The organism is Providencia sp. PROV261 (assembly GCF_028477945.1).
Taxonomy (GTDB): Bacteria; Pseudomonadota; Gammaproteobacteria; order Enterobacterales; family Enterobacteriaceae; genus Providencia; species Providencia stuartii.
The window spans coordinates 1-57,671 of the sequence record NZ_JAMPMC010000004.1 but is presented as its reverse complement, the minus strand read 5'-3'; the positions used below and the strand labels follow the sequence as shown (position 1 = coordinate 57,671).

Here is a 57,671-nt window from a genome sequence, read left to right as displayed (position 1 = left end):
CTAAAAACAACATCATCGGCATTCATATTACGTGTTGGAGTAAACCACGGTGTTTGCTGAAATTTGACATCTTTACGCAGTGTTAATCGATAAGTTGCGCCATTATCCAGTACCTCCCAGCGTGACGCCACTTCCGGAATTAACCGATAGGTAAAAGGGTCAACATCTAGCAGGCGATCATAAATTTGCGCTGCCAAGGGGTCGACAATTAGGCCACTACTGACTAACTGGGGATTGAAAGTGGTAACAATGCCATTAACACAATAGATAAAGCCGTTTTGGCGGATGTTTTTGGGAACATCATTCGCCGCAGTATCCTGATATGACACATCGTTAGCCTGAGCGACCAGTGAAAAAGTAAATAGAAGCCAAAGAATTATTAAGCGCATAGCACTGATATCGTTAACCTTAAATATCCTATTGTAGCGTAAAAAGGGGCTGACAGGATATAAGCAAAAATAGTGTTTATTTTTAGGACAAGCAGGGCCGTCATGAATAGAAAACAGTCTGAAAAAGGAAAATAATATTATTAAAATTCATCTAATTATACTTAAATGAGAAAAAATCTCATTAAACTGCTTTACAAATGGTACTGATAACTATTATCATTCGCTTTGCCTCCTAAGCAAAAAGCTTGTGGTCAGGCATGACATTGCTCACATTGCTTCCAGTGTTTTTTTATAGCCAGCATGGGTGCTGGCTTTTTTTTATCTCAAAATAGATAGATTATACATATCAAAACGGATAAGGGTCGGCTAGTGTATTAACCCAACGGCTTGTAAATCCTTTTCTTCAACATTGCCTTGTAAAGTACACATAATTTTAACCGTGTTATTTTCCTTGTTGGCTTCGATAAAAAACAGTTTTTCAGCGGAATCACCAACAGGGATCAGGCCGCTAACTGGCGTGAGGTTTTTTTGCCAAGGTTCAGAAATCGCATTTCGCATTTTTGAATTGGCGACAAAATAGCCAGCCCCTTCAATCAGGGGGATGTGCTGAGATAAATGTTGAATGACATCTTGTTCTGGCATGGATGTTTCAAACCCCCAGTAATAAAACCTTCCCCCAATCCGGTTATTAGAAATTTCTTTATAACGCTCAAGATCAATAGCAATGGCGATAAAGTGGGTAAGTTCTAAACCATCTTTAGTGGTGTATTGCAAAGGAATATTGATGCCTGATTGACTAAATAATTCAGCGATAGTGATATTTTGGGGGATCATTGCGAATTCTTGGTTATGTTTTATCTCTTCAAAAAAACGACTATCGCATGCAGAAAGTGCTTTTATAATACCGATTGCATGTGCAGAGTAAGTGCAACTTATCAATAAAGAGAATAAAATCATTTTTTTTATGATAGCCATTTTATACCCTCAAAAATATAGCCATAAACAGTGACAAAACGGTCAATGACAAGTAACGTATAAAATAAAAATTAAGTGATTAGCTTTCGTAATGTTAATTAAATTAAACTCAGTTAACTTGATAGCTTTACTTGCAGTTTATTTCACACTTATTAGATGTACGTATATTTACTAATCGAGATGTTAGCCATTTATCCTTTAATGTAATAGTAGAGTGATATATGAAGATTAACAATATTTAAAAAATCACATCGGCTATTTTAGTTCGGTCATTATTTATCTACTCAATTATGTTGTACACTACAAATAAAAATATACGTTCTTACTCCCCCTACGAATAATACTATTAATAGGGAGAAAAGATAGTTTATGGATTAATCACTCATTAATTGCAAATGTAGCTACTATTGCCGAGAAATAGCATTTAAGTGCTGTTAAAGACAATCATGCCATGTTCAGTCAGCTTCGTTTTGACGTTGACTGAAACGGATATTTAACACCATAAGAGATAAATAACAGAGCTTTTAATTTATTTTAGTATCATATCGATTTAATTATTAGTTGATAAATTATCAAGATTAATTTGATGTTTTTTAATTAACCCACGTAGCTGATCATAACTTAGAGATAACCGCTGAGCGGCTTTACGCTGATTAAATTGGCTCTGTTGTAAAGCTTGCTCAAGTAATTGTTTTTCACTTTGCTGCTGCCAAAGGCGTAAATCACATGGCAAAGAGGGTAATGATATTTTTTGCTCTGGTATCTTTTCAGGGTTTGAGAGGGCGGCGAGTTTCTCACCAAAAGGGTCAAAAATAATTGTTTCAACAGGCGCATCATTATCTTTATGCCGATAAACGGAACGCTCAACCACATTTTTTAATTCACGAATATTACCCGGCCACGGATATTGCTCTAACGCTTGCTGTGCTTTTGGACTAAAGCCGCTGAAATATGGGCGTTTGAGTTCACCACACATTGCGATGGCAAAATGTTCGGCTAAGAGCATGATATCGGACACACGCTCACGTAAAGGTGGAATACGGATCACTTCAAAGGCTAACCTATCGAGTAGATCTGCCCGAAAGCGGCCCTCTTTTGCCAATTCAGGTAAATTTGCATTTGTCGCACACACTAAACGCACGTTGACTTTCAGAGATTGACTGCCACCAACACGTTCAAGTTCGCCATATTCAATAACACGAAGAAGCTTTTCTTGTACGGACATAGGCGCAGTAGCAAGTTCATCGAGGAACAGCGTGCCTTTATCTGCCCGTTCGAAACGACCTTGATGGCGTTTTTGAGCGCCCGTAAATGAGCCTGCTTCGTGGCCAAATAATTCAGAATCTAGCAAATTCTCATTGAGTCCACTGCAATTTAGGGAGATAAAGGGTTCTTGCCAACGAGGAGAAAGGTAGTGTAGGCGATCGGCAATTAGCTCTTTACCTGTACCGCGCTCACCAATGACTAATATGGGTTTATTTAGTTGAGCCAGTTCAGACGTCCGTTCAAGTACATCTAAAAAGTTAGATGAGTTACCAATAATTGTATCATTAGTGTTTTTCATGGTTATTTTTACCAATAGTTGGTTTTGTTGGCCTATTTAAAATATAGTCTAGATTGACGCTAATGAATACAAAAATAATTTATTGGTTATAATTCAAAGTGTTATGTATTTTTATGAAAGTTGGCACGCTGATTGCAGTAAATTAATCGTAATAGAACGAATGTCCTTGTCACAACGTTATGTGGCGGATGAAAACAGTTAAACGGAGCATCACGTATTGGTTGGAAGCCAAAATCGGGTTGAGGCTCTACTGAATGATAAAATCCATCAAGAGGAAATAAATAATGGGTATTTTTTCACGTTTTGCCGATATCATTAATGCAAATATCGCATCTTTGCTGGACAAAGCAGAGGATCCGCAAAAAATGATCCGCCTGATGATTCAGGAAATGGAAGACATGCTAGTTGAAATCCGTTCGACATCGGCTCGTACTTTAGCAGAGAAAAAAGGTTTAGAGCGTCGTATCGAAATGGGCGAAAAGCAAGTTGCTGATTGGCAAGAAAAAGCGGAATTGGCTCTTGTGAAAGATAAAGAAGATCTTGCGCGTGCCGCATTGATTGAAAAGCAAAAAGTCAACTCAATGGTTGATACCTTAAAACATGAGCTTATTATTGTTGAAGAGACGCTAACGCGCTTGAAAGGTGAAATCACTGAGCTTGAAAATAAATTGCAAGAAACGCGCGCTAAACAGCAATCCATGATGGTGCGTTTAGAAGCGGCACAATCTAGCCGTAATGTTCGTCGTCAACTCGATAGTGGTAAGTTAGACGAAGCAATGGCACGTTTTGAGCAGTTCGAACGCCGTATTGACCATATGGAAGGTGAAGCTCAGAGCTACGGTATTGGTAAACAAAAATCATTGGAACAACAATTTGCTGAATTGAAAGCAGATGATGAAATTAGTGAACAATTAGCGGCATTAAAGGCTAAAATCAACACTAATAAAGAACAGTAATTTTGTAATCCCTAAACCTTAGCGTAGCGAATGGCTGCGCTAGGGAAGGCGGATACCACCATTTGATATAAGGAAATGTGATGGGCTATGTTTTTCTGTCTCTCGTACTGATTGTTTTTCTCATTTTTATTCTGCCGTTTTGGTTGTGGTTACACTACAACAAACAGAATAACAGGCAGGGGAGCCAGCTAACAGAAAATGAAATCCAACGTTTAACTCAGCTTGCAGAGCAGACACAACGTATGCAACAGCGCATTAAAACGTTGGAAGATATTCTGGATGCGGAACATCCTAATTGGAGGCAAAAATAATGACCGATTTTCGCAATCGCCAATTATATCGATTAACTGACCGTCGTGTTTTTGGCGGAGTGTGTGCCGGTATCGCACAATTTTTTGATTTACCGGTTGCCTTAGTCAGGGTGATTGCCATATTGGCACTCTTTATGAGCTTTGGATTAACACTGGTCTTATATATCGTCATGTGTTTTGTGCTACCTAAAGCTCCAAGTGGTTATCAAGGTCAAGATGTTAGTGTTGAAGTTTCAAAACTATTTAATGAAATTGATGCACAGTTAAAATCAGGTGAACTACGCTTACGCCAAATAGAGCGCTATGTCACCTCAGATACCTATACCGTTAATAGTAAGTTTCGTCATTTATAATTAATGTGCGCCCTCACATTTCGGGGAATAAGACTTTTGTTTTATTCCCTAAAATGTCTATCCAACGCTTAAATTCATGCGGTGGCACTATGCAAACGAATATTAAACGTAAACTCAAACAACAAGCCAAAAAACAAGCACTCAGTAAAGGGTTGAAGATAGTTGCAACACTTGCCATAACTTATGGGCCAGGAGGTATTCTTGGCAAAATACTCAAAATAGTAGGCAGTAAGTGGGTCATCGGTTATTTAACAAAACGGATAGTAAAATAATCGTATAAAATACAGTGGTTATTGATTGAACCGTATAAAAACAAATTGCACTCAACAAATTAGTGATGCTGAATTTATGCTAAATTAGGCATCAATAATATTTGAGCGAGTGGGAGAAATATGAAACGGCTGCAAAATGAATTGACGGATTTGGTGAATCGTAGTGTCGATCGCCATGTTAGGCTCGCCGTAACTGGGCTGAGTCGTAGTGGAAAGACAGCATTTATTACTTCTCTTGTAAATCAGCTATTAAATGTAAATAGTGGTGCGCGTTTACCGCTATTTTCAGCCGCACGAGATAACCGTTTACTGGGTGTAAAACGGATACCGCAACGTGATTTTTCGATCCAGCGCTTTACGTATGATGAAGGGATCGCACAATTATATGGTCATCCCCCTCAATGGCCAACGCCGACACGCGGTGTCAGTGAAATACGCTTGAAATTACATTATCGCTCAGAAGACTCATTTTTTCGTCATTTTGTTGATAACTCTTCTTTATATCTGGAAATTATCGATTATCCAGGGGAATGGTTACTCGACCTTCCTATGCTTGATCAAAGCTACTTAGAATGGTCTTCTCAAATGAAGACCTTACAAAAAGGGGAGCGAGGTAAGCTTGCGCAAGCATGGTTAACATTATGTGAGTCATGTGACCCACTCGCACCCGCCGATGAAAATTTACTCGCGGCAATTTCCACGGCCTACACCACGTATTTAGAAGAGTGTAAAGCGCAAGGCCAACATTTTATTCAACCCGGACGTTTTGTACTTCCAGGGGAGCTTGCTGGAGCGCCAGCATTACAGTTTTTTCCATGGCCGAATATCGAAAAATATGGTGAGAAAAAACTGGCGCAAGCCGATAAGCATACCAACATTGGTATGCTACAGCGTCGCTATCAATATTACTGTGAGAATGTTGTAAAAGGCTTTTATAAAGACCATTTTCAACGGTTTGATCGGCAAATTGTTCTGGTGGACTGTTTACAACCTTTAAACAGTGGTCCGGACGCATTTAACGATATGCGCATGGCTCTGACACAGCTAATGCGTAGCTTCCATTATGGTAAACGAACGCTACTAAGACGTATGTTTTCCCCCTGCATAGATAAGCTGCTATTTGCTGCAAGTAAGTCTGACCATGTCACGCCAGATCAACATGCTAACCTAGTATCGTTATTACAGCAGTTGGTCCAAGAGGCTTGGCAAAACGCAGCATTCGAAGGAATTAGCATGGATTGTATTGGTCTTGCGTCTATCCAAGCCACAGAGAGTGGTATTGTTGATTATCAAGGTGAAAAGCTGCCAGCATTAAAAGGGGAACGTTTGAGCGATGGTCAATCGATGACATTCTATCCAGGGGAGGTTCCAAAAAGGCTTCCGAGTGAAGTCTTTTGGCAAAAGCAGCGGTTTGAGTTTGAAAACTTCCGTCCTCGGCAAACACCGTTAGATCAGCCGTTACCTCATATTCGGATGGACAGTGCACTGGAGTTCTTGTTGGGAGATAAATTGAAATGAATGAACCAATCAAACAACGAGTTGATTTTTCCGAAGAAGATATAGCAGCAGAGGCTGAAAAACTCAGAAAAGCACGCCACTTTGATCCGCAAGAGCAACATAAATTTACGCCCGTAGAAATTGAGGCCGAGCAAGATGAGCAAGAAGGTGAGGTTGAAAGTTTAATTAACGAAGCGCTTAAGCCTAAAAGGAGTTTCTGGCGTAGGCTAGTCGGAACGGCAGTTGGGATTTTTGCTGTGAGTGTGATGGCTCAGTTAGGTATCTGGATCCACACGTCATGGGTCACGCAAGATTGGACTGCATTGGGTACAGCAGCCGCAGGAGGACTAATTGTCGTTGCAGGTGTCGGATCAATTGCCACAGAATGGCGGCGTCTATATCGCTTAAAAGAGCGGGCTCAAGAGCGTGATATTGCAAGGGAATTGCTACACAGCCATGGCATGGGGCAAGGGAAAATCTTTTGTGAAAAACTGGCAAAACAGTCGGCACTTTCGGAGCAGCATCCCGCATTACAACGTTGGCAGGCTACGATACAGGAAACACACAATGACCGTGAAGTGGTTGAGTTGTATAGCAAATTAGTTCAGCCGATTCTTGATGAACAAGCACGTAAAGAGATCAGCCGCTCGTCGGCCGAGTCTGCTCTGATGATTGCGGTCAGCCCACTTGCCATTGTTGATATGGCATTTATTGCATGGAGAAATATTCGCTTAATTAATAGAATTGCTGCAATTTACGGCATTGAATTAGGGTATTACAGCCGCATTCGACTCTTTCGAATGGTATTAATTAACATTGCTTTTGCCGGAGCGTCAGAGCTGATCCGTGAAGTGGGTATGGACTGGTTATCACAAGATATTACAGCTCGTTTATCTACTCGTGCCGCACAAGGCATTGGTGCAGGGCTATTAACCGCCAGATTAGGGATTAAAGCGATGGAGTTGTGTCGCCCATTACCGTGGATTGATGATAAACCGCGTTTAGCTGATTTCCGAGGGCAACTGCTGAGCCAAATAAAAAATGCGGTTCCGAGCAAAAAAGACGCTAAATAAAAGTCTCATCGCTGGCAGGTGTGATTGACAGTAAAGTACACTTGCCAGCCTAAAAACAGAAAGTGGTTATCTCTACAACCATCCCTGATTATTACTTATTGTCGTAATAGCAATTTTGCCATTTTCCCACGTTGTAAATTATTAGTGTCAACAATATGTGACACATGTGCTGTATTCTTACCGTAAATCAAGCTAAAATATTAGATCTATATTGTTTCTGCTAAAGGTTTTTATCCATGCGCCTCGAAGTGACTTGCCAAGACCGTATCGGTCTAACTCGTGAATTGCTTGATTTATTGGTCCTACAGAATATTGATCTTAAAGGCATTGAAATATCGGCGCAGAGACGGATATACCTCAATTTTACGCCTGTTGATTTTCAGGTGTTTAGCACGTTAATGGCAGAAATTCGTCGTATTAATGGCGTAATTGATGTACGTCGTATCTTTTTCATGCCGTCTGAGCGGGAGCATAAGGCGGTGTGGGCGCTATTAAACTCATTCCCTGAACCAGTTTTATCCATCGATAATAAACTAAACATTGAATTGGTTAACCCAATGTCATTACAAATTTTTGGCGTGGATGAAACCAAGATAAAACAAAAGACTTTCTCGCAACTGGTTAGTAACCATGGTTTACAACGTTGGTTTGAGCGAGAAGAGCCTGAAGCTTATACGGAAAGAGTAACCGTAAAAGGAAATGACTATTTAATGCAAGTCACGCCAATCATCTTAGCGGATGAAAATGGCAAGTCACACTGTACTGGTGCTGTTTTATTACTAAAATCAATAGCGATATTAGAAAAACAGCGCAAGCAAATTGTGGGTGCAGATGTGGATGGTTTTGACCTTATCGTTGCCAGTAGCCCCGCCATGTCACATGTTGTCGAACGTGCTAAACGTATCGCAATGTTAGATGAGCCTTTATTGTTAGTTGGGGAAACGGGAACAGGTAAAGATATGCTAGCCAAAGCGTGTCATTTGCATAGTGCACGCGGTAGTGCGCCATTTTTAGGGCTGAATTGTGCTTCAATGCCTGATGATGTGGTCGAAAGTGAATTGTTTGGTTATGCAGCAGGGGCATATCCGAATGCCTTAGATGGGAAAAAAGGGTTCTTTGAACAGGCAAACGGTGGCACGGTATTATTGGATGAAATTGCGGAAATGTCACCGCAAATGCAGATAAAACTATTGCGTTTTCTGAATGATGGAACATTTAGGCGCGTCGGTGAAGAGCGAGAAGTGAAAGTGGATGTGCGGGTCATTTGTGCCACACAAAAGAACCTGCCAGAGCTCGTTGCACAGAAAAAATTTAGGGAAGATTTATATTATCGCTTAAATGTTTTGAGCTTAACTATTCCTCCTTTACGTGAAAGACAAGAAGATATCTTGCCGCTAACCGAAGTTTTTGTCGCGAATTTTTCTAAAGAGTTAAATATCCCTAAACCTCGATTAGCACCTTCCTTAGTTGATTATCTAAGCCGCTATTATTGGCCTGGCAATGTAAGGCAGTTACGAAATGCCATTTATCAAGGCTTAACTCAATTAGAAGGGGATGTCCTGAATTCACATGATATTGATTTGCCAGAAATAGACAATTTACCAACGGTGGCTGTTGACTCTTTAAATGGTTCGTTAGATGAAATAACAAAACGTTATGAGGCATCGGTACTCGCACGTTTATATCGTGATTATCCAAGTACACGGAAGTTGGCAAAACGCCTTGACGTTTCCCATACCGCGATTGCGAATAAGTTACGCGAATATGGATTGAGCCAGAAAAAAGAGCAAGAATAACTTTTTTTGATGAGAAATGTGATCGTTGGCGATGATTTCATCACTGCGGGTATCTTTTAGCACAAAAAGCAAACTATACTGAGAATAACTGGATATTCATTTGAAAAACGTTAAAGCTGTATTTTGATTGATGATAACCGATATCGCAAGGCCGCCCGTGTGCCTGCAAGGAGTTGCTATGGATCAATTCGCTCTTAACTTTATTGTGAATACAAAACTACGTGAGTATCTCAATCAACGTCATTATAAAAATGATATGTTTGAGTCAGCGGCCTCGGCTGCTGAGTTATATTTGATGAATAGAGCGGCAGCCCGCTATTTAGAAAAACGCCATCGTTTCACATGGGAAGCCCTTGTTAAAAATGGCAATAAACCCCGTGATCTTATTATTGATATCCTCACATCCTCATGCCCCGCAAATAAAGAGCAGGCAATGAAAATCCTCAGTTGTTGTTCTCACTCGTTAGTCAATATGATGAGCGAAAATAAACTGTTTGCGAGTTTAGTGAATGCTAAGCAGGGCAAGCCACTGAATTGGCTCTATGTGGAATAGTTGATGGGAATAAGCAGCCAGTTTTTAGGCTGGCTGCTATTGAGGATTACTTCAATGCAGCAAGTGCTTTGTCATAATCAGGTTCTTCAGTGATCTCTGGAACTAACTGGCTATAAATCACTTTATCATTCTCGTCTAATACGACAACAGAACGTGCTGTTAACCCTTTTAGTGGGCCACTCGTCATCGCAACGCCATAGTTTTTGGCAAACTCAGGGTGACGGAAAGTAGAAAGAGTGACAACGTTGTCTAAACCTTCTGCGCCACAAAAACGTGCTTGTGCAAAAGGCAAGTCAGCAGAAATACACAGGACAACAGTATTGTTGAGGTCATTGGCGAGTTGGTTAAATTTGCGTACAGATGCAGCACAAACGCCAGTATCAACACTTGGGAAGATGTTCAGAACTTTACGTTTACCTTTGTAACTTTCCAATGTTGCTTCAGAAAGGTCTTTAGTCACTAAGGTAAATGCTTTTGCTTGATGGCCAGGCTGTAAAAATACACCATCAACGGTGACTTCATTACCTTTTAACTTGACGGACTGTGACATATTATTTTCTCCCATATATGAGCAAGTTTGTGAAACTACGAATATTATTATTGATGAGCTTGCTAGCGACCAAGCTAGCACTAGATGAATTCAATAGCAACATAACACAACCAATTTGCTTTGATTGCTAATTAAGTGCTTATCTCATTATTTTAAATCAAGTGATTTTCCATGGGGAAAGCACAATACCTAGAAAGGGTTAAAGTGGTGAGAAAAGAGTCTGTCATCGGAAACAGATTAGAGTAGAGTATATAGATTTTTAAACAATGAAAGAATATGATGCCTAAAGGGTTCTTGGTCGTTTTGTGAAGCCATCAACCTCTAGCTAAGATATTTTATTAGTCATAATATGTAGAATATCTTTTATATTTGCTTAGCTGATTTTTCGGTCTCGTAGCACGAAATTGTCAGTTAACCTTATTTGCTAATACGACAGAATCCCAAAATGCATAAACGCTCACTTTCATCTTTAGCTATTATTTTTACAGCGATGTTTACCGCTGCTCCTGCTGTTTCGGCTGTTATTCCTGCTGGTACAGTACTGGCAGAAAAGCAAGAGGTGACCCGTCATCTAAAAGATGAACCGGCATCCTTAGATCCGATAAAGTCTGTTGGGCTGACTGAAGCTCAGGTTATGCGTGATTTATTCGAAGGGTTGGTTAATCAAGATAGTCATGGGAAACCTATCCCCGGCGTTGCGCAAAGTTGGAGCACGACGGATAATAAAACGTGGATGTTTAAGCTACGTCCTGATGCGCGTTGGTCAAATGGTGACCCTGTGACAGCCGACGATTTTGTATATAGCTGGCGTCGGTTAGTTATGCCTGAAAATACCTCACCGTTTGCGTGGTTTGGTGCCCTTGCTGGTATTAATAATGCACAACAAATTATTGATGGGAAATTACCTGCCGACCAACTGGGGGTAGAAGCCATTGACAAACGAACCCTTAAAATTACGCTTGATAAGCCAATCCCTTATTTCCCATCCTTAACGGCTAACTTTAGCTTATTCCCTGTTCATGCTAAGACGGTCGAAAAATATGGTGCGGATTGGATTAAAGTTGGTAATTTAGTGGGTAATGGTGCATTTATATTATCGGATAGAATGGTTAATGAAAAAATTGTGTTAACACCAAATCCATTCTACTGGGATCATGCAAATACTGTGATCACAAAAGTGACTTTTGTTCCTATCAACCAAGAGTCAAATGCAACAAATCGCTATTTAGCGGGGGATTTGGATATTACAGAATCTTTCCCTAAACAACGTTATCAAAAATTACTGGCAGATATTCCTAATGAGGTTTTCACACCTGACCAATTAGGTACTTATTACTATGCATTTAATACACAAAGAGCGCCAACTAACGATGCTCGTGTGCGTAAAGCCTTATCAATGACGATTGATCGTAATTTGATTGCTAAAAAAGTATTAGGTACAGGGGAAAAGCCAGCAAATCGTTTTACGCCAGACGTGACAGCCGGATTCAAACCGCAAAAAGGGATGTATGATAATGCTTCCCAAAAAGAGTTAGATGAAAAGGCAAAAGCGCTATTGCATTCAGCAGGCTATGGGCCTAATAACCCGTTAAGATTGGTTCTTCTGTATAATAGTTCGGAAAATCACCAAAAAATTGCTATTGCTGTGGCTTCAATGTGGAAGAAAAAATTGGGGGCTGAAGTTAAGCTAGTCAACCAAGAATGGAAAACCTATATTGACAGCCGCAATACGGGGAACTTTGACGTCATTAGGGCATCTTGGATAGGTGATTTTAATGAACCCTCTACCTTCTTATCGTTATTAACCGCTCAACACAGTGGCAATATCCCCAAATTTAATAGCAAAAGATATGATGAGGTGATGGCTTCGGCGAGTATTGAGACAAACGAAGAGTTGCGTAACCGTTATTATAATCAAGCGGAAGAAATAATCGCTCAAGAAGCACCGATTGCCCCAATATATCAGTATACGAATGGGCGTTTGATTAAGCCATGGTTAAAAGGGTATCCAATAGAAAACCCTGAAGATGTGGCATACAGCCATAGTTTTTATATTATTGAACACTAACGCCATACGCAGCCTATATATTTTTATATGGGCTGTTTTTTTGGTGTAAAAAAGAAAAAGCTCCTTCCGCTGGAGAGACAGAAGGAGGACCAAAAAAGGAATAAACACTACAAAGTGAATACTAATGTAGTCCGATGTTAATTTATTGTTCTTTTGTGGCAAAGTAATGTTGGTATTTAGCAAAAATGGCGGTTGCAAAACAAATCGTTCGCTTCTACTGACTATACTTTCATTTTAACGCATTATTCTTACGTATTATCTGGTAGCTGTCTGTTAATTAAACAAAATTTTATATATTACGTCGAATAAGCGAAGAGAATATACTCGCTTTGATGTGTCATATTAATATAGGCGTTAGGCTGGATAGTGGGGACTTGCGAATTTTGTTATGACTACCATGATGAATAGATAATAAGCAGGCATGGTGAAAATATGGAGAATAATAAATATTCTAAATGAGATTTAACAGTACCATACTGATATTTCAAGCTTTGGTAGGGCTTATTTGAGATAAGCTAATAAGCAAAAATAGGCGTTATTCAACCTATATTTTATGTTACCTATATATTCAATCTAATCTAAGATATTTCTTATATTATCGATACGATAAAACCGTGAATTGGGCCAACGCTATTTTTCACCTTGATATTTCCGGCACATTCCCTCTATGCTATAACGATAACTGGCTAAAAAGGAAGGAGATAACGGCATGGCGTTGATTTATGGCTCATTATTTCAGAGTTCAAACCCTGTACATGCATTCCAATTAAATGGAGAGGGTGGGTTTATTCCCCTTGATGTTAACGCGAGTGCCACTCAACAATCTCCTTTTTGGCTACATTATGATTATAAAAATCGAGAAAGTGAGCAATGGATCCAAAACTCAGAGCTGTTTAGCGAACAAGTTAAAGCCGCGCTTTGTGGCCATGCAGGTCGTTGGCGAATTTTGAGAGTTGGCGATGGCATTTTATTAACATTGCAAACGTTGAACACTAATGCAGGCCAGCGCCCTGAACAGCTAGTCGCTTTCCGTGTCTTTATTAACAGTCGATTGATTATTTCAAGTCGCCATAGAAAAGTAAATTCGCTCGATTCAGTTATTATTGACTTACAAGAAGGGGTTGGTGCGCAAAGTACCGGAGATTGGCTGGTGGAAGTTGCGGATGCGATTACTGATGAAATCAGCGACTTTACCGATACTTTACATGAACGTTTAATTGGGATGGAAGATACCATTTTGAATGGTGAAATCCCTGAGCGCGGTGAACTTGCGTTATTACGCAAACAAATTATTGTGATACGTCGCTATATGGCACCACAGCGGGATATGTTGGCGCGTTTGGCGACAGAAAAGCTATTATGGATTGATGATACCGATAGGCGGCGGTTGCAGGAAATTTCCGATCGTTTAGGGCGTTGTATTGAGGATTTGGATGGTTTTGTTTCGCGTACAGCAATTATGTCTGATGAAATCACCAATATGATGACCGAAATGATGAACCGTCGTATTTATACGATGTCACTACTTGCGATGATTTTTTTACCAACAACTTTTTTAACAGGGTTATTTGGGGTCAATTTAGCAGGTATTCCTGGCAGTGAATTTAGGTTTGCATTCAGCGTATTTTGTCTCTTATTGGCGGTATTAATTGGTACTGTTTTTTGGTGGTTGAGAAAAAGCCGTTGGCTTTAAAAAGAAAGTTATCTGTGTTAACCCACCCTTGTTTGAGATAAATCAATAAAAGGTACGTTGATTTGGGGCACTATTAATTCCGCAGGTGAATGCAACGTTGAGCGATGAACGTTGTGCTCCATAATTGTAGTTTTTCTCATATTGAGTTCTTGTACAGAATAATTGACCACTGTAATGCCGATGTATATTGCATCGGCTTTTTTTTATTCTAAATTTACCTTCAATCCATTCACATTGTGGAGAATGCCAAACGGATATTTGTTGGGGTAGCGACATTCAGGTGTCGCAACATGATACAAATAAGCATCTTGCCACCTTCATACAAAGTGAAGGTGGCAATGGCGTTATTTCACCTCAATAACATTCAGGCGTTCCGCAGTAAATTCAGGTCTATCGTCATCATCAACTTGGTGTTGTGTGGGGATTTCTTCTCGATCAAATGCTAAATCGCCACCATTGATGACGGTATCGCCATGAGCGACATTTTTAAAATCAAACAACTCAGTATCACATAAGTGAGAGGGAACGACATTTTGAGTGGCTCTGAACATTGTTTCAATACGACCTGGGTAGCGTTTATCCCAATCACGTAGCAGATCTTTAATTACTTGACGCTGTAAATTAGGTTGTGAGCCACAAAGATTACACGGAATAATTGGAAATTCTTTTGCTTGGGCGTAACGCTCAATATCTTTTTCTCGGCAATAAGCTAAAGGGCGGATCACAATATGTTTACCGTCATCGCTCATTAATTTAGGTGGCATACCTTTTAGTTTTCCACCGTAAAACATATTTAGAAAAAGAGTTTGTAAGATATCGTCGCGATGGTGGCCTAGTGCGATTTTAGTTGCGCCTAATTCTGTTGCGGTACGATATAAAATGCCTCTACGTAAACGGGAGCATAGTGAGCATGTTGTTTTCCCTTCTGGGATTTTCTCTTTTACAATCCCATAGGTATTCTCTTCAACAATCTTGTACTCGATTCCGAGGTTTTCAAGGTATTCGGGGAGAATATGCTCGGGGAAACCGGGTTGTTTTTGATCTAAGTTGACAGCAACCAACGAGAAAGAGATCGGTGCACTTTTTTGCAAGCTTTGCAAAATAGAAAGTAGGGTATAACTGTCTTTACCACCAGATAGGCAGACCATAATCCGATCGCCATCTTCAATCATGTTGAAGTCGGCAATGGCTTGCCCTACATCGCGGCGCAATTTTTTTTGTAGCTTGTTAAAGTTATATTGTTCTTTCTGTGCGTTCATTTTCTACTGTTCTGTATCGTTGCTGATTATTGTTTAATTCAATGAATTTTAAGTTTTTTGTTTTTAATTGTCCTCATGGCCTATCATCTTGCTGTATCTTTTGTATAAGAAATAAGGCGCTTTATGGATGCGGGCAATAAACTCACTAACAAAAAACTTAAGGCAATCCTCGGTAAGGAAATTGCTAAGCCAGCCATAATAGCAGATGGACGAGGTCTTTCGATACAGGTAAGTCAAAATTGATCCATTTTAATAAATGAGGAGCTTTAGTAATGGAAGATAACTCAATTATTGTGGTGTTCATAACATAATGAAAAATCATAAGTTATAGTCAAAAGATCAAACTCAAATCTGTTAAATCCTAGAATCTTTAGGTATCGTAGCAACGCGCATTACAACCTCTAAAAAGCGTGGCTTTCATAGTGATAGAGGTACTTATATATCAATAAATTATATCGGTTGGCATGCGATAATGGCGGCATTAGTGACGGAGATTAGTTAGCCAAGGTATGTATGAATCTAGCCATAAAACAAATTGCATTAACACAACAGATAAAGCGATAACCCGCCATATCGATGGTTTTATCCATGTCATGCAAGATAAAAATAGAATCACAATAATGGATAAAAAAATCCTGACAAATAAAACGACTAACATAAGTGAATAGGCATGATTTACATCTAGCACTCGATATTTAAACACAAGTATCGAGGCAAACGTCATACTAGGAAGGATCAACATCCAAATCAGGAAAAATACAATGGCTAATGAATACCGACTTGTGCAGTATTTATGTAATTTACTCACCCAATACCCCAGATAAAAAATCAACTTAAGTTATATATTAAATAAATAAAGATTAAATGTCATCAAAAGTGTATTCAATGGTGATTAGTGAATAAAAAGTAGATTTTTCATTGGCTGATGCTGCTATGGCGTTTATCAGTCAAGCATAGGGTTTTTGACATCGTGTGTCGGTAAGAAATCAAAAATATTGGCTGCCACCATAAAGTGGTTTAGCTTTGATGTTGCGATTGGATTAGAATAAATTTTAGGGCAGTGAAAAATTATTAACGCATTAAAAAACAGCTAGAAATTCACAGTATATCTCGTTGATATTTTGATAATGCATTGCTTTATCAATTAGATATTAAAAAATACGATGGCATAGTTGCTAATAAAAGTAGCAATAACACATTAATATTGAGCGATTATTACTGTTTTTTTTGTAAAGCGCATGCTTGTTAACTTATTTAACTCATATTGTTAAATTTTATTATTCATCTAAAACTATTAATTATTAAATTTACTAGCTAGTCTTTATCATAAAATGATCATTAGAATAATACTAAGAATAACAAAAAATTAAATAACATTGGAAACAGTAGGGCGTTTAGCCCTGCTGTATATTCAGGGGGGAAGGAAGGACAGTCAATATCTATATCCAAGTTGGTTTTCCTGGTTTTTCAAAAACTTCAAGCAAATGTTTAATATCCACATCCAGTATACTAGAAACAATCATTAGGTGTTCCACATAAATAGAGACGCTTCCTTCTTCATATTGAATATAGTTTCGTTCTGATATTTTTAATGCAGCAGCCATGGCTTCCGTAGAGATACCTCGGGATGTACGTAGTTTTCTAATATAGTTGCCTAAAGCGATTCCTCTAAAGTTTGGTTGCTTCATGAGTCAATTATCCATAGCGTAAAATGTAAGGCTATTATCAGAAATAATATGATTAATTCAATAGTATTATTCTGCTAAAAAAGTGTATTTCATAAAGTCAAAATAATCATATGGAAATTTTATATTTATCTAATAGTGAATTTGGCGATAAATGAATCTAAAAAATGTCAGATTTGTACAGTTATAGATATTAAAACTAATATCACTGGATAAATAATTTTTCTTAACATAAGAAAAGTTAAGTAAATCCACTTAGTGCATGGTAAGAAATGACGAAAAATGAGGTAAATACAATTAAAAGTAAAAACGATAAATCTATCCCACTTTATCTGTTTCAAAAATAGAAGGTCTATTATCAATAAAGTATTTAACCTCATAAGATCACCTTACTCTATTTTGAGCTAATAATAGTAAGGTGCTATTTTCAAGGAAATGAATATTTATTATTCGCTTAAAGCAAAATCAACAGCTTTTTGAGCATGTAAAGCCGTTGTATCAAAAATAGGTACCGATGTATCATTTTGATCTACCAATAGCGTGATCTCTGTGCAACCCAAAATGATCCCTTCCGCGCCATTTTCAACCAGTGATGCCATAATTCGTTGATATTGCTTTTTAGATCCGGTAGTGATTTTTCCTAGGCACAGCTCTTGATAAATGATGTCATGAACAATTTTTCTATCTTGGTCGTTAGGTGTGAGCACAGATAAATTGTATTTTTCATGAAGACGATCTTTATAAAAAGGTTGCTCCATCGTAAAAGCCGTACCTAATAAACCGATTTTTCTAATGCCTGAATTGATAATGCGTTCGCCAGTCGCATCAGCAATATGCAGTAAAGGAATATTAATGTTATTCTCAATTTGCTCGGCAACTTTGTGCATTGTATTAGTACAAAGTACAACAAAGTCAGCACCTGCTTGCTCTACGTTTTTTCCTGCCTGCGCAAGGTATTGACCCGCAAGCTCCCATTGCCCTGCCGATTGCATATGTTCTATTTCAGCGAAATCGACACTATATAAAGCGATTTTTGCTGAATGAAGACCGCCAAGCTGTTGCTTGATGCCTTCATTAATCTGCCGGTAGTAAAGCAAAGTTGATTCCCAACTCATTCCCCCGATTAAACCAATTGTTTTCATATCCGTTTCTCCATTATATTTTTTATAGCTAAGAATACTTCTATAACAACTATTTTTTTAGGGCAATAGATTATTTAAGCTATTAAAATAACAAGTAGAAACTCTTAGATAAATTAAAAAAATAAAATGAAATGACAAAAAAAGAATAATTACGGATGAATCTTATGTATCAAAAAATGAGATTTGTCATGATATCGCCGAGAGGTAAGAACCTCTCAAAGCGATTTAAGGAGAAAAAATGCGTAAAGTTATTTCAGTTTCGGCTATAGCACTTGTTTCTGCATTAACAGCGTCATCTGCTTTTGCGGCAAAAACGGACACTTATAAGTGTGAAGATCAAAAAATTAGGGTTTCATTCCCTGATGAAAATACCGCTGTGATGCTTTATAGCGATGAACTTATCGTGTTAAAAAGCGCTCCAGCAGCAAATGGCGCTCGTTATGTTGGCGAAAACATGCAGTTGTGGTCTCATGGGAAGAATGAGTTTAATTTAGCCACAATTTCTGAAGATGATGTTGTTAACAATCGCATTACTGATGATAAAGGCCGTACTTGTAAATTAGTCAAATAATTAATGGAGTGTGCTAATTTATTTAGCACACTCTACTTTACTAATTATCGGTTATTGAAATTAAGGGATATTGGGGTCTAAATATAATTTAGCGGCAGGACGCGTTAATACTTGCTGATAATATTGTGAAATAGCAGGGGTGTTTGGCCTAATAATCGGTGTAAGCAACCAGCGATGTATAGAGAGTGCTAGAGTAATATCAGCTACCGTAAATTGTTTTCCATTAATAAAATTACCATTTTTTTCAAGCTCTGCTTCAAGCAGCAGCATTTTACTGTTCCACTCATCAGTACTTTTAGCTATCAATTCAGGGTACTGAATAAAACTATCACTTTTCCGAACAAGTGCCATAAAAGCAGCACGCCATGCGCTGTTTAGTTCAGTTGCTTGCCAATCCATCCATTTTTCAACGTCTGCTTTTTCTTCTGGGCTTTCAGGTAGTAGATCAAAGCGTTGTGCTTTGGTGGCAATATAGCGGCAAATTGTATTACTTTCCCACAAAATACCATTTTCGTGGATTAATACGGGGACGAGCCCATTAGGATTAAGCTTAAGATAATCAGCAGATTTTAGGCTTAACTCATCTCCCCATTGTGGCTCATGAATGAAGGGAAGTTGAGCTTCTTGTGCAGCCCACAGGACTTTGCGAACATTGATTGATGTGGTACGACCTAGGATCTTTAGCATAACGGCCTCGAAAAGCATCAATAAGAAATAATGGGAATAACATAGCTCTATAGGAAGCGCAATTTAAATGTGGTGATATCAGCTAAAAGCGCCATTATTGCTAATGGCGACGATGAAACGACGCCTATACGTATTGTAGTAGGCGTACACAAGAGTTAACTTTGAATAATACCATTGATGGTGGTAGGAAGAGGTTGATCAGTTAGTTCAATATGCTGTGATGAGACTCGTTGCCCTTTAACATATAACTCTGCTTTTACTGGCTCTAAGCGACGTTCAATATTAATGTGGAACTTATTCATTAACTGGCTAATAAATCGGTGTTGATCAAGTTGATATTGTTTTACCTCACCATTACGTAGCGTCACTGCAAGATATGGTTTAGTCGTATCGATAGTATCGTTGTTGTATACCATCCCATAAGAGCCTTCTAACGCAGGGTAGATATAGCTTTTTAATTGATTTTGTGGGTCATAAAAACCGACTAAAGTGACAACCGGAACGCCTTGCTTTACGGGTTTTTGAATGAAGGTTAATTCAGAGGACGGCTCCCATGAATCTCCATTTGAAATATAATACACTTTTGTATTATGGCTGATTATCTGCTTATTACCATTAACATGTAGTTTAATACTCCATTGAGAAGTGCAATCTATCTCAATCACTTTATTTTTATTGCTGTGATCCGCTTGAGGTAGATAAATATTGGGTGGGTAGTGAGAATTATAACTCTCTATTTTTATATGGTCATTTTTATTAAGTAGCGCTGATAAAGTTGTCTCCGTAACATCTTGATTATCTACTATTGGTACATCCACAAAAGAAATATTTTTTGTATGAGGAGGTAGGTACTCTTGCATTGTTTGTGTATTGGGATCCCACTTTTGATAACCTGTTGACGATGTTTTGCTAAATATTGCAGAGTTCTCGAAAAAATGTTGAATAGCTTGAGCCGTTGTTGGGGTATGTAATGTGTACGCATTGTACGCTTTATCGTATAGCTCACCACCAGACATAGCATCTTTTAGCATTGCATGTTGCATATAGGGTTCTGCTTTTTCTGCATTAGGATCACGCGCATCTAAAACCGTGTACTTATTTGTTTTCTTTTTTTCAAAGTTAGGAATAAAAAAGTTGTTGTCAGCATCCCATCCCCATGTCGAATTAGGTTTATCGGGGGTTGCATGAACACCGCCTTTAAATCCCTTAAAGTAATGACCAATCTTATAATTATGACCCAGTTCATGACTAAATTCATTATCTACGGTGTTGTATAATGTGGCTTTTCCTGCTCCTCCTGACCAACCGTGCTCTTGTAAACCATTTTTATATATACCACGGGAATTATGTATCGTAATTTGTGCGGTAGGTAAGTAATTATTTTCTTTTGTCGCCGATGAATGAACGCCGTAATTGGCTAAATTAATGCCATCTGAAATAAGATCTTTAGAAATTTGCTCTCGCATATCCCCATTATGCCCACCTCCATCATCATCTGAACGATGAGTTAAATGTTTTCCTGAAGGAAGAACAATCTCTTTTAAGTGGATTGGAGCGTAGTGAGAGACGATTAAACGATTAATAGGGATTTGTTGGAAATATTGGCGTTGTAATTCAGCATTTTTTTGAAATGCTAATTCTCCTCTATAGGGAGTCAACATGCCGATATCGATAGTATGGAGCAGAAGTTCTGTTGGGGCTCCGACATAAATATCAGATAGCGTACCTTGTTTTCCATGATAATCGAATTCCAACCTTATTTTGGGCTTAATGTATTCAGCAGGAATAGCAACAGACCAGCCATTTTCGATATACCTGATTTCATCACTGTCATCATTAATTAAAGGCTCACCTTCATATGTACGCCAAAAACCAAATTCATCACAAACAAATAATTGGCTATCACCTTTTTTTATCGTTATTTTTTGGTCTCCATAGAAAACATGACTGTCATAGTCAGCCTCTGATGAAAAATAAATTTTTTTATTTTTAAAATTGGGATGAGTTTCTAATGTAAAATGACGGGCCCAATTAGCATTACGCGTTGCGATATGGATGTTATCATTGTTATTGATAACTTCGTTAAAATAGCAAATATCTTTTGATATTTTTTGCAATTCCTTGTTTTTATTTATCTTGATATCAAATGATTGAGGCAAGGCATAGTTAACCGTACTTTGGGTATCCGGAGAGTAAATTGACCATACACCTTCATCATCACTAATAAAAAGCTTAGTTTCACCCGTAGTAATTCTAACTTCATTATCGCCATAGGTAATATCACTATTAAAATAAGCTTGAGAAGTGAAAAGTATTTTTTTATTGGCATATTGTTTACTATTGGGAATAATAAAATCTTTCGCCCAATGGTAATCTCTGGTTGCTATTTTAATAGTGTCATTTTTTTTAATGATATCTTGGAATAATTTGGGGTTCTTAGAGATATGATTAATATCATCATTTGTCGTAAACTCCACATCAAAGGTTTCGGGGGTTTTGTATTTATCAATATTTAACGCTTGTTGATAGTGAAAAGACAATCTAGATTCGTCACGAGTAAACCAACGACCTGTTTCATCGCTTATCATAACAAAAGATTGCTGTGCAGAGAGAGGTATTGAATTATTTCTATATTTAATATTTGCATCGATATTATCCGCTAAATTCAATATGAGTTTTTTATTCGGGCGTTTTTTTAAACTATCTAAGTTAATAGATAAATTTTCAGCGTCAATATCGACTCTAATAATGTCATTTTCGGTCATAAGTTGATTGAGGTAGTTTGTGCTCTCAGTCAATTCTTTAATCTTTTTTGATGCATTGATAGTAAAATCAAACGATTTAGGAATAGTAAAATCGTCAGGTGTTAAGCGGGTAAACCGTTGCTCAGTGCCTGCAATTTTAGGCAGTTTTGATGGGGGAAGTAGGTAGGTTGAATATATCTTTTCATTATCCTCATTATAGACCTTAATATTTAATTGCTCATTTTCTTTGATTTTTTCATGAGGCTTAAATATCACCAATGTTTTACGGCCTGAAACGAGATGAGGTTGTATATCATCATCAATTCGATTAATGGCTGGGATAATGCTATGTTGAGCATAAAATACATTCCCCTTAAGATCCCCTTGGATATCACTTGGATAATTATTTGTATTATAGTAAAAAACTTTCCCTAGTTTTTCTTTGTATTCAGACAATAACTTATTATACACCCCTTGTTCATCGGTCATTTTTTTAATCAGCGCATGATTATTAATCTGTGTATCAAATAACCGTGAGATAACAAGGTTATCTATCAACGATTGCCAAAAATCAAACAGTGTATTTGGGTTATTATTAAGGTCATTAAGACCTAATAAATGAGATGAATGAGTATCATTTTCTTTATTTAATTGTGTTGTCGGTATCATCACTTCATGACGATTTTGGCAAATGCAAATTGTCAAAGCTAGCATATAAATCCTTTTAATTGATTAGTTTATTGCTAATATCTTCATTTTATTAGCAGTATTAGATAATAAAGAAAAAAATAAAAATGATAAGCAAATTATTTTATAGTTAATCTTAATTTAGCCAAATAATCAGTCAATTGTTCATTCTGAACACTTGAATTTCTTGATTTATTCATTAATAGCAATTCGCTTAGAGATAATCCCATCGGTTAATAAAATAGAATGAATATTTCATTTCTTTACGAAAGAAATCACCAAGATCTCAAGGGGTAAAAAAGGCGCCGAAGTCCCCTTAATCAGGGGATAGAATGAGAGAAATCTGTGATCTTTGTAACATAATTTTCTGACTTTCCACTTAATTTCGTTATCAACACAACAAAAACAAAATTTTCATATAATAAAAATTGGAATATATGTTTCATTAATGTATATCTATGTTATCGCCATGTTAAATATTGGTGACATCAAAACACAACATGTATTCATAATCAGTGGGAAGGGCAAAATGAAAAATATCATGAAATTAACCGCGCTGGTTGCTGTATTGGGTTTAACACCGAGTGTGATGGCTGAAAATGAACAAATTGTCTTTAGTCCGCCAACATTGGCCAGCCCGTTTGAAGTGCATATGCAGAAATCGGCGGTGAAAACCGCTAAAGAGTTAGGAGTCAATATTCAAGTCTTAGATGGGCAAGGTAGCTCACCTAAGCAGGTTGCTGATATTGAAAATGCGATCACACGAGGTGCACAGGGCTTTATTGTGTCACCTAATGATGTCAATGCCATTGCCGATGCGGTGGTTGAAATTCAAAGCGCTGGCTTACCGGTGGTGACTCTTGATAGAACCATTAATGCACAACAACCAGTGCCGCATTTTGGGGCTAATAATTACAAAGGCGGTTACGCCATTGCGGAATATGTCAAAAAGCAGTTTCCAAATGGCGCCGATCTGATCTTAATTACAGGGCAACCTGGCTCCTCATCAAATATTGAACGTACGAAAGGGATCCGCGATAGCTTAAAAGAAGGGGGGAGTAAATACCGCTTAGTCGCTGACCAAAATGGTAACTGGATGCGAGCGGAAGGGATGCGCATCACCGAAAGTTTATTGCCTTCACTCGCGAAAAAACCGGATGTGATCTTATCTGCTAACGATGATATGGCCCTTGGTGCGATTGAAGCGCTGAGCGCACAAGGTTATAAACCGGGCGACATTTTAGTGACAGGTTTTGATGCAAGTCCTGAAGCACTTAGTCGTATTAAGGAAGGTTGGATGGCTGTAACGGCTGATCAGCGCGCAGGCTACGCAGTAAAAATGGCGATGGGGCAATTGGTCGATAATATTCGTGACAAAAAAGCGATCACAGGCGCGGATTACCCTCCCACAATTATTAGCAAAGATAACCTTGATCAAGCGGAACGTATTGGTGAATTGAAATAGTCATTTACAGTGCTATTCAGGGCTCGGTGAGCCCTGTTTTCCTGAAAAGGAGTTTTTATGTCAGAGCCACTACTTAAAATTACAAATCTTGCCAAAAGCTTTTCAGGGATCTGGGCGCTAAGTCAAGCCCAAATGACAGTGATGCCAGGGGAAGTGCATGCGTTATTGGGGGAAAATGGTGCGGGTAAATCCACTTTCTTAAAGGCACTTGCAGGCGCTCAACCGCAAACCAGTGGTGATATTTGGTTTAACGGTGAATTGCTTTCCATAACAGATACCCCGATTGTTCGCCAACAAAAAGGGATTATTACTATCTATCAAGAATTTAATTTGCTACCGAATATGACGGTAGCGGAAAACATGTTTTTAGGGCGTGAAGCGCTAAAAATGCGTTGGATGGTTAATGAAAAAGTCCTTAATCAGGAAGCCAAAGCGATCCTTGATTATCTTCAATTGGCAATTTTGCCAACGACCCAAGTGGCACGGTTAAGTGTTGCCCAGCAGCAAATGATTGAAATTGCACGTGCACTGACGCTCAATGCTAAATTAATTGTGATGGATGAGCCTTCAGCGGCTCTAAGCGATACTGAAGTAGAAAGTCTGCATCGTGTTGTTAGGGAATTGAAAAACCGTGGGGTGAGCGTCATTTACGTGACACATCGCTTACATGAAGTTTTTCAGATATGTGACAAATTCACGGTATTTCAAGACGGCAGATACACCGGATCGGGGAATGTGGCTGAGACCTCAGTACAAGAGATCATACGTATGATGGTTGGGCGGAATGTGATTTTTGAACGTAGGCCGGCCAGCGAAACATATCATCGAGACAAACCGATTCGCCTATCGGTGAAACATTTATCGAAAGCTAAGCCACCTTTAGATCCTCATGGTATCGCGCTTCACGATATTAGTTTTGATGTTCATGAAGGCGAAATACTGGGTATTGCGGGCCTTATGGGGGCGGGAAGGACTGAGGTGGCACGCTGTTTATTCGGCGCAGATAAATATACCACGGGTGAGTTTATCCTTGATGGTGAGCCTTATCAACCAACGACCCCAATGAATGCACTGGATAAGGGGATTGCACTCGTTCCAGAAGATCGTAAAAAAGAAGGCGCCGCGCTGGGATTATCCATTCGCTACAACCTATCACTTTCAGCGTTATCACATCTACTTAAAATGGGGTGGATGGTGGATAGCAATAAAGAAAACGCCTTGATAGAAAGCTACAAACAAGCACTACAAATCAAAATGGCCAGCAGTGAGCAAGAAGTGCGTAAATTGTCTGGTGGTAACCAACAAAAAGTCATTCTTGCACGGTGTATGGCCATGTCGCCAAAAGTATTAATTGTTGATGAGCCAACCCGGGGTATTGATGTTGGAACCAAATCGGAAGTTCATCAGGTTATTTTTGAGATGGCGAAAAAAGGCGTTGCGGTTATTGTTATTTCTTCTGATTTACCTGAAGTCATGGCGATTTCAGACCGGATCATCACGTTGAGCGAGGGCCGCTTAACGGGGGAGATTAAAGGTGATGATGCAACAGAAGAGAAGTTAATGATGATGATGGCTATTTGCCATCAAAACTCACCAGCAGAAATGGTCGTATGAGAGGTTTACATGTTACAACAACAATCTTCTACGGCGGTCGGCCGTAAAAAAATAGATTTCATCGCTTTTTTTGAGCGCTTTGGTGTCTTGATTTTTATGGTGCTGTTGGTGCTATTTTTTCAAATCCAAAACAGTAATTTTCTGACTGAACGCAATATCACTAATATTTTAACCGAAGTGTCTATCTATGGAATTATGGCCGTGGGGATGACGTTGGTGATTTTAACCGCTGGTATTGATTTGTCTGTTGGCTCAATACTGGCGGTTTGCGCGATGACAGCGGCGTTTGTGATTAAAGGTGATAATTTAGTCGGCTTAGATCCTAATGCTTGGGGAGGGATGAGCTGGTTAGTTGGATTAGCTATCTGCTTAGCGGTAGGCACAGGGATTGGGTTTTTACATGGTCTTGGGATCACGCGGCTGAATATTCCACCATTTATCGTCACATTAGGTGGCATGACAATTTGGCGTGGGCTGACATTAGTGATTAATGATGGTGCACCAATCTCAGGTTTTGATGCTGGCTATCGTTGGTGGGGGCGTGGGGAGCTACTGGGGATCTCGGTGCCTATTTGGATCTTTGCGATTGTGGCATTGATAGGCTATTTAGCGCTGCATAAAAGCCGCTGGGGGCGTTTTGTTTACGCAGTTGGCAGTAATCAAGAAGCAGCTCGGTTAGCAGGGGTGAACGTTAAACGTGTTCTTGTCAGTGTGTATGTGGTGATTGGCTGTTTAGCTGGGCTGGCTGGGTTTGTGCTGAGTGCACGTTTAGGGAGTGCTGAAGCGGTAGCGGGGATGACATTTGAACTGCGCGTGATCGCCTCTGTTGTGATTGGTGGTACATCATTAATGGGGGGATATGGTCGTATCGGAGGAACCATTATTGGCTCAATCATTATGGGAATATTAATTAATGGTTTAGTTTTAATGAATGTTTCAGCGTATTATCAGCAAATTATTACTGGACTGATCATTATTTTAGCTGTTGCTTTTGATACTTACGCCAAAAATAGACGTGGTGCCAGTTAAATATTTTCACTATTTATAAAAGATAAACGCCTTTTTATTTTAATAAGAAGGCGTTTATCATAAGAAAATAAGAATTTAACGCTAAGAAAATACAGGTTGATACTTTTTAAATTTTAGTGCTAATAATATTGATATCTTATAAAAATTCCACCTCAGATAGTTCCCTTGTGAAACTAATTAGTTTAATTTCATTCACTTATATTTTATCGATGCTATACTATTAGGGTTATTTTTGAATTTTGAGTAAAATTTAAAATAACCCATGCAGTCAACACTGGCTATGTTTTTGATATTCAGCTTATTGCTGAATTTAAATGTTGTAGTTAAGGAGTCGATATAATGGTAAGTAATAATGCAGCACGTCGCTTATTAGGAATGCCTTATAAGTTAAGTCGTTCTAAGAAAAATATTCGAGTTTCTGTCGTAGCAAAAGAAAATGTGACGGAACAGCTGCCCGCTGAATTACAAAATCAACCTGTAGTTGCGGCATTAAATAATAAAGCGACAGAGAAAAAAAACTACCACTCAACAACGGTATTCTATCCTGAATATATTATTAGCTAATTAATTGAGTGAATGTTGACCCTCTGGCATTGCTAGAGGGTTAAAAACACCAAATGATATTCCTACCTCATTTCTTACTCTTTTTCTTGTAACCAGTACGACCGCTACCTCATCTTCATATTAGAATGGTCAATATGTGATTATTGTCACTATCTAAAATTACAAATAAACAAAATATTGAGACGTTTCCGATGAAAAAGTCATGGAACTTGGTTACATTGAATTGGCGTATAAATAGAAATAGAGTAGGTATTCCCGTTGGCTTATTTTAAATATTTAATTTTTTGTTTTTGTGTTATTTCAGTGGCAGGATGTTCGACAGGCTTTAGAACGGATGAAGAAAGTAACCGATTAAAATTTAGCATTCAACAAGCCAATACGATACCGATTAAAGAATCTGTAGAGGCGCTCTCCGCTGCTGATATGTTACCTGGCGATATTTTATTGTCTTCCGCAACGGGAATTAATTCATGGGGTATCCGTCTTTTTAGTATTAGCGGGGTGAGCCATGCCTCAATATATTTGGGGGCTGGTGAAGTAGCGGAATCTGTCGGCAGTGGCGTGAGGATCATTACGCTCGATCAAGCTATCTCGGACTCAAATAATATGGTGGTGTTGCGGCAAGAGGGGTTAACCTCTATTCACGCCCATAAATTACGTGAATTTTCTATGCAAAATGAAGGGGGCAAATATAACTTTAAAGGGATAGTGATGATAGCGCCTTGGATGGTGACAAAGCGCGTCTGTGAATTACCTTTTATTGGTCAAACGATCCGTAATTTTTGTTTGAGAACGTTAGCGACGGTACAGTTAGGTAGCGATGTAGACCAAGCTAACGGCTTCTTTTGTTCGCAGTTTGTCCTTGATGCCTATAAATATGCAGGACTTCCGTTATTTGAAGGGAATTCAGCGTGGATAACGCCAGCGGATATCCTTCATATGCGAACAGGGGATGTGCCGACCTTTGTTCCGACCCATCGTTTAAGCTATGTAGGGCACTTGAAATCTTGGAGTTTATCGAGTGCGCTTCACCTGAGATAAATATCGTCAATAAAGTGGGTTTGTGGCGACGTGTTAATGAAAAAAAAGGCCAACTCAGAGAAGTTGGCCTGCTAAAACTGGAAGCAATGTGAGCAATGTCGTTTACGAAAGCTTGAGTAATTTACTCAAGTATTCGTTAGGTAAAAGATAACCATTCTCATTTGATAAATCAACCCTTTTTTATGTCTTATTATGCGAATTTTACCCCCTATAAATTCGTTTTTATAAAAAATAATTAAAATTCAATGCGTTATTTTTGGCTCTTTTAAGGATAATTTGAATAAATTTTTATAAAACAAGTTAGTACTCGAAATAAGTTGTTCGTTATACTTGTCAGTATCCTTCCTACACCGTCAGCACAGAGGTCAATCTTTGATGAGAACATTACGCATTGGTATCGTAGGGTTAGGCTCTATTGCGCAAAAAGCCTATTTACCGATACTGAGTAAAACAGATAATTGGCAACTGATAGGGGCATTTTCACCAAATCAAAGGAAAGCAAAAATCGTCTGTGATAACTATCGTATTCCACTGTATTCAGATATAAAACAGCTGGCCCAGCAGTGTGATGCGGTTTTTGTACACAGTAGTACCGCCAGCCATTTTTCAGTTATTTACAGTTTGTTATCATACGGCGTACATGTGTATGTTGATAAACCGCTTGCTGAGACACTTTGCCAATCAGAGCAATTAGTGGACTTTGCACATAAACAGAAACGTTCGCTTATGGTTGGGTTTAATCGGCGCTTTTCACCTTTTTATCAAGAACTCAAACAACACCTCAGTCAAGTTGCTTCATTACGTATGGAAAAACATCGTAGTGACAGTCTAGGCCCTCAAAATGTCCGTTTTACTATGCTAGATGATTATTTACACGTTGTAGATACCGCTATCTGGCTCGTGGGAAGCGAAGCAAAATTATTGGGAGGCAATATTATTGCAACTGAGGAGCAAGCGTTATGCTATGCAGAGCATCATCTGAAAGTGAATGAATGTTTAGTGACGACATCAATGCATCGCCGAGCGGGTAGTCAACGCGAGCAAGTTGCAGCAATTTGTGATGGTGGGGTCTACCAAGTGACAAACATGAATCATTGGATGAGTGAAAGTCACGAGGGGATAAAACAAAAACAACCTTCTAGTTGGGAGTCGATATTGGTTCAACGTGGATTCGATGGGGCTATTCGCCATTTTATTGATGCGGTGAGCCATGGTAGCGAGCCTGACGTCAGTGGTGAGCAGGCGATTTATGCTCAACAAATGGTAGAGAAAATGTTAAGCATTGCGTAAATACTGTTCATTGTTTCTCAGCTCATAAACCATTCCATACCAGTCTTATATAGGATTAATATGTTAAGTTCGCATCAAGCTTCAGAAATTTTATTTGTTGCAGGTTTTGGTCCGATAACACGTGAGCCTAATGTAAGTTATGCTTTCTATGTTAAAACTTTAGGTTTACCTTTAAAGGCAATGGAAGGTAATCAGGATTATTTCACCAGCGAAGAAGAACAGCTTAGTGGCGTTAAACACTTTGCGTTATGGCCATTATCTCAAGCTGCACAATCTTGTTTTGGTGTTGATCATTGGCCGGAAACGCACCTTGTTCCTCAAAGCTGGATAGAATTTGAAGTCGCTAATTTATCAAAAGCCACTCAATGTTTTATTAATGAAGGTTATTCCATTTTAGTTAATGAGCGAATGGAACCTTGGGGACAAATGGTTACACGCTTACTTAGCCCCGAAGGAATGTTGGTTGGTTTAACCGTTACACCATGGTTAAGAGAATAATAGTTAATAATTTGTAGCGAGAGATCTCATTTATCTTGTTGTTTAAGAGACATTCTTGCGTATTTGATTATAATTTTGTTGTTAACTTAAATTCTTTTTTCTATCAGGAGGGGTTATGTATAAAACGATTCTGGTTCCTATAGATTTAACTGAGGATGAACTGACAAGTAAAGCTGTTCGCCATGCAGTTAATTTAGCTAAACAGTCTGGTGCGAAAATTCATTTGATCCATGTGCTACCAATCTCTTCTGCTATTATTAATGCGTATGCACTTGGTTATATGGAAATAAAAGACCGTGCAACCGTTAAAGCAGAAGAAGATATGAAAATGTTGATGGATACGATTGATTTACCACTATCTGATGTCAATTATACCATAACGTTTGGCTCACCTCGTGATGAAGTGATTAATACTGCAAAAGACATTAACGCCGATATTATTGTTATCGGTTCACGCCGTCCGAATATTTCTACACACCTCCTAGGCTCTACCGCAGCGGGTATTGTTCGTTACGCAGAAACCTCTGTATTGGTAGTTCGTTAATTTTTTAAATAAACCTATGCTGATATTTAGCATAGGTTTTATTGAACCCATTATTTTTTATTTTACACGATCGTCATAAAGCGATGAGTGATTAAACCTTTTTCTTCTATCTTGTTGGGTATCAGGTATTGAGTGTAACAGTTCAGCCGAATAGGCCCTATTTTTATTGGGAATGGTGAGCTTATTTATGGAAAAGTTTTCGCAAGAAGTTATCCGCATTGAACATTTCTTATTCAGGGTATTACGTTTTTATTTTTTGTCGCTATTGGTTTTTTTCCTTGGGCTGTTACCCGGTATTATTGGCTTTTATTTTATTGAAGGTCATTCTTTGATGGAGTCAATGCTTAATGCATTATCCATGCTAAGTGGGCAAGCAATAGAGCCTGCACCAATCACGCAAGGTGGGCGTTTTTTTATCGCAATATATGGGCTGTTTTTACAGAGCGTATTCATTATTAGTATTGGCTTAATTGTCACACCTTTTTTGCACCGCATCTTACATAAATGGCACTTAGAAGATAGTTAGCATATTGATAAAATTGTGAACTTGCTTTAACAAATCGTCTGGTAGCTCACGGCAGTTTGTTTTTATTAAGACTATACTTTTGGTGAACAAAAAAGATAAACATTCACAAAGTGTATCCTAGTTATCACATCGCACTAAGGGATCACAGGTGGATAATAGAATGATGACTAATTAATAGGGGTATCGCATGTACAATAAAATTTTGGTTCCCGTAGACATTTCTGAAGATATTCTGACGGATAAAGCATTAAAACACGCAATTTATTTAGCAAAAATGTCGGGGGCAAAAATACATCTTTTCCACTCAGTTCCTGATGTTTCAAGGTTCTCAATGAGCTATAGCTATCATTATGATCTTTTATCTTCATTTGCTAAAAAAGCCGTTGAACGTTCAGAAGAGCAGTTAAAAGAGATTATTGCTAAGATCGATTACCCACAAGAAGATATTTCTTACAAAGTCGCTTTTGGTTCACCGAGAGATAAAGTGTTAGCTGAGGCAGAAGAAATAGGTGCGGATCTGATTGTGATTGGTTCACGTAACCCGAGTATCACAACGCACTTACTAGGGTCAAACGCATCAGGCATTGTTTCTTATGCGAAAATATCTGTACTGGTAGTCAGATAACCCGCCAATACAATAAGGCCAGTATTATACTGGCCTTATTAACGCTCTAATCTTTAACGCAAATCTATTACCATCTTAGCCCAAAGCAAGGCTAAAATTCGCATCGAAAAAGCAGATGGTGCTTATTCATCCCTATTAAATCAATATAATAGAGATAAAAATTATTTACCTTCCACTGCCTCTTTAGCTGCTTTAATAGCTTGAATGCCTTGTTCACATGCTTGTTCTTGAGCATCTTCTGGATAATCAGCGAGTGCTTTTTTCGCTTCTTCCAATTGATGTTTCATCTCAGTGATCCTTTCTTTAACATTAGGGTCATTTTTGTACTGCTCTTCAGCTTGTTTAACCAGCACATTCATTTCTTGGAAATAAGTATCGCAATTTTTTCCTGCATTCGCACCAAATGCAGCTAATAGTGCAGCAACCCCGAAAGCAACTGAAAATCTTTTTTTCATAATTTATTCGCTTTTTTGATGTAACAATAAAACGAGAATAGCATTCCATATTCAAAAAGACATCACCTCTCTTATTCAATATTTTCTACTGTAGGTAATTTTGCTGCATATTAGGAATTATCTGTAATAACAGCACCGCGTGAATAGCATAATTTGCAAAAAGATAAATGAGAATCATTCTTGACTCTGTTGCAATTAAAAGTGTACAGTTAAGTACACTTTTTTATGGGGGAGCTAGGTATGCATAATAAGACGATTATTGATACGGCTGAGTGGCCAGTTTGTGTAATCCATTCATTTCCAAAAACCTTAGATGAAACGCGTTTATGGTTAGAAGAAATGGATATGTTATTGGCAAGAAGGGCGCAATTTGTATTAGTTTATCCGCCGGTCAAACAGAGCAAAGAAAAACCGTCTGAGGAACATATGAATGCCATGAAATATGTTCGCCGTTGGTTAAAACATGCTAAAGAGCCGATGGTTGAACACTGCCGTGCAATGGTGGTGACGTTACAACCAGATGGGAGTGATAAAGAAGATATGGAACAAATGGCGCCGTTACTTTCTGCATTTTATGGGCCTGAAGTGTTTATTGAACATAACATCGCCGCAGCGAAAAAATATGCTACGGCATTGATTTCTTAATGACGATGACCGCTATTGGCTAATTTTACGAATATAACTGGCGATGATGTCCACTGAGAGCGCAATTTGTTGCGTGATAAATTCATCGCTAGGTTTAAAATCAGTGACACAGAAGGTTTTAATAAAAACATCTGCTTTTAACATTTCTAAAAATCGAGATGAAATACTTAATAGCGTTTGTTCGTTAACTTTCACTTCAGGTAATTCAAGGAGTTTCTCAGTTAATAGCCGATAACTACGTACTGGCCCTTGTTCAAAGAAAGCATGGCTAATTTCAGGAAAGCGGTTATATTCACCAAGGATCAAACGATATAAACCAATAGACTGTGGTTTAATCACATTCAGTAAAAACCGTGCGCCGTAAAAAGACAATACAGATTCAATGCTATGGAGAGAAGGGGGATTATGATTTTCATCATCGGCGAAAATATCGTCAATCATTGATGCAACGACCGCAGCGAATAATCCTTCTTTATCACCGAAGTTTTTATACAGCGTGGAACGAGAGCCTCCTGCACGCTCAATGATCATATCAAGTGTTGTTCCTTCAAATCCATATTGAATAAAAATTTCAGAAGCCGCACTAATTAATGCTTTATTACGACGCTGCCCCTTAGGGGTTTTAGCGAAAAATGGGCTACTCATGCAATACTCATCCTAGCATTATGATTTATCTAACTATTCTTATCATGAAAAGGCAAAGTTCGTGATGACTAATCATGCTTTAACCTGAAAGAGATCATAATTCAGGCTATTATTTCACTTTATGATGTTGCTAAAGGTTATCACGTTTAAATCGTTATCTAAATCATCGCAGTGGATTGGAGGAAAAATGAAAGGGGAGGCTATCGATGAGTTGCAAGGTATTCATGCGATTACCGAAACACAAAGGGAGATCACTCGATTATGTATACAGTGTGGCCTCTTATTATTACAACATGGTGCGGAGAGTATGCTGGTGGAGCAGCTTACCGGCCGCTTAGGGATTGCACTCGGGGCAGATCAAGTTGATAGTGCTATTTCCTCGAATTCATTAGTACTGACAACCATAATTGAAGGTCACTGCTTAACGTCGACGCGTCGTATTATTGACCGTGGTATTAATATGCATGTGGTGACAGAGGTACAGCATGCTGTCATTTTAGTTGAGCATCACCTTTTGGATCGCAAACAACTTGAGAAGAAATTGTCCTCAATAAAACCATTACGTTATCCACGTTGGATAATGGTGCTGATGGTTGCTCTATCTTGTGCCTGTTTTAGTAAATTAAATGGAGGAGGATGGGATGGCTCCTTAGTGACATTGATTGCGAGTGGTTGTGCAATGTATATTCGTCAGGTGCTGACTTCTCGGCAAATGAATCCTTTGATTAACTTTTGTATTACTGCTTTTGTGGCAACGTCTGTTTCCGGATTATTATTAAAATTGCCATTTTTTGCTCCGACAGCAAGTATTTCGATGGCAGCAAGTGTATTGCTACTCGTGCCGGGTTTTCCATTAATTAATGCGGTGGCCGATATGTTTAAAGGCCATGTTAATACAGGGTTAGCGCGGTGGATGATGGCGAGCTTACTGACGCTGGCGACATGTATTGGTGTTGTGATTGCAATGGCAATTTGGGGACTAAGGGAGTGGGCATGAGTTTTTTACTGGCACTTTTAGAGGATATGTTACTAGCGGCTATCCCTGCTGTTGGCTTTGCGATGGTATTTAATGTGCCGATCAAAGCATTGAAATATTGTGCTTTGTTAGGGGCTATTGGTCATGGCTCACGTATGACTATGATGACACTTGGCTTAAATATTGAATGGGCAAGTTTTATTGCCGCTATTCTTATTGGCGCGATTGGTATTCAATGGTCTCGAACATGGTTAGCACATCCTAAAGTTTTTACGGTTGCAGCAGTAATACCGATGTTTCCGGGGATCAGTGCTTATACCGCAATGATCTCCGTCGTCAAAATTTCTCATTTAGGTTATACCCCTGAGTTATTTGAAACCCTTGTGACCAACTTTTTACGAGCATCATTTATTGTTGGGGCCTTATCAATTGGTCTATCCCTTCCTGGTTTGTGGTTATATCGTAAACGCCCAAGTGTATAAAAAACAAGAAACGCCTTCGGTAAATGTGATATTCAAGAAGGCGTTTGATTGACTTTATTTACTATGGCAACCTAGCCTTTATTCAAAATTAATCTGATATATCTTTCAATAGCTTTTACTATAAGTTGTTAGATTGATTAATAAACAATTCCTGTTATTAATTAGAATTATTAACATAACTGAATTGCTCTAATATGGAGTAGTTGTGCAATTTTATCGTGGTAAGTCGGTTGTTTCTAATATTCATTAGCTGCAAAAAAGCTTATATTCGGTTGTGTGGTACTGGCATAAGAAAATATGCAGTATATTACAGGATGCACTAACGCATTTAAGTTAATTGTTTATTATCAAAACATCAGTGGTGTTATTTTGAATAAAATATTCGCTTCATTGTACCCAAAATGGGTACTGTCATTCTTTTTATTAATATTTACTTTCCCGCTTATCGCTGCGCCAGGACAGTTTGATGAAGCGAAATTATTAAGTAAAACTAAAGTATATCTGGATCAAAACAATCAAGGTGAGGGAACACTTTACTGTGGTTGTAAATGGGAGTGGGCCGGTAAAAGTGGTGGGGTAGTCGATTTAAACTCGTGTGGTTACCAAGTCCGTAAACAGCAAAATAGGGCAATGCGTATTGAGTGGGAACATATTGTTCCGGCATGGGTATTTGGTCATCAGAGACAATGTTGGCAGAACGGTGGACGTAAAAACTGTGTTTCAACAGATCCTATCTTTCGTAAGATGGAAGCCGATATGCATAACCTTGCACCATCAATTGGTGAAGTAAATGGTGACCGTAGTAATTTTAGCTATGCTCAACTTCCCTCTAATGCGCAATATCCTTATGGTCAATGTCGTAGCCGAGTTGATTTTAAGCAACGCGTTTTTGAACCTAGAGATGAAGTGAAGGGGCAAGTGGCTCGTGTCTATTTTTACATGCATGACCGTTATAACTTGTCGATGTCACGTCAACAGCAACAACTATTGATGGCATGGGATAGACAATATCCGCCGAGTCAGTGGGAAAAACAACGTGACGAACGCATTGCTGCAATCATGGGGCACCATAACCCCTTTGTCACGGGGGAAATGAAATGGGAGCTTGGGCATAAAAATAGTGCTCAAGGGATTAAGCAAGTTGATAATTTATCGCCTGCACCTACAAAAGAGACACCAAAACCTCAAGCATCTGAAACCAGTACTCAAGTAAAAGGTAATCGTAACTCACATAAATACCATTTAGCACATTGCTCTGGTTTTAAAACAACATCCGATAAAAATGCAGTGATGTTCAGCGATGAGTTAGCCGCACAAGCCGCAGGCTATGAATTGGCAGGTAACTGTAAGCCTTAAAAGGTGTTTTTAAGGTAAAGTAAAAAAACACCCCAAAGTTGTACTACAACGTTTGGGGTGCTGTTCATCACTTTTGGGTTTTTTTATATTATTTTTCGCTGACAATTTTGCCATTAATAACGGCGGATTTTTGAACGAACTGCCCATTTTCATCAAATTCAGAGATAAAACCTTGTGGTTCACCATCTTTGAAAACACCGGAAGCATAAACGTTGTTGCTTGGGGTGTCGTGATAAACTTTAAATGGACCTGTAAGTTTTCCGTCAGTAGCGGTCATTTCGATATCCTTACGACCATTTTCATGGTAAATCCGTACTAATCCATTCACTTTACAGTTTTTAACTGGCGTATACATTTTAACGTTACCATTCTCATAGAATGACTCAATGTAACGATCTAAACACCCCTTTTTAACCCAACTTCTGGTTTCCAATTGGCCATTATCGTAATGAAATTCATAAGCGCCTTCAGGTGTGCCTTCTGGCGTTTTAGTTGAAGGAAATTCAATACCTTTTAGTTCACGAAGTGCATCTAGATCAGATTTTGAAGATGTTGGTGTGAGTAGTTGACAACCAGAGATAAGTAGAGCAAAGGAGAAAAGTAAAGTTGGTTTTAATAAGTGTTTTTTTATCATGATGTCCCTATTGAGGTAAATATGAAAATTTCAGTTAGGCACTGGAAAATAATATTTTTCCTATACCTATCAATAAAATATAGTCATATTTAGTTAAATATCAGTCAGAATCTTCTTAAGCTATGATAAATACGGAATAATTGTAGGGAATAAATGTTAATTTATTGTTGCAAACAAAATATAGACGGGGGTATAGTCTGTTTATAAGGAATAAATGCAACATGATAAAAAGTCGGGTGTGTAATATTTTTACGGTTCGTCATAATAGTGTCATATAAATTCATTAGTTTACGGGTGTGATCCAGCAGGGAGGAACTAATGGGAACTAAGTCTTTGTTAATACTTTTACAAGGCCGGTTACTACTCCATCATGAAATTGTCATGGTGAGATTAGTAACCGGTTTTTTTATTGCATGTTCAACCAACATGAGCTTGAAGGGAGCTCCTCTCTGTTCTGAATAGTCCGTCATTTGAATTGACTTTAACGATACCTGGAAGGGTTAATACTATGAGTAGACAGAAAGCTGCAACAAAGACGCGTCGTGAAATGAAACGGTCATTACGTAAAGAGCGCGCAGGTCGTTACGAAATGGCAAGTGTGGCCTCTTTTGCTGATTTTACGGGGATTGAACCTATTGGTATGGCGAAAGAGCGGCGTGATACATCGCCGATTACTCCACGCAATGATGCGCAAAAGCTCTATATTAATTCGATTAAACACAAGCAATTAATTTTTGCGAACGGTGAGGCGGGTTGTGGCAAAACCTATATTAGTACTGCACTGGCAGCAGATGCGTTAATCAATAAAGATATCAACAAAATCATCGTGACAAGGCCTGTTTTGCAGGCAGAAGAAGATCTCGGTTTTCTTCCGGGTGATATGGCTGAAAAATTTGCGCCATATTTCCGACCCGTTTATGACGTGTTAGTGAAAAGGCTTGGTAACTCCTTTTTGCAATACTGTTTACGGCCTGAAATTGCCAAAGTTGAAATTTCACCTTTTGCTTACATGCGTGGTCGCACATTTGAAAATGCGATTGTCATTCTGGATGAAGCTCAAAACGTTACTGTTAGTCAGATGAAAATGTTTTTAACGCGGTTAGGGGAAAATGTCACTGTTATAGTGAATGGTGATGTGACGCAATGTGATTTACCTGATGGCGTTATATCTGGTTTGGCAGATGCCTTACAACGTTTTAGCAGTGATGAAATGGTCTCAATGGTTAATTTCACGGTAGATGATTGTGTGCGTTCAACGCTTTGTCATCGAGCATTATTAGCTTATAGCCATTAAGTGATGTGATAGCCCCAGTTGTTAGCCAATAAAACTGGGGCTATTTGCAAATCTAATGATGATTAATGATGCAGCATTTCATGGACAATTTGTTCATCATTAAGCGAATAGGGGTAATAAGTTGGCCAATTATCCATTTGTTGTAATAGTTTTTCGTGGGATTCATTCCCCATATAGAGGTGAAAATGCCCTGAGGCCTGCGGTTCAATAATATGGTCACTAAATTGGATATATTTCGGTGCTTTTGAGTGTTTGTCTTGGCATTCGAATAAATAACGAACCCCTTTTTTACCGGAAGTATAATGGAGGATTTTAAAACCGGAATAGTGGTATTCACAACGGCTGATTTGACCATTCTGGGTAAATTCAATAATGTTATTCTCAATACCGATATTCTCAACGTCCGTTTGATAACCTTTTTTATAATAAGCGCGATACTCATCGACGGTTTTGTCTTTATTGTTTTTTGCTTTATGCTCCAATACGGGATCGAGTTTGCCAGTTATTAATAATGGGTAAATTGACTCCCAGATGCCATCCCAATCACTGAGCTTTCTATCTTTTACATCAACATCATTAAAAATACCTTTACTTGCTTGTATCGCTTTTTCGGATTGCGGGTGAGCATGACTATGAGCTTGTGTATTAAAGCTAACAAAAAGTGCACTGAGACTTAATGCAGCGGCAATAAGGGGTTGCTTATTCATTGAAGGTTCCTATAGTCCATAATAAATTAAAGTTATGTTATAACATAACACTTAATGAATGCAAAAATATTTTTGGGGTGAATAGGGGGGTGGGTAAGATTGAGCTATTGGAAACTAAAAACAGGCCACGTTAATGGCTGTTTTTAGGGAAAAGTACTCGAAGAGAGGGCTTTAATAGTTGGGTTTTCTAATCTGCTGCTCTTTATAAATCTCTTGGTTTTTCTTGATTGTATTTAATACGCTATCTTCATATGGATCATTTTTCGGTTGACTATCCTTGTGAGCAGAATTGGGGGAAGTGGCGCATCCAGACACGAGGACAGCAATAATAACTAATAACCCTAAACGCATATAAACCTCCTAAAATGAAAAGGACTAACATAATTCAAAATATCAATTTTTAAAAACCAGCTGGCTAATCAATATATTTAATTTATGGATAAATAGCCAGATAGCATACTTTGAAGTTTTTATTCAATGGATTGTTTATGTGGAATCTTTACACAATAATAAAGTGATGGTGAATGCCATCACTTTTCATCAGTAGAGATTAAATATTAATCATCAGGATTATCCATCACATGATGTCTTTCTTGATGATAACCTTCTTCATCGTAACCATAACGCCAATAAGGTATCGCATAAATACTTTCACGACTACCCCCTTTTTCGCGGCGAATAAAACGGCGTAAATCGCGAATAATTTGGTCTTCCCCGGCAATCCAAAATGATGTATCTTCGGTCGGGATATCCCAAGATTTGAACGTATTAATTAGCTCATTATTTTTACTAATATCACCACAAATCCATATTACCTCGATACCAGTAGGTTTAGTTAATTCGCGAATATCGCCTTGGTGATCTAAACGTAAAACGACTTTACCTGTCGCATTTGCAGGCATTTTTTCGAGTAATGCTGCAATCGCTGGTAATGAGCTTGAGTCTCCTGCCATGAAATAGTGTTGCGTATGAGGTAATAATGGATCAGGCCCTCCTGGATTGGTGATCCCCATCCAGTGACCTTGTTCCGCATCGCGAGCGAATAAATATGCTGGTCCTGAAGCGCCATCATGCATGGCAAATTCAACGTCTATTTCTTTAACCTCTGGGCGGATTGCTCGAACGGTATATGTACGCACAAAGGGGCGTGGCTTATCTTCTGGCCAGCGGCGCCCTTGTTCACTGAGTATTGGTAATGCAGGCTCGCTTTTTAAATCAGGGGCGAGAAAAATTTTGATATGACCACCTTCACATTGTGTTGGATAGTCACCCAGTCTTTCTCCCGTAAAGGTAATGCTGCGAATAGAAGGGCTGATATCTGTAATGGATTTGACCTGAACAAGTTGCGGTGGCGCCGGGCGGTAAATATTCTTTTCGACGGGTTTGTCACTAGCCACAGGCGGTCTCCTTTTAGTTATGATAATGATAAAATTATTATTTGGTAATTGTTATCATTATCATATCATGGTTTTATTGAATATAAATAACCGGAAACCAAACATTTTTATATCCAAAAAAATGCCACATTCGTCAGAAACGAGTGTGGCATTTGTGTGAGGGGGATTACTTGACTTTCATCCCCGCGGCAGTCATTAACAACTTAAATACGGAAGAGAATGCAAATAGCGCCAGTACACTTCCTAACCAAATAATCGCCATCCAACCTATCTTTTTCCACCAAGGTGATGAAATAGCCTGATCAGTGGTAACCTTGGTCTGGGGTAATTTTTCCTCTGAAGACATAGTAACTCCAATAGGTATAAACCAAAATAATAGGGATAATAAATAGAGCGCCAACAAGCATAAAACCTAAACTTTCCATTGGCCCAGCCGCATCACGGAAACTGATGGCGGGTGGAATGAGATTTGGCCAAATACTGATCCCTAACCCCGTAAAACCAAGGAAAATTAATAGCAACGCAGCTAAGAAAGGAATGCTATCCCATTTTTGTCGTTTGGCGCTTTTTAGCATGACCCAAACACACCACACGACTAATAATGGAACTGGCAGGAAGAAAAAGAGATTTGGTAAGCTAAACCAACGGCTATAAATAGCCTCATTGAGAACAGGTGTCCATGCACTGATGATAACAATCACAGCCAACATCACGAGTGTTAATGGTCGCAATAAACGGTACATGGTTTGGCGCAAATGACCTTCAGTTTTCATGATCAGCCAACCGCAGGCCAGTAGTGCATAAGCAACCACTAAACCAAAACCACAAAATAGTGGGAACGGTGAGAACCAATCGAAATAGCCGCCCATATACACACGGTTTTCAACATGGAAGCCTTGAATAAAGGCACCAACAACGACGCCTTGAACAAAAGTGGCGAAAATCGAACCCCAAATAAAGGCGTGATCCCAATGTTTACGATGCGACTCATCCGCTCTAAAGCGGAACTCAAATGCCACGCCTCGGAAAATCAAGGCTAACAACATAAAAGTTAGAGGAATCGATAAGGCATCAAGCACAATGGCATAAGCGAGCGGGAAAGCGCCAAATAGCCCCGCACCGCCTAATACTAGCCAAGTTTCGTTGCCATCCCAAACCGGGGCGACACTGTTCATCATCAAGTCGCGATCTTGGCTATCTTTAAGGGCTGGGTACAAGATACCGATTCCTAAATCGAAGCCATCCATCACGATATACATCAAAATACTAAAGACAATGATGACAAACCAAATGAGTGGTAAATCAATGCCCATGAGCTGTATCCTCCTGGATCCCTTTACGAATTAATTTCATCATGTACATATAGCCGATACCGAACACACTGCCGTAAACAGCAAAGAAAGCCAGTAGACTAATACTCATATGCATTTCACCATGCGCACTGACAGCGTCCGCAGTTCTTTGTAACCCATAGACGACCCAAGGCTGACGACCTATTTCAGTGGTAAACCAACCAGCTAAGATAGCGATTAGCCCTGATGGCGCCATGACGAACATAAAACGCAAGAAAACTTTCGATTCATAAAGGTTTTTGCGATAACGCAGCCATAATCCCCAAACACCAGCCGCAATCATTAACAAACCTAGCCCTACCATGACACGGAATGACCAGAACACCATGAAGACATTTGGTCTATCTTCGGGTGGATAATCTTTCAACGCAGGAACTTGCTTATCAAGACTATGGGTCAAAATGATGCTCGCAAGATAGGGAATTTCGAGTGCGTATTCGGTTTTCTCTTTTTCCATATTAGGAATACCGAAAAGGATCAATGGGGTGGCTTCACCTGGTTTATTCTCCCAATGACCTTCCATAGCCGCGACTTTAACGGGTTGATGTTTTAGGGTATTTAACCCATGAGCATCGCCAATAAGGGCTTGCAGAGGCGCTAAAATTAAAATCAGCCATAATGACATGGAAAATATTTTCTTCATGGCAGAAGATTTATTGCCTTTGAGCAAGTGCCAAGCTGCTGAAGCACCAATGAAAAATGCGGCTGCAAGGAATGCCGCTGTGGTCATATGCAATAACCGATAAGGGAATGAAGGATTGAAAATAACGGCTAACCAATCAACGGGAACGATGCGGTTATCGATAATTTCAAACCCTTGCGGTGTTTGCATAAAGCTGTTTGATGCAAGGATCCAAAACGTTGAGATGATAGTACCGAGAGCAACCATGCAGGTTGCAAAGAAGTGCAATTTTTCACCAACACGGTTCATACCGAATAGCATGACACCAAGGAAGCCCGCCTCTAGGAAAAAAGCAGTGAGGACTTCATAAGTTAGCAATGGCCCTGTGATACCACCGGCAAAGTCGGAAAAAAAGCTCCAGTTAGTTCCGAACTGGTAAGCCATCACCAAGCCAGAAACAACCCCCATACCGAAATTGACCGCAAAGACTTTCGACCAAAAATGGAACAATTTTATATAATCACTATCCCGAGTTTTCAGCCACAAGCCTTCGAGTACCGCGAGGAAACTCGCCAGCCCGATGGTGATCGCTGGGAAAATAATATGGAACGAGACTGTAAACGCAAATTGTATACGAGCCAGTTCCAGCGCAGTTAGTCCAAACATATTGACCCCTGATTGGAATTGATAATGCGCACATCACAGTTTCGTTTTTTCCGTTAGCAATGTTGGTGCTGTTCCGTAGCAAAAATAATCATTGAAACGACAGGCTTGTGAAAAAAACCACAAACCTAACGAAAAAGTTTTGTGCTTATAGTTAAAAAAAAGTCAGGTGAATGTATGGATAAGTAGAACATGAGACGATAAACTATAATAGTAACAATTTTTGAGTTATTAACTATAACAGTTGAGGCGGATATGACGCGATACGAACAACTGGCTGCACAAATACGCCAACAGATTGAAGATAATATCTGGCAAGTTGGCGATAGATTACCGTCACTTAGGGAAAGTGTAAAACAATCAGGTTTGAGTTTAATGACAGTTGTACAGGCTTACCAATTGCTCGAAAGCCAAGGTTGGATCGCTGCAAGGCCACAATCAGGGTACTATGTTGCTCGTCGAAATACGAATTTTGCGGCAGCAAAGGGAGGAAAAGGCCTGCATCTTAATGAAAATGTTGAGATCAACGCCTCTATTTTTGGTGTTTTGCAAGCTTGTAAAGATCCTGACATTATTCCATTTGGCTCAGCATTCCCTGAACCGGCACTGCTTGATGAACCGAAATTAGGGAAAACTCTCGCGTCAGTGGCTCGGCGTTTAGCGAGGTTTAATACGACAGCGAATTTACCGCCGGGTAACGAGCAATTACGCCGTAATATCGCTCAGCGCTATGCCAGCCAAGGGATCCATGTTGCCCCCGATGAAATTGTGATCACGGCTGGTGCGATGGAATCACTAGTATTAAGCCTACAATCGGTAACCCAACCGGGAGATTGGGTGGTTATCGAATCACCTGCCTTTTATGGTTCATTACAGGCTATTGAACGCCTAAAATTAAAAGCGATCGCCATTAAAACAGATCCGTTATTTGGGATTGATTTGGACGCATTGGAAGATATTGCCGCAAAATACCCCATAAAAGCCTGTTGGTTAATGACGCATTACCAGAACCCACTTGGGGGCACGATGCCGCCAGCAAATAAAAAACGGCTGGTGGAGATCTTGAATAAAAATCAAATTGTTTTGATTGAAGATGATGTGTATGGCGAATTGTACTTTGGTAATCAACAGCCGATCCCTGCCAAAGCTTTAGATACTAAGGGTAACTTTTTCCATTGTTCGTCATTTTCGAAATGTTTAGCACCGGGGTATCGGGTCGGTTGGGTGGCAGCAGGACAACACGCGACAAAAATTCAGCATTTACAGATGATGAGTACTGTTTCTGCCAGCGTTCCAACACAGCTGGCGATCGCGGAGTACCTTACTCAGGGGGGATATGACAACCACTTGCGGAAACTACGTCAGACAATGGAGCAGCGGCAACACCAAATGTTAGGCGCAATCGCACAATATATGCCGCCTTCCGTTAAAGTGAATACGCCAAAAGGGGGCTATTTTTTATGGTTAGAATTCGAACCACCTTTTAATGCGGTACGTCTCTACCAATTAGCCCTTAAGGAAGGGATAAGCATTGCGCCTGGCAGTATGTTTTCAACCAGTGATCAGTTTAACCATGCGTTTAGACTTAATACTTCATTTACTTGGAATGAACAGTTAGAACAGGCGATGAAAACATTAGGGCGTTTATGTTATTCATTGATTACCGAGAAACGTGGTTAGTCACATTTTAAGTGTCGAAACATTGCCCTAAGTCACTAAGTTTGCCACTCTTAATTATCATAACGGATAATTGATTGCTCGGGGGAATGTATGAAAATTAAATGTTTTGATGCGGCAGAGTTACCCATTGAAGAATGGCAAGATAAGTGTGGGAACAGCGCTGAAGTTTTTTGTTGGCCTGTCGCATCTGACTTTTCGCTTCGAGTAAGCATTACACAAATCAATCAATCGAGTGTTTTAAAACAGCACGCTGAAAGTGAACAATTTTGTATTTCTTTGGATAATGGTCAACTGTCTATTCGAGATCAACAAAAGACTAAGCATTCCATGGCAAAAATTGGTGACGCTTTTCATTCCGAGGGGGAACAATTGATTGAACTTGAATTAAGAGGCTCCCCAGTCCGTTTACTTAACGTATCGGTTAACCCTGAGCGTTGGCGAGTTAAAAGCCATGTGATTGCACAAGAACAACGTTTGCCAATAGGGCAGGCAGGGATAGTGTATGTCTTAGCTGGAGAATGGGATGTCTCTGGGGCGAACTGTAAAATTATGGCCGTTAATCAAGGGGGCTGGTGGCTACCTGACATTGGGGAAGGGCATATTACGCCTCGTGTGGCAGGTAGCAAATTAATTTGGGTTGATATTACAGCCTGTTAGCTATTGGCTAAGCCAATCGCCGCGAGTGACAACATGCCTCCAGCAACGCCTTCCGTTAGACGGCGACGCTTATCGCTGTAATTTCCTTTTTTATGTACGGTGGCAAATACCATACCAATCATGCCATAAATCACGATACATGAGGCAATAAAGGACGTTGATAAAATAATAGACTGAATAGCAACACTGTCCGAAGAGTGAATAAAATTAGGTAAAATGGCAAAGTAGACTAAGAGTCCTTTGGGGTTAAGAAAGCTAGTTAGAAAACCTTTCAGAATGACACCTTTAGATGACGCTGATTTTAGCGTTATCTGGCTTGGTTTCATGGCAGATAAGATCATTTTTATGGCTAAATATGCGACATAAGCGACACCGACCCATTTAATAGTATTAAATAAGCGTGGTGACGCAGCCACTATCGCAGCGAGACCTAAAGCGGCTAGGATAGCATGCATAATATAGCCCGAGATAATGCCAATATTAGCTTTCCATACAGCAGATACGCCTCCCGATAGCCCTTGCGAAGAGATAAAAAGAATATCAGGACCCGGTGTACAAATAAGAGGGATCACCGTCGCACTAAACAGAATAATTGATTGTAGCTCCATCTGTATGCCTCATAGATATCATTTGATTATTGTTGTTGAGTTTAGCAAGTTAGCTTGAGGGAAATTATAATGATTTCATTGTAATATTTGGTCATTTTATGGGTAATAATGGATTTTAAATTTAGCATTGAATATCAAAAATCGTTAAACTATAGGAAAATAATGCCAATCAAATAGATACGGGTAAGTTGGCTTGCTCAAACTTTATTAAGGAAGATGCAAGAGGGTTAAATTACTGGCTAAATCACAAGGCAAAAAAATACACTTAATATTCAATGAACTAAGTCATTAACTATTAAATGTATGATAGGTTAAAATATAAAAAGTACTTATTTTTTATTAATAGGTTATTTCATCAATTAGGGTAAGCTATTTTTAGCCAAACTATTTCATATTAGCATCGATTACTTGATAAAAAGCGTTGGCTGTATCCGCAATCGTCCAGACACCAAGAATAATTTGGTATCCTGTACGTTTTGGAATATTACACTCTATTCTTACGTTATTTTTGGGTACATTTCCTCTATCTTGTTGTTCACAAAACGGTTTTAAATCAAAATCATTACGTGTTAATGGTTTATTTGGATCCCAATTTTGTTTAGTGATAAAAAATTGCCATGATGTCGTTCTGTGTGATGCAGTTAATGTCCAAGAAAATACATTTTTACCACTAGATACATTCACTTTATGCCAACGACTGTTCGACTGTTCATTTAACTGAGAAAAATTGGCATTACCTCCACTTGCGATTTGACCATCCTTTGGCCCCCTTTCTGGGAAACCTTTAGGGCCTTCAACCGATTGAGGCTCATATTGAACGGCACCACACATTTTATTTAAATTGCCACCCATGGATGAACAAAGAAAAGCGCGGCTTGGTGGATTATCGATATAACCATGGCGAAGTACGTTATTATCAGCTAATGCTGACATTGAAAGGAAAAGCATTGATATAGCAATAAATGTTGTTCTCATAGAAGTATCCTCATGTAAAAATTAACAACCATATTTAAATGATGTATAACCTATAAAGAATGAACTCTCTGTTGTTATTTTATTAAACTAATTCGGTTATCTAGATGCGTATACTTTTTATTATGTGTTTATCAAAAGCTAATGAAAAATATTGAAAATAGCCCAACTAAAAACATAAATTATCACTAGTAGATACTAAAATGTTGGCTATTGTTTTTTCTCTATTACCATCCCCTCTTTTTAGGAAAAGAGTAGTTAATATTTATCAAAGATAAATAAAAGTATTAAAATGCATTATGAGGGCAAATAACTCTCACATACAGTTTGCTCAGTCAATATATGTATTGTTTTTGTCTATGGCCTCCTAAATTATACAGAATGGTGAAATTTTCATAAAACATACTGATGAGAAAGTGGCTTTAAATATGCCATATAGTCTTATTTCGTCAGCTTATTGATCAGTTAACCAACAGTGCCGATACCATCATAGCAAGTTCCACGCTCTTTCAAATGTTTCATCATCATAAGGTTGTGTTCCATTTTCATGCTTAATAATCGATTTAGCGAGTTTTATTAAAATTGATTTGTTTTCAAGATTAATAAATGTATTGGGGGATACATTTAGCGCTTTAGCAATATCATTAATATAATCGCTTGTTTGATTTTCATTGCTAGGTGCCCATCGACTAATTAATTGAGATACGGTTTGCAATGAGTATCTACGTTGATAGGTACGCAGTAACGCGAATAGTGCTCTGATACCATATTCTGAAGATTCAAATCGACAAAATCGTTTTTCAATAGATTTATCGTGTGGTAGTTGCCCCTTCCAATGATTGGCTTCATTGTATTCAATGTTACCGGGGTTATTGTTTCTGATGCCTCGAGAGATTTTAATCATGGATAAATTCTCCAATTCTAATGTTTAAATAAAAATGATACGAACATTTTTAATTAATCTATCAGTCCTAAGTAATAGGATTTATATTTATGTAATGATTTTAATTATATTAAAAAAGTGTTGGCGCAAATTATTAAAATTAAGTCATAAGACTCAATGAGCAGAAGAATACTGCTCATTGAGTAATACAAAGAGAAAATGAGATAAATTAAATTATAGATAAAATCATATTTACGATTAAATCAAATAAGTAAAATTGATTTTTATTACTATAAATAAATTACCGAATTATTATCTGATGTTGGCAGTGAATTACCATCATGATCAGCTGCACCTGTGTCAATATTAGGGGTTGCTGCGCTAGCAAGGCTAAATTCATTTCCTTCACTATTGGTTACCTTAAGAATATTAACATAGGCCATTGCAGTAACTTCCACATTAGGATATATGCCAGTTACATTCATATCAATATGAACCTTTCCGTTAATTTGTTGAGTAGTTGATAGCTCATCTAAGGTTGCGTGTATTTCTTGTCTATGAGTTTCGACACTAAAGTTAGCTGAAACCCACGCAAAGAAAGCAGTAAGACCTGCGCCAAATTTATATTCATTAAGCAGCTGTTGATACTTAGCCGACGATTCAAGGCTAATAATACTAAAATCCATGTCACCTTGTAATCGAACAACAGCGCCTTGGCCTGAGACAGTCGCAGAAATACCTCTCATCATTCCTTTCTTTTTTGAAACCTGCCAAGAACTCACATTACTATTGTTTGTCTTTACTGCTCCAATTGCAATATCGTTTATTTCGGAGAATGTTGTAGTCATTTTAATACCCTTAGTTTTAAATAAAGTGATGTTGTGGTGCTATTAAATAGATTAGTGGTTTATGCTATAAAACCACACACTATCTAATGGCAATAATACTATTTGATATATTGTATTGATAATGTGATCGATAACGGATTTTTGTGTTGTTATATTGTTTCTAATTGAGATAAATATTCAAATTATTGTTTTTTTTGAGTATTTAGATCAAAATACTTATAGCCAAGTATTTTTACTTGAAGGATTTATTTTCACTGTCAGCGATATTTGCGGATAGTCTTGTAATTTTTTGAAAAATAACTAATTTAGTTGAGTGTTCTACTTGTTGTTTTATCTGATAAAATATGGCTGTATCGTTTCTTAGCTTGATGTTTATAGAGCGAGGTAGCGTGCGATTTCGAGATATTATGCTTTTAAATATGGGAATGATGGCAGATGGTGTCAAAACCATGGCGAATGACTTTGCTAACGTCACTATATAGTTTTTTTAAAAAATTATAATTATTTGGTATTAATTTTGGTGATCCTTCTTTTAGTTGAAGATTAATGGGAAGGTGTGTTTTATCATTATTTTATAAATAGAGGGTAATAATTTTTATCACTATTAATGCTAGCAAATGAGAGACTTGTTTCTCATGAACAAGATTCAGATACCGTATTGAGTATTTGGGGAGCCTCAAACCTTAGGGGAATTGCTGTATTTATCATGCTTAGTCATTATTGTGGATTTTTCAATTGAAAGCTTGCTTACCAATAGGTGCTTTTTGATTACGTCAAAGAGAACAAATCAAATCAATTGTATGATATAAAAATATCGCCATGTACCATTAATAATCTCAAACATAAAGCACCATTATTTTAATATCGAAATGACTACTTCGATCTATAGCGATAAAGGTAGATAGCCACAATATTACTCATAATATGCTTCAATGAATATTTCCTGAAATTTATACTAGGTCATTTTAGTGTTAACAATGACTAAAATCATAGCGTATCATTTAACAGCAAACATAAAAATGATAGTCGACGATTCGGCTTACTCTCCGTAAAACTTAAGATAGGCGCTTAGTCGCAAAATAGAACTACGAATGAAACCAGTGCGACCTTCTTCTTGATGGATAGATTATGTCCATGTTGCGAACTTGGCTGGCAGTGATTGATGTAAATTCCTCACGACACGTCAGAGAAGGGATAGTATCATGACCAGCCATTAGCTTTTTTACATTTTATTCGGAATTTTCATTGTGACCTCATTTGCTGAACTTAACACGCTACCTGAAGAACAACTTGCTAACCTTACTGAGCTAGGTTACGTAACAATGACGCCAATTCAAGAGGCTGCGTTACCAGCGATCCTTGCAGGCAAAGACGTCCGTGCTCAGGCAAAAACGGGAAGTGGTAAAACCGCTGCTTTTGGACTGGGTCTGTTACAACACATCGATGCGAAACAGTTCAGTACACAATCACTGGTATTGTGCCCGACTCGAGAATTAGCAGATCAAGTCGCGAGCGAACTGCGCCGCTTAGCACGTTATATGGCAAATATTAAGATCTTAACACTTTGTGGTGGTGTGCCATTTAGTGTGCAACGAGATTCCTTAATCCACGCGGCTCATATCATTGTTGCCACGCCGGGGCGACTTCTTGACCACTTGAACAAAGAAACCGTAAAACTGGATACATTACAAACATTGGTATTAGATGAAGCAGATCGCATGCTGGATATGGGATTTGCTGATGATATTGATGAAGTGATCAGCTATGCGCCCATTAGCCGTCAAACACTATTATTTTCAGCTACGTGGCCAGAAACAATTACAGCAATGAGCCAGCGTATCCAACGTAATGCAATAACGATTGAAATCAATTCAGTTGATGAATTACCTGCTATTGAACAACGGTTTTATGAAGTCGCTCGTCATGAAAAAATAGATTTATTACAAAAACTGTTAAGCCAACAGCAACCCGCATCTTGTGTGGTATTTTGTAACACAAAAAAAGATTGCCAAGCGGTGTATGATGCACTAAATGAGTGCCATCAAAGTGTTTTAGTATTGCATGGTGATATGGAACAACGTGAGCGAGATCAAACGCTTGTTCGTTTTGCTAATGGCAGTAGTCGTGTATTAGTTGCAACCGATGTGGCGGCTCGTGGGTTGGATATCAAATCATTGGAAATGGTAATTAACTATGAATTGTCATGGGATCCAGAGGTGCATGTTCATCGCATTGGTCGTACAGCGCGTGCAGGTGAAAGTGGGTTAGCGATTAGCCTTTGTGCTCCTGAAGAAGCTCAACGCGCTAATGTGTTAGAAGAAATGTTAAATATAAAGCTTAACTGGAAGTCAGTACCAACCGGCTTAACTATCACACCACTTGATGCTTCAATGGTAACACTGTGTATTGATGGTGGTAAAAAAGCGAAGATGCGACCTGGCGATATTCTTGGGGCGTTAACAGGAGATATTGGCTTGGCAGGGGATGATATTGGTAAAATTACTATTCATCCAATGCATGCATATGTCGCAATCAAACAGTCTGCTGCACGCCATGCTTGGAAACAATTGCAGCAAGGAAAAATTAAAGGTAAATCCGTTAAAGTAAGATTGTTAAAATAAAACTAGCAATATAGGCAACCATTAGCCGTGTGGTTTGTATGACATGGCTAATGGTAGGTAATCATTACTTAAAATGAATACAGAGATTCAATGGATTGACCGAGTTTTTCTGCCAGCTCAGAAGATGCATATCTATCCATCACAACCTCAATATATGCCGCACGATTTTGCGATTCAGCCATATTAATTGCGGCATCTAACTCATCGCAACGGGTGACCTTTTGGCAATACCAATCTTGGCAACCAAGTGCAGCAGGTAATTGGGCATAGTGCCATTGCGGTAAGTCATTATAGTAGGCTTCAGGATCTTTACAGAGTAAGCGTTCAATAAGATAACCATCATTATTAAGGACAAAAATAATGGGTTTTAAGCCAAAGCGAGCGAATTGGCTAATCTCTTGGGCGGTTAACTGATGAGAACCTTCACCAGTAATTAAGATAATACGGCGATTAGGTTCAGCTATTGCAGCACCAAAAGCCGCAGGTGTTGCCCAACCAATAGAGCCCCAGAGTGTTTGGTTATGGAATTGTGCATTTTGTGGAAGCAGAGCAAAACCTAATCCCATCGATGCTGTACCTGTTTCCGCGATAATAATATCGTCTTTTTTGAACATCTGCTCAAGTCGCGGATAAAGATAGTTTGCAGTAATTTGCCCATTTTCCCCCTGAACTGGCGTACCGAGACCTTGAGCTTTTATCCCTTGGTGATGCAATGAAGGAGCAAGCTCTTTGAGCTTAACCAGTACATCTTGCATATAGACTTGAGGATAGATAGCAGAGCCCACTTTCACATGGTCGGCAAGGATATTAATTCGATGCTCAGGGAGAATAGTAGCGGTAAAGCTACCAGAGTTAAAATCGGTAAGGACAGCTCCAATTCCCAGCACGCAATCACAACTTTCGACAAATTCACCTACTTGTGTATTCATTAATTTGCCGTTATAGATCCCCATATAAGTTGGATTGGATTCACTGACAATGCTTTTATCCATAAACATGGTGGCGTAAGGTAACCCAGTCTTATCAATAATTGCTTGCACTTCATTAGCATAGCCTAATCGCGCACTTAAAATACCAGGAATTATGCAGGCTTTTTGGCTTGAATTTAGCTTTTCTAAAATAGCCGTAACGGCGGCTGATAGTGACTCATTATTACTTTTATGAATAATAGGGGTATCAGTATTTTTATCTGTAACGACTGGCATGACCGCATAATCTGCGGGTAAACCAATATAAACAGGACGGCGTTCACGTAGGGCCGTTATAATTAAGCGTTCGGTTTCGGCAATACAGTTTTCAGGGGTTAAAATTGCGTGAGCGCAGCTTAGGTGTTGACTCATTTGATAAAAAACATCGAAATCACCATTGCCGAGCGTATGGTGAACGAGTTTATGGTTTTTTTGTACACCACTGGCAGGCATACCAACTAAATGAAAGATAGGAAGATGTTCTGCATAGGAGCCTGCAATGCCGTTGAGTGCGCTTAATTCTCCTACACCAAATGTGGTTGAAAGTGCAGCGGCACCTTTAATACGAGCATATCCATCAGCTGCATATGAGGCATTGAGTTCATTACAATTACCAATCCAACGCATATTGTTACTTTCACAGACCGCATCTTCTATGGGGAATGCGTAATCACCTGCGACGCCAAAAATATCATTGATGCCGATCTCATTTAAGCGTGCTAAAACATGTTCGATGACGGTTTTATTCATTATATTATCTCCTAATGATCACGTTAGCCGATAATTCTGCTTTTTATTAGTTCTAACGTAGATCTTTCTTTAGTGGAAATTATTTATAATTATTCCATCTATAACAAAAACTCATAGGAGCAGACATGGATATACGTTCATTGCGTTATTTTGTTGAAGTGGTACAGCTAAATGGGTTTAGCCGAGCAGCAGAACGTTTATTTGTGACCCAACCTGCGATTAGCCGTAGCATTCAAAAGTTAGAGCAAGAGCTTGGTTATACATTATTAGTGAGAGAAAACGATGGAGTGAGACTGACGGATGAAGGCGAAATTTTATTGAGTCATGCAAAACAAATACTCAAACAATTTAATAGCATGAATAAGGCGTTAAAAGAGAAAGAAGGGCCTCTGTCCGGTATTTTGAATGTAGGATTACCACCTGTCATCGCGTCAACTTATTTTGCGGATATCATCATGGCATTTAGTCGACGTTACCCACAGGTGGAATTAAAAATTTTGGAGCTAGGCACGCATAAGATGATGGAGGCGATGTTAAACGGCGAGGTGGAGACCGCGGCAGTGATGCTGCCTTTCGACAATGAATTGTTTGACTTACACGTTTTTTCGTCAGATCGATTGATGCTGTTAGTGAGTGAACAGCATCCGCTAGCTATGCGTAACTCGGTGAAGTTTGCAGAGCTTATTGATGAGCCGTTTATTTTCTTCTCTGAGGACTTTCGCATAAATGAGTTAGTCATGAGCGCTTGTGGGATCTATGGAAAAAAACCGGTTATTGCTGGGCGCAGTAGCCATTTAGATCTTGTAACAGCGATGGTAAGGGCAGGGGTTGGTGTAACATTATTACCAGATAGTATGTGGAATAAAACACGTGCAGATGGTTTGTCAATTATTCCTGTAATAGAGCCTGTACTCTCTTATGAAGTCGCTTTAGCAACATTGAAAAATAGTCATCAAAGCCGCAGGGCAAAAGCTTGGAATGCGCTGGCAAAAGAAATGTTAAACATCCAATAATGAGGCATTGATGGCAAAAATGTTTTTTATAGAAAGAAAAATGATTGTATAGCCACTTTCTCTTAAGGATAAGGAACAAGAAGACTTATTCGGGTTTAAAAAGCTATTTCAGGTTTTGCGCAGGCAGGGCAATGAGTGGGATCATATGCGGGTTCACCGGATCTATTGTCCGTTGAAGCTGAGCTTTCGCCGTAAAGGCAAACAACATCTGCCTGTGCGTAATCCAGCACCACTGGCAACGCCGGAGGCACTGAATCAGAGCTGGTCGGTTGATTTTATGCATGATGCGCTGATCTGCGGCAGGCGTTTCCGGACGTTCAATACCGTGGATGATTTTAATCGTGAAGCCCTGGCGATAGAAATTGCTCTGGATATCCCGGCACAACGCGTTGTCCGGGTATTGGACAGAATAGTTGCAACACGCGGATATCCGGTAAAAATGCGGATGGATAATGGTCCGGAGCTTATATCATTGACACTGGCGCACTGGGCGGAAGAGCATGGTGTGATACTGAAATTTATTAAACCGGGTAAACCGACTCAGAATGCCTTTATCGAGCGTTTTAACCGGACATACCGGACTGAAATACTGGATTTTATCTGTTTCGGACACTGAATGAAGTACGGGAAATCACGGAACGCTGGCTGAGGGAATATAACCGAGAGCGACCACATGAATCCCTGAATGATCTGACACCGGAAGAATACTGGTTATTAGCTGAAAATAACGAAATCTCAAAAAGTGTGTGGAACTGAAACGGGTGTACTTACATACCTGCCGCTCGGTCAAATTGAGTTGAGATACAGCGTCACGCTGCCGTAATCGTTTTTCACTAATAGCTTGAATAACATTGATCCGACTTAATTCTTTATCCGACATAGTTACCAACATTTTGAATGTACTTATCGTGGCAAAAGGTTTTATCCTTTATGCCGCAAAAAGTGACATTTCTAAATTGCTAAAAAGTGACATTACTAAATTGGTGCTACACCAAAAACTGGGATAAGATAATACTCTTAACTTAAATTGATGTGGTTGTTATGCATCTCAATTATCATTAAAAGGGAGTGTTATGGCATATCCGATATATTTAATGTTGAAAGGTAAAAATCAAGGTTTGATTTCGGCGGGATGTTCATCTCAGGATTCAATTGGTAATCGTTACCAAATTGGTCATGAAGATGAAATTCAAGTTATTGGGGTTCACTATGGTTCTTTTCGTGAACAGAATGCCTCATATAAACCCATTGTGTTCACTAAACCTATTGATAAATCTTCTCCCTTGCTGTCTGTTGCGCTTGATAATAATGAAGTTCTAGAGGCTAGTTTTATTTTTTATCGAACGAGTCAAAGCGGACAACTTGAAAAATATTATGAAGTCAAGCTAACAGGGGTTTCATTGATTGAAATCTCTGACATATTTCCTGATTCAATAAAAGATAATGAATCAATGCCTTTTCAGCGGATTCAGATGAAATATGAATCTATATCTAGAAGTCATTTAATGGCAAATACATCAAGCTACAGTATTAATAGTGAGATGGTTAAGTAGTTTTTAGCATCAAAAGATATGTACTACTTACACATATCTTTTGATATAACGTATTCATTTGGTGAGAAAATAGATGATTTGTAGCATGTGTAGTAGCCTTTTGAGGTTAAATCAATACTGACATAGGTCGAAAAGAAAAAGCTAAACACCATGCCTATTATAAAGATAACAGCGAAAAATCCAGCTATCCTATTATTCATTTTTTGTAGTTCTTTTTTATATCCCAATATAAAACTATAATATGAAAAATATAGTATCAAAGGAGCTGAAAAACACAGGAACCCTGTTTGAAATGAGAATAGAATTCTAGGCTTCATTTGAAAGTAATCAATATAATATGTTGTTGATAGATAGATCCCGAAGATTGCTAAAAGTAAAAGCGCTATAGATGATAAGATTAACTTTGTGGGCTCTAATTTAACCACGACTAAATCTCCCCCACAGAGTAAAAAATTGGTCTGGATGGTAAGGTGTTTCTGGTTTTCTTGCTCTGTGAGTTTTTAAGCCTTTAATGATAGTTGCACTAATTTGGAATTCATCATCTAACCAGTACAATAGTACCCCTACGGATACACCTACAGCAAACACCCCTAAAGCTACAAGTATGACACTTGTTCCAGTCGTTAAAGCAGCAGTAGTTAAACCTCCAGTTATGGCTGTCGTTATTTGAGTGCTGATAGCTAGCTTTGCCATGTCCATGGTTATATTCACAAAAAAATCAACCAAGGTATATTCATTCTTGAATATTAATTCAACAGTTCTATAAGCCGCTGAGAAAACTATCGCAAAGCGAGCTGCGCCTACAGAAATATTATTCATGCCTTGAGTGCCTACTCCCATGTATAAAATACGAGGGTTGTTGACTAAATAACGAGTTCCATTTAAGTATGCTCTTATTCCAGCATGGCCTGATAGGCGAATATAAACATTACCGTTTGGTCCTGTATATTGAGTTGCTCTGATATTGAGATTCCCAAACTCGTTAACAATTCTGTCTATTCTGTAGGCTTCATAAATATTTCCTGAAAATGAAGATATTATATCTCCAATGCCAAATAGTGTTTCTTTCGGATCTTTGAAAGGGGTTGGAGTCGATAGATTCTTTAAAAGATAATCAGCTTCTTCAATGGTGATAACTGCTGCGACATTATCATCATCTTTTTCATCATTAAGAATGGATTTAATTTTTAGTAAGCTAGTTTTATAGTAAAGTTCATCATAATTAGGTGCTTCTTCGAAACTAAATTTTGCGTCCGCATCAATGAGCGTTTTTGATATAGGGTCGTATTTATACGCCATATGGTTCTTCCTTTAATTTAGGTTATGGGGAGAAGTATAGCATTAATGACGCTGTTTATTCGACAATAAAACCCCTAAAACCCCTAAAACCCCTAAAACCCCTAAAACCCCTAAAACCCCTAAAACCCCTAAAACCCCTAAAACCCCTAAAACCCCTAAAACCCCAATGTGGTACTAATCAAAACGGAGCGAAGCGACAGAACCAACAAGATCATCGTAATATTAAACGACGGATACGCCCGATGCTCGGCTTTAAATCTTTTCGTCAGGCACAGACACGACTCACTGGCATTGAAATCGTCTCGATGTTACGTAAACAGCCCTCTAAGAACGCTTCGAGGGGAGGCTAACTCAACCGTTAAAACTAATTTTCAATCAAACGGTTATGGTTATCGCCATGCCGTCATTGGCGAACTGTGTGATAAAGCGCCTAATATCGAAAAGTGGGAGCAAGCACGATTTGGATTACCCCATTATCATTTTCCCAAAGAAGATGAATTCAACGGATTGAAGTTCATGGGCGAAGATTTTAATCAACGTCATGTGATAGAAGTCTGTCCATTTAGAGCA

56 protein-coding genes and 3 pseudogenes (1 of these 59 running past the window's edge) are annotated in these 57,671 nt (G+C 38.7%); 34 read left to right on the top strand and 25 right to left on the bottom strand.

Features of this window, described 5'->3' with window-relative positions:
* From sapA to pspF, 3 genes are all read right to left on the bottom strand, one after another.
* Positions 1-389: the beginning of an ABC transporter substrate-binding protein SapA gene (gene sapA, locus PR675_RS02460; protein ID WP_004919235.1), read on the bottom strand. The gene continues 1,285 nt to the left of window position 1, outside the view; only the first 389 of its 1,674 coding nucleotides appear in the window; its start codon is at positions 387-389; its stop codon lies beyond the left edge, outside the window.
* A 366-nt stretch (positions 390-755) separates the two neighbouring features.
* Positions 756-1,364 (bottom strand): hypothetical protein, encoded by a 609-nt coding sequence (locus PR675_RS02455; RefSeq protein WP_004919238.1) that lies wholly within the window; start codon positions 1,362-1,364, stop codon positions 756-758.
* A 550-nt stretch (positions 1,365-1,914) separates the two neighbouring features.
* Entirely contained in the window at positions 1,915-2,928 is a 1,014-nt protein-coding gene (pspF, locus tag PR675_RS02450) for a phage shock protein operon transcriptional activator (protein ID WP_004919240.1), read from the bottom strand.
* A gap of 284 nt (positions 2,929-3,212) precedes the next feature.
* Between pspF and pspA the strand changes: the two genes are divergently transcribed.
* From pspA to PR675_RS02410, 8 genes are all read left to right on the top strand, one after another.
* Positions 3,213-3,884 (top strand): phage shock protein PspA, encoded by a 672-nt coding sequence (pspA, locus tag PR675_RS02445; protein ID WP_004919242.1) that lies wholly within the window; start codon positions 3,213-3,215, stop codon positions 3,882-3,884.
* Between the two features lie 80 nt (positions 3,885-3,964).
* Positions 3,965-4,195, top strand: coding sequence for an envelope stress response membrane protein PspB (pspB, locus tag PR675_RS02440; protein ID WP_004919244.1), 231 nt, complete (start codon positions 3,965-3,967; stop codon positions 4,193-4,195).
* Entirely contained in the window at positions 4,195-4,548 is a 354-nt protein-coding gene (pspC, locus tag PR675_RS02435; protein ID WP_014658236.1) for an envelope stress response membrane protein PspC, read from the top strand. The genes pspB and pspC overlap by 1 nt, the downstream gene beginning before the upstream one ends.
* 89 nt (positions 4,549-4,637) lie before the next feature.
* Positions 4,638-4,820, top strand: coding sequence for a hypothetical protein (locus PR675_RS02430; protein ID WP_004919249.1), 183 nt, complete (start codon positions 4,638-4,640; stop codon positions 4,818-4,820).
* 120 nt (positions 4,821-4,940) lie between these two features.
* Positions 4,941-6,338, top strand: a complete 1,398-nt coding sequence (locus PR675_RS02425; RefSeq protein WP_060561304.1) for a YcjX family protein — start codon at positions 4,941-4,943, stop codon at positions 6,336-6,338.
* Positions 6,335-7,390 carry a YcjF family protein gene (locus PR675_RS02420; protein ID WP_060561303.1) on the top strand — a complete coding sequence of 352 codons (1,056 nt, stop codon included), beginning with the start codon at positions 6,335-6,337 and terminating at the stop codon, positions 7,388-7,390. The genes PR675_RS02425 and PR675_RS02420 overlap by 4 nt, the downstream gene beginning before the upstream one ends.
* Before the next feature lie 236 nt (positions 7,391-7,626).
* Positions 7,627-9,186, top strand: coding sequence for a transcriptional regulator TyrR (tyrR, locus tag PR675_RS02415; protein WP_004919254.1), 1,560 nt, complete (start codon positions 7,627-7,629; stop codon positions 9,184-9,186).
* Positions 9,187-9,364: 178 nt separating this feature from the next.
* Complete coding sequence (locus tag PR675_RS02410; protein ID WP_014658238.1) at positions 9,365-9,739, top strand: hypothetical protein; 375 nt, start codon at positions 9,365-9,367, stop codon at positions 9,737-9,739.
* Positions 9,740-9,785: 46 nt separating this feature from the next.
* Here PR675_RS02410 and tpx read toward each other — a convergent pair whose 3' ends face one another.
* The gene (gene tpx, locus PR675_RS02405) at positions 9,786-10,289 is read right to left on the bottom strand and encodes a thiol peroxidase (RefSeq protein WP_014658239.1); all 504 of its coding nucleotides are present in this window, start codon (positions 10,287-10,289) and stop codon (positions 9,786-9,788) included.
* A 445-nt stretch (positions 10,290-10,734) separates the two neighbouring features.
* On the opposite strand from tpx, the gene PR675_RS02400 reads away from it, so the two are divergent.
* Positions 10,735-12,357: a peptide ABC transporter substrate-binding protein gene (locus PR675_RS02400; RefSeq protein WP_004919261.1), complete on the top strand. Its 1,623-nt coding sequence runs from the start codon at positions 10,735-10,737 to the stop codon at positions 12,355-12,357.
* Between the two features lie 709 nt (positions 12,358-13,066).
* Positions 13,067-14,050, top strand: coding sequence for a zinc transporter ZntB (zntB, locus tag PR675_RS02395; RefSeq protein ID WP_004919264.1), 984 nt, complete (start codon positions 13,067-13,069; stop codon positions 14,048-14,050).
* 344 nt (positions 14,051-14,394) lie between these two features.
* On the opposite strand, the gene ttcA is transcribed toward zntB, so the two are convergent.
* From ttcA to PR675_RS02380, 3 genes are all read right to left on the bottom strand, one after another.
* Positions 14,395-15,309, bottom strand: a complete 915-nt coding sequence (gene ttcA / locus PR675_RS02390; RefSeq protein ID WP_060561302.1) for a tRNA 2-thiocytidine(32) synthetase TtcA — start codon at positions 15,307-15,309, stop codon at positions 14,395-14,397.
* 1,439 nt (positions 15,310-16,748) lie between these two features.
* A complete protein-coding gene (locus tag PR675_RS02385; RefSeq protein WP_004919272.1) occupies positions 16,749-16,997 on the bottom strand; it encodes a helix-turn-helix domain-containing protein in 249 nt (82 codons plus the stop codon).
* A 443-nt stretch (positions 16,998-17,440) separates the two neighbouring features.
* A complete protein-coding gene (locus PR675_RS02380) occupies positions 17,441-18,136 on the bottom strand; it encodes an aspartate/glutamate racemase family protein (protein ID WP_036940038.1) in 696 nt (231 codons plus the stop codon).
* A gap of 238 nt (positions 18,137-18,374) precedes the next feature.
* Between PR675_RS02380 and PR675_RS02375 the strand changes: the two genes are divergently transcribed.
* Positions 18,375-18,707 (top strand): MliC family protein, encoded by a 333-nt coding sequence (locus PR675_RS02375; RefSeq protein ID WP_004919278.1) that lies wholly within the window; start codon positions 18,375-18,377, stop codon positions 18,705-18,707.
* Positions 18,708-18,767: 60 nt separating this feature from the next.
* On the opposite strand, the gene PR675_RS02370 is transcribed toward PR675_RS02375, so the two are convergent.
* Both PR675_RS02370 and PR675_RS02365 read right to left on the bottom strand, forming a co-directional pair.
* A complete protein-coding gene (locus tag PR675_RS02370) occupies positions 18,768-19,394 on the bottom strand; it encodes a glutathione S-transferase family protein (RefSeq protein WP_036943877.1) in 627 nt (208 codons plus the stop codon).
* A gap of 155 nt (positions 19,395-19,549) precedes the next feature.
* A complete protein-coding gene (locus PR675_RS02365; RefSeq protein WP_060561301.1) occupies positions 19,550-22,852 on the bottom strand; it encodes a M66 family metalloprotease in 3,303 nt (1,100 codons plus the stop codon).
* Positions 22,853-23,366: 514 nt separating this feature from the next.
* Here PR675_RS02365 and PR675_RS02360 point away from each other — a divergent pair.
* The 10 genes from PR675_RS02360 (at position 23,367) to PR675_RS02315 (ending at position 32,021) form a co-directional block, all read left to right on the top strand.
* The gene (locus PR675_RS02360; RefSeq protein WP_014658246.1) at positions 23,367-24,290 is read left to right on the top strand and encodes a substrate-binding domain-containing protein; all 924 of its coding nucleotides are present in this window, start codon (positions 23,367-23,369) and stop codon (positions 24,288-24,290) included.
* Between the two features lie 57 nt (positions 24,291-24,347).
* Positions 24,348-25,904: a sugar ABC transporter ATP-binding protein gene (locus tag PR675_RS02355; RefSeq protein ID WP_004919284.1), complete on the top strand. Its 1,557-nt coding sequence runs from the start codon at positions 24,348-24,350 to the stop codon at positions 25,902-25,904.
* A gap of 9 nt (positions 25,905-25,913) precedes the next feature.
* Positions 25,914-26,933 (top strand): ABC transporter permease, encoded by a 1,020-nt coding sequence (locus tag PR675_RS02350; protein WP_272582661.1) that lies wholly within the window; start codon positions 25,914-25,916, stop codon positions 26,931-26,933.
* A gap of 339 nt (positions 26,934-27,272) precedes the next feature.
* On the top strand, positions 27,273-27,497 hold the full coding sequence (sra, locus tag PR675_RS02345; protein ID WP_060561300.1) for a stationary-phase-induced ribosome-associated protein: 225 nt from the start codon (positions 27,273-27,275) through the stop codon (positions 27,495-27,497).
* A gap of 258 nt (positions 27,498-27,755) precedes the next feature.
* Entirely contained in the window at positions 27,756-28,538 is a 783-nt protein-coding gene (locus PR675_RS02340) for a YaeF family permuted papain-like enzyme (RefSeq protein WP_014658248.1), read from the top strand.
* Positions 28,539-28,913: 375 nt separating this feature from the next.
* Positions 28,914-29,828, top strand: a complete 915-nt coding sequence (locus PR675_RS02335; protein ID WP_014658249.1) for a Gfo/Idh/MocA family protein — start codon at positions 28,914-28,916, stop codon at positions 29,826-29,828.
* 60 nt (positions 29,829-29,888) lie between these two features.
* Positions 29,889-30,326 carry a glyoxalase/bleomycin resistance/dioxygenase family protein gene (locus PR675_RS02330; RefSeq protein WP_060561299.1) on the top strand — a complete coding sequence of 146 codons (438 nt, stop codon included), beginning with the start codon at positions 29,889-29,891 and terminating at the stop codon, positions 30,324-30,326.
* Between the two features lie 115 nt (positions 30,327-30,441).
* Positions 30,442-30,870, top strand: coding sequence for a universal stress protein (locus PR675_RS02325; protein WP_004919294.1), 429 nt, complete (start codon positions 30,442-30,444; stop codon positions 30,868-30,870).
* Positions 30,871-31,057: 187 nt separating this feature from the next.
* The gene (locus PR675_RS02320; RefSeq protein WP_004919295.1) at positions 31,058-31,396 is read left to right on the top strand and encodes a hypothetical protein; all 339 of its coding nucleotides are present in this window, start codon (positions 31,058-31,060) and stop codon (positions 31,394-31,396) included.
* 187 nt (positions 31,397-31,583) lie between these two features.
* Positions 31,584-32,021 carry a universal stress protein gene (locus PR675_RS02315; RefSeq protein ID WP_004919296.1) on the top strand — a complete coding sequence of 146 codons (438 nt, stop codon included), beginning with the start codon at positions 31,584-31,586 and terminating at the stop codon, positions 32,019-32,021.
* 161 nt (positions 32,022-32,182) lie between these two features.
* Here the strand turns inward: PR675_RS02315 and PR675_RS02310 are convergent, their stop codons facing one another.
* Positions 32,183-32,476, bottom strand: coding sequence for a DUF5339 family protein (locus PR675_RS02310; protein ID WP_004919297.1), 294 nt, complete (start codon positions 32,474-32,476; stop codon positions 32,183-32,185).
* 240 nt (positions 32,477-32,716) lie between these two features.
* Here PR675_RS02310 and PR675_RS02305 point away from each other — a divergent pair, with 240 nt between their 5' ends.
* The gene (locus tag PR675_RS02305; RefSeq protein WP_036940044.1) at positions 32,717-33,121 is read left to right on the top strand and encodes a hypothetical protein; all 405 of its coding nucleotides are present in this window, start codon (positions 32,717-32,719) and stop codon (positions 33,119-33,121) included.
* Between the two features lie 12 nt (positions 33,122-33,133).
* Here PR675_RS02305 and PR675_RS02300 read toward each other — a convergent pair whose 3' ends face one another.
* Positions 33,134-33,766 (bottom strand): TetR/AcrR family transcriptional regulator, encoded by a 633-nt coding sequence (locus PR675_RS02300; RefSeq protein WP_014658253.1) that lies wholly within the window; start codon positions 33,764-33,766, stop codon positions 33,134-33,136.
* Positions 33,767-33,953: 187 nt separating this feature from the next.
* On the opposite strand from PR675_RS02300, the gene PR675_RS02295 reads away from it, so the two are divergent.
* The 3 genes from PR675_RS02295 to PR675_RS02285 all read left to right on the top strand — a co-directional run bounded on the left by PR675_RS02295 (position 33,954) and on the right by PR675_RS02285 (position 36,580).
* Positions 33,954-34,763, top strand: a complete 810-nt coding sequence (locus PR675_RS02295) for a threonine/serine ThrE exporter family protein (protein ID WP_060561298.1) — start codon at positions 33,954-33,956, stop codon at positions 34,761-34,763.
* Positions 34,760-35,224, top strand: coding sequence for a threonine/serine exporter (locus PR675_RS02290; protein WP_004919301.1), 465 nt, complete (start codon positions 34,760-34,762; stop codon positions 35,222-35,224). The genes PR675_RS02295 and PR675_RS02290 overlap by 4 nt, the downstream gene beginning before the upstream one ends.
* A gap of 297 nt (positions 35,225-35,521) precedes the next feature.
* Positions 35,522-36,580, top strand: coding sequence for an endonuclease (locus tag PR675_RS02285; RefSeq protein ID WP_060561297.1), 1,059 nt, complete (start codon positions 35,522-35,524; stop codon positions 36,578-36,580).
* Positions 36,581-36,668: 88 nt separating this feature from the next.
* Here the strand turns inward: PR675_RS02285 and PR675_RS02280 are convergent, their stop codons facing one another.
* Positions 36,669-37,214, bottom strand: a complete 546-nt coding sequence (locus tag PR675_RS02280; protein ID WP_004919304.1) for a toxin-antitoxin system YwqK family antitoxin — start codon at positions 37,212-37,214, stop codon at positions 36,669-36,671.
* A gap of 508 nt (positions 37,215-37,722) precedes the next feature.
* Here PR675_RS02280 and phoH point away from each other — a divergent pair.
* Positions 37,723-38,508, top strand: coding sequence for a phosphate starvation-inducible protein PhoH (phoH, locus tag PR675_RS02275; protein WP_004919306.1), 786 nt, complete (start codon positions 37,723-37,725; stop codon positions 38,506-38,508).
* A 62-nt stretch (positions 38,509-38,570) separates the two neighbouring features.
* Here the strand turns inward: phoH and zinT are convergent, their stop codons facing one another.
* The 6 genes from zinT to PR675_RS02245 all read right to left on the bottom strand — a co-directional run bounded on the left by zinT (position 38,571) and on the right by PR675_RS02245 (position 43,252).
* Positions 38,571-39,215 carry a metal-binding protein ZinT gene (zinT, locus tag PR675_RS02270; RefSeq protein WP_060561296.1) on the bottom strand — a complete coding sequence of 215 codons (645 nt, stop codon included), beginning with the start codon at positions 39,213-39,215 and terminating at the stop codon, positions 38,571-38,573.
* Between the two features lie 171 nt (positions 39,216-39,386).
* A complete protein-coding gene (locus tag PR675_RS02265) occupies positions 39,387-39,566 on the bottom strand; it encodes a hypothetical protein (RefSeq protein ID WP_004919309.1) in 180 nt (59 codons plus the stop codon).
* Positions 39,567-39,772: 206 nt separating this feature from the next.
* Positions 39,773-40,612 (bottom strand): siderophore-interacting protein, encoded by an 840-nt coding sequence (locus tag PR675_RS02260; RefSeq protein WP_272582660.1) that lies wholly within the window; start codon positions 40,610-40,612, stop codon positions 39,773-39,775.
* 166 nt (positions 40,613-40,778) lie between these two features.
* Positions 40,779-40,958 carry a DUF2474 domain-containing protein gene (locus PR675_RS02255; protein ID WP_072197222.1) on the bottom strand — a complete coding sequence of 60 codons (180 nt, stop codon included), beginning with the start codon at positions 40,956-40,958 and terminating at the stop codon, positions 40,779-40,781.
* Positions 40,915-41,925, bottom strand: coding sequence for a cytochrome d ubiquinol oxidase subunit II (gene cydB / locus PR675_RS02250; RefSeq protein WP_004919319.1), 1,011 nt, complete (start codon positions 41,923-41,925; stop codon positions 40,915-40,917). The genes PR675_RS02255 and cydB overlap by 44 nt, the downstream gene beginning before the upstream one ends.
* Entirely contained in the window at positions 41,915-43,252 is a 1,338-nt protein-coding gene (locus PR675_RS02245) for a cytochrome ubiquinol oxidase subunit I (RefSeq protein WP_060561294.1), read from the bottom strand. The genes cydB and PR675_RS02245 overlap by 11 nt, the downstream gene beginning before the upstream one ends.
* Before the next feature lie 252 nt (positions 43,253-43,504).
* Between PR675_RS02245 and PR675_RS02240 the strand changes: the two genes are divergently transcribed.
* A complete protein-coding gene (locus PR675_RS02240) occupies positions 43,505-44,929 on the top strand; it encodes an aminotransferase-like domain-containing protein (protein WP_004919324.1) in 1,425 nt (474 codons plus the stop codon).
* Positions 44,930-45,019: 90 nt separating this feature from the next.
* Positions 45,020-45,586 carry a HutD/Ves family protein gene (locus PR675_RS02235; protein ID WP_004919326.1) on the top strand — a complete coding sequence of 189 codons (567 nt, stop codon included), beginning with the start codon at positions 45,020-45,022 and terminating at the stop codon, positions 45,584-45,586.
* On the opposite strand, the gene PR675_RS02230 is transcribed toward PR675_RS02235, so the two are convergent.
* From PR675_RS02230 to PR675_RS02215, 4 genes are all read right to left on the bottom strand, one after another.
* Positions 45,583-46,194: a LysE family translocator gene (locus PR675_RS02230; RefSeq protein ID WP_004919327.1), complete on the bottom strand. Its 612-nt coding sequence runs from the start codon at positions 46,192-46,194 to the stop codon at positions 45,583-45,585. The genes PR675_RS02235 and PR675_RS02230 overlap by 4 nt on opposite strands.
* A gap of 384 nt (positions 46,195-46,578) precedes the next feature.
* Entirely contained in the window at positions 46,579-47,142 is a 564-nt protein-coding gene (locus PR675_RS02225) for a lytic polysaccharide monooxygenase (protein ID WP_050979655.1), read from the bottom strand.
* Positions 47,143-47,653: 511 nt separating this feature from the next.
* Entirely contained in the window at positions 47,654-48,070 is a 417-nt protein-coding gene (locus PR675_RS02220; RefSeq protein ID WP_060561293.1) for a structural protein, read from the bottom strand.
* 269 nt (positions 48,071-48,339) lie between these two features.
* Entirely contained in the window at positions 48,340-48,897 is a 558-nt protein-coding gene (locus PR675_RS02215; RefSeq protein ID WP_004919334.1) for a hypothetical protein, read from the bottom strand.
* A gap of 1,247 nt (positions 48,898-50,144) precedes the next feature.
* Here PR675_RS02215 and dbpA point away from each other — a divergent pair.
* Complete coding sequence (dbpA, locus tag PR675_RS02210; protein WP_040133080.1) at positions 50,145-51,518, top strand: ATP-dependent RNA helicase DbpA; 1,374 nt, start codon at positions 50,145-50,147, stop codon at positions 51,516-51,518.
* Positions 51,519-51,586: 68 nt separating this feature from the next.
* Here the strand turns inward: dbpA and PR675_RS02205 are convergent, their stop codons facing one another.
* Positions 51,587-53,236, bottom strand: coding sequence for an alpha-keto acid decarboxylase family protein (locus PR675_RS02205; RefSeq protein ID WP_060561292.1), 1,650 nt, complete (start codon positions 53,234-53,236; stop codon positions 51,587-51,589).
* A gap of 125 nt (positions 53,237-53,361) precedes the next feature.
* On the opposite strand from PR675_RS02205, the gene PR675_RS02200 reads away from it, so the two are divergent.
* From PR675_RS02200 to PR675_RS02190, 3 genes and pseudogenes are all read left to right on the top strand, one after another.
* Positions 53,362-54,249 carry a LysR family transcriptional regulator gene (locus tag PR675_RS02200; RefSeq protein WP_004919341.1) on the top strand — a complete coding sequence of 296 codons (888 nt, stop codon included), beginning with the start codon at positions 53,362-53,364 and terminating at the stop codon, positions 54,247-54,249.
* Positions 54,250-54,337: 88 nt separating this feature from the next.
* A pseudogene (locus PR675_RS02195) lies at positions 54,338-55,005 on the top strand (IS3 family transposase); the annotation flags it as partial.
* 317 nt (positions 55,006-55,322) lie between these two features.
* Positions 55,323-55,802 (top strand): Hcp family type VI secretion system effector, encoded by a 480-nt coding sequence (locus tag PR675_RS02190; RefSeq protein ID WP_014658261.1) that lies wholly within the window; start codon positions 55,323-55,325, stop codon positions 55,800-55,802.
* A 23-nt stretch (positions 55,803-55,825) separates the two neighbouring features.
* On the opposite strand, the gene PR675_RS02185 is transcribed toward PR675_RS02190, so the two are convergent.
* Both PR675_RS02185 and PR675_RS02180 read right to left on the bottom strand, forming a co-directional pair.
* Positions 55,826-56,119 (bottom strand): DUF1240 domain-containing protein, encoded by a 294-nt coding sequence (locus PR675_RS02185; protein WP_071599664.1) that lies wholly within the window; start codon positions 56,117-56,119, stop codon positions 55,826-55,828.
* A 100-nt stretch (positions 56,120-56,219) separates the two neighbouring features.
* Complete coding sequence (locus PR675_RS02180) at positions 56,220-57,101, bottom strand: hypothetical protein (RefSeq protein ID WP_014658263.1); 882 nt, start codon at positions 57,099-57,101, stop codon at positions 56,220-56,222.
* A gap of 203 nt (positions 57,102-57,304) precedes the next feature.
* Here PR675_RS02180 and PR675_RS02175 point away from each other — a divergent pair.
* Positions 57,305-57,451: pseudogene (locus PR675_RS02175) on the top strand (DDE-type integrase/transposase/recombinase); the annotation flags it as partial.
* Positions 57,393-57,671: pseudogene (locus PR675_RS02170) on the top strand (lipase family protein); the annotation flags it as partial. The pseudogenes PR675_RS02175 and PR675_RS02170, both read left to right, overlap by 59 nt.

Excerpts from the sequence above, each read along its gene's own strand:
- PR675_RS02455 (WP_004919238.1), bottom strand. The coding sequence starts at position 1,364 with ATGGCTATCATAAAAAAAATGATTTTATTCTCTTTATTGATAAGTTGC.
- pspF (WP_004919240.1), bottom strand. The coding sequence starts at position 2,928 with ATGAAAAACACTAATGATACAATTATTGGTAACTCATCTAACTTTTTA.
- pspA (WP_004919242.1), top strand. The coding sequence starts at position 3,213 with ATGGGTATTTTTTCACGTTTTGCCGATATCATTAATGCAAATATCGCA.
- pspB (WP_004919244.1), top strand. The coding sequence starts at position 3,965 with ATGGGCTATGTTTTTCTGTCTCTCGTACTGATTGTTTTTCTCATTTTT.
- pspC (WP_014658236.1), top strand. The coding sequence starts at position 4,195 with ATGACCGATTTTCGCAATCGCCAATTATATCGATTAACTGACCGTCGT.
- PR675_RS02430 (WP_004919249.1), top strand. The coding sequence starts at position 4,638 with ATGCAAACGAATATTAAACGTAAACTCAAACAACAAGCCAAAAAACAA.
- PR675_RS02425 (WP_060561304.1), top strand. The coding sequence starts at position 4,941 with ATGAAACGGCTGCAAAATGAATTGACGGATTTGGTGAATCGTAGTGTC.
- PR675_RS02420 (WP_060561303.1), top strand. The coding sequence starts at position 6,335 with ATGAATGAACCAATCAAACAACGAGTTGATTTTTCCGAAGAAGATATA.
- tyrR (WP_004919254.1), top strand. The coding sequence starts at position 7,627 with ATGCGCCTCGAAGTGACTTGCCAAGACCGTATCGGTCTAACTCGTGAA.
- PR675_RS02410 (WP_014658238.1), top strand. The coding sequence starts at position 9,365 with ATGGATCAATTCGCTCTTAACTTTATTGTGAATACAAAACTACGTGAG.
- tpx (WP_014658239.1), bottom strand. The coding sequence starts at position 10,289 with ATGTCACAGTCCGTCAAGTTAAAAGGTAATGAAGTCACCGTTGATGGT.
- PR675_RS02400 (WP_004919261.1), top strand. The coding sequence starts at position 10,735 with ATGCATAAACGCTCACTTTCATCTTTAGCTATTATTTTTACAGCGATG.
- zntB (WP_004919264.1), top strand. The coding sequence starts at position 13,067 with ATGGCGTTGATTTATGGCTCATTATTTCAGAGTTCAAACCCTGTACAT.
- ttcA (WP_060561302.1), bottom strand. The coding sequence starts at position 15,309 with ATGAACGCACAGAAAGAACAATATAACTTTAACAAGCTACAAAAAAAA.
- PR675_RS02385 (WP_004919272.1), bottom strand. The coding sequence starts at position 16,997 with ATGAAGCAACCAAACTTTAGAGGAATCGCTTTAGGCAACTATATTAGA.
- PR675_RS02380 (WP_036940038.1), bottom strand. The coding sequence starts at position 18,136 with ATGAAAACAATTGGTTTAATCGGGGGAATGAGTTGGGAATCAACTTTG.
- PR675_RS02375 (WP_004919278.1), top strand. The coding sequence starts at position 18,375 with ATGCGTAAAGTTATTTCAGTTTCGGCTATAGCACTTGTTTCTGCATTA.
- PR675_RS02370 (WP_036943877.1), bottom strand. The coding sequence starts at position 19,394 with ATGCTAAAGATCCTAGGTCGTACCACATCAATCAATGTTCGCAAAGTC.
- PR675_RS02365 (WP_060561301.1), bottom strand. The coding sequence starts at position 22,852 with ATGCTAGCTTTGACAATTTGCATTTGCCAAAATCGTCATGAAGTGATG.
- PR675_RS02360 (WP_014658246.1), top strand. The coding sequence starts at position 23,367 with ATGAAATTAACCGCGCTGGTTGCTGTATTGGGTTTAACACCGAGTGTG.
- PR675_RS02355 (WP_004919284.1), top strand. The coding sequence starts at position 24,348 with ATGTCAGAGCCACTACTTAAAATTACAAATCTTGCCAAAAGCTTTTCA.
- PR675_RS02350 (WP_272582661.1), top strand. The coding sequence starts at position 25,914 with ATGTTACAACAACAATCTTCTACGGCGGTCGGCCGTAAAAAAATAGAT.
- sra (WP_060561300.1), top strand. The coding sequence starts at position 27,273 with ATGGTAAGTAATAATGCAGCACGTCGCTTATTAGGAATGCCTTATAAG.
- PR675_RS02335 (WP_014658249.1), top strand. The coding sequence starts at position 28,914 with ATGAGAACATTACGCATTGGTATCGTAGGGTTAGGCTCTATTGCGCAA.
- PR675_RS02330 (WP_060561299.1), top strand. The coding sequence starts at position 29,889 with ATGTTAAGTTCGCATCAAGCTTCAGAAATTTTATTTGTTGCAGGTTTT.
- PR675_RS02325 (WP_004919294.1), top strand. The coding sequence starts at position 30,442 with ATGTATAAAACGATTCTGGTTCCTATAGATTTAACTGAGGATGAACTG.
- PR675_RS02320 (WP_004919295.1), top strand. The coding sequence starts at position 31,058 with ATGGAAAAGTTTTCGCAAGAAGTTATCCGCATTGAACATTTCTTATTC.
- PR675_RS02315 (WP_004919296.1), top strand. The coding sequence starts at position 31,584 with ATGTACAATAAAATTTTGGTTCCCGTAGACATTTCTGAAGATATTCTG.
- PR675_RS02310 (WP_004919297.1), bottom strand. The coding sequence starts at position 32,476 with ATGAAAAAAAGATTTTCAGTTGCTTTCGGGGTTGCTGCACTATTAGCT.
- PR675_RS02305 (WP_036940044.1), top strand. The coding sequence starts at position 32,717 with ATGCATAATAAGACGATTATTGATACGGCTGAGTGGCCAGTTTGTGTA.
- PR675_RS02300 (WP_014658253.1), bottom strand. The coding sequence starts at position 33,766 with ATGAGTAGCCCATTTTTCGCTAAAACCCCTAAGGGGCAGCGTCGTAAT.
- PR675_RS02295 (WP_060561298.1), top strand. The coding sequence starts at position 33,954 with ATGAAAGGGGAGGCTATCGATGAGTTGCAAGGTATTCATGCGATTACC.
- PR675_RS02290 (WP_004919301.1), top strand. The coding sequence starts at position 34,760 with ATGAGTTTTTTACTGGCACTTTTAGAGGATATGTTACTAGCGGCTATC.
- PR675_RS02285 (WP_060561297.1), top strand. The coding sequence starts at position 35,522 with ATGCAGTATATTACAGGATGCACTAACGCATTTAAGTTAATTGTTTAT.
- PR675_RS02280 (WP_004919304.1), bottom strand. The coding sequence starts at position 37,214 with ATGATAAAAAAACACTTATTAAAACCAACTTTACTTTTCTCCTTTGCT.
- phoH (WP_004919306.1), top strand. The coding sequence starts at position 37,723 with ATGAGTAGACAGAAAGCTGCAACAAAGACGCGTCGTGAAATGAAACGG.
- zinT (WP_060561296.1), bottom strand. The coding sequence starts at position 39,215 with ATGAATAAGCAACCCCTTATTGCCGCTGCATTAAGTCTCAGTGCACTT.
- PR675_RS02265 (WP_004919309.1), bottom strand. The coding sequence starts at position 39,566 with ATGCGTTTAGGGTTATTAGTTATTATTGCTGTCCTCGTGTCTGGATGC.
- PR675_RS02255 (WP_072197222.1), bottom strand. The coding sequence starts at position 40,958 with ATGTCTTCAGAGGAAAAATTACCCCAGACCAAGGTTACCACTGATCAG.
- cydB (WP_004919319.1), bottom strand. The coding sequence starts at position 41,925 with ATGGGCATTGATTTACCACTCATTTGGTTTGTCATCATTGTCTTTAGT.
- PR675_RS02245 (WP_060561294.1), bottom strand. The coding sequence starts at position 43,252 with ATGTTTGGACTAACTGCGCTGGAACTGGCTCGTATACAATTTGCGTTT.
- PR675_RS02240 (WP_004919324.1), top strand. The coding sequence starts at position 43,505 with ATGACGCGATACGAACAACTGGCTGCACAAATACGCCAACAGATTGAA.
- PR675_RS02235 (WP_004919326.1), top strand. The coding sequence starts at position 45,020 with ATGAAAATTAAATGTTTTGATGCGGCAGAGTTACCCATTGAAGAATGG.
- PR675_RS02230 (WP_004919327.1), bottom strand. The coding sequence starts at position 46,194 with ATGGAGCTACAATCAATTATTCTGTTTAGTGCGACGGTGATCCCTCTT.
- PR675_RS02225 (WP_050979655.1), bottom strand. The coding sequence starts at position 47,142 with ATGCTTTTCCTTTCAATGTCAGCATTAGCTGATAATAACGTACTTCGC.
- PR675_RS02220 (WP_060561293.1), bottom strand. The coding sequence starts at position 48,070 with ATGATTAAAATCTCTCGAGGCATCAGAAACAATAACCCCGGTAACATT.
- PR675_RS02215 (WP_004919334.1), bottom strand. The coding sequence starts at position 48,897 with ATGACTACAACATTCTCCGAAATAAACGATATTGCAATTGGAGCAGTA.
- PR675_RS02205 (WP_060561292.1), bottom strand. The coding sequence starts at position 53,236 with ATGAATAAAACCGTCATCGAACATGTTTTAGCACGCTTAAATGAGATC.
- PR675_RS02200 (WP_004919341.1), top strand. The coding sequence starts at position 53,362 with ATGGATATACGTTCATTGCGTTATTTTGTTGAAGTGGTACAGCTAAAT.
- PR675_RS02190 (WP_014658261.1), top strand. The coding sequence starts at position 55,323 with ATGGCATATCCGATATATTTAATGTTGAAAGGTAAAAATCAAGGTTTG.
- PR675_RS02185 (WP_071599664.1), bottom strand. The coding sequence starts at position 56,119 with ATGAAGCCTAGAATTCTATTCTCATTTCAAACAGGGTTCCTGTGTTTT.
- PR675_RS02180 (WP_014658263.1), bottom strand. The coding sequence starts at position 57,101 with ATGGCGTATAAATACGACCCTATATCAAAAACGCTCATTGATGCGGAC.